The following is a 57671-nucleotide window of genomic DNA, read 5'->3' as shown; positions in this document are numbered from 1 at the left end:
CAAAATCCCCGAAAATCCGGGGGTGATCCCATATAAAGGCCACCAATTGCCTAATCAGGCAATATTGGAGAGAATCGGAACGTTCGGTGTGTTGAGTGTATGTCTGCTGGCTGTAAAGGAATCCAACACCTGACTGCCCTTGAACAAAATCGCTTCTTGGGATTCATTGACGATCAGTTGGGTCCAAGTAAAAAACGCCGGCTGTACCTCCCTTTTCCGGGAAAGCACAGTCGGCGTTTGGTATTCATCGTTATGCCGGCAACTACTTAATAGTAGCTGCTATTCTCAACAAACTCGAATTCGAAATCAGCGATACGGACAATGGTTCCTTCCACAGCCCCACGTTTGCGGAGTTCCGCATCTACACCCATGTGGCGCAATGTACGGGCAAGCTTCAGTATAGCATCATGTGTACTGAGCTGCATCCGTTTCAGCATCCGCTCAATCCGAGGGCTGCTGACGACAAAGGCATCATTGTCACGCGTAATGGTAAAGGAGTTATCCTCTTCTGCTTCCAGCTTGTAGACCTTGCGTTCTTTGGTCTCTGCCACTTCTTCCACAACCGGAGCCACAGGAATACTGTCGAGGACATCCGTTGCCCGGTAAAGAAGTTCTTGAACCCCTTGGCGGGTAAGGGAAGAAATCGGCATGATCTCCATATCCGGCCGGAGCTCAGATACCTTCTCACGGAAAGCAATCAGATTAGCCTCTGATTCAGGCATATCCATCTTATTGGCCGCTACAATCTGTGGACGGTCAATAAGACCGGCATTATATTGTCTCAACTCATCATTAATCTTCACCCAATCCTCAAAAGGATCGCGTCCTTCGGAACCGGACATATCCACAACATGAATGATGATCCGGGTGCGCTCAACATGACGCAGGAATTCATGTCCCAGACCTACACCTTCACTCGCGCCTTCAATGAGTCCCGGCAGATCGGCCATTACAAAGCTTCGGCCGTCGCCTACATCCACAACTCCCAGGTTCGGTGTAATGGTTGTGAAGTGGTACGCTCCGATCTTGGGCTGAGCAGCGGAAACGACTGAAAGCAGAGTAGATTTACCCACACTCGGGAAACCCACAAGCCCTACATCTGCCATAACCTTCAGTTCCATCACAATGTAGCGTTCCTGGCCTTCTTCACCATTCTCCGCCAGCTCAGGAGCTGTATTATTAGCTGTGGCAAACCGGGTATTTCCCCGTCCGCCCCGCCCCCCACGGGCAACCACGACCTGCTGTCCATGTCGGGTCATGTCGGCTATCACTTCCTGAGTGTCATCGTCAATCAGTACAGTTCCTGGCGGAATGCGAACAATCATGTGCTCGGCGTTCGCTCCGTGCTGGCTTTTGTTACGCCCCTTGACCCCGCGCTCTGCTTTGAAGTGGCGCTGATAACGGAAGTCCATCAGTGTACGCAAACCTTCATCCACCCGGAAAATAACGTCTCCTCCACGGCCGCCGTCCCCCCCGGCCGGTCCGCCTTCCGGCACATATTTCTCCCGGCGAAAGGCCACAAGACCATCGCCGCCGTCGCCGCCTTTTACATAAATCTTAGCTTTATCTACGAACATTCATGTTCACCTTCCTTACATTTCCAGCGGCAGCCGCAGCTCTACATAGCTCTTGTCCCGTCCGGGCTGTTCCGCTTTGATAATTTTTCCTTGAACTATATTATAAATTTGCCCCTGCAGCAGCTCGGGACTGCCATGATCGCCGTCGCCTTCGAAAGAGATAAGAATGTCTCCTCCATCCTGTGTAAAACCAAGCCGGAGCTTCCTTGTGTCACCATGCAAGGCTAGCCCACTGTACTGATAGGCCCTCACCGTTTGCATAATCACCTGTGTAAGCTCTTCCCCCGTGTCCGCACTGAGCTTGTCCTCCAGCTGCAGTCCTTCTTCTACCAGCACTTCAAGCTCTAAGCTGCTTCTGAAGGTTCGGAAAGACTGCAGATAGAACACGAGCGAAGGAATGCCGAGCTTAGCAATACGGCTGTCCAGTGCGATCCGTTCCTTTATTCTTCCCACACACTCCAGGGATTTATCAGGCTTGCCGAGCTGGATATATCCGTAAAGTACCTGCAGATCATTCATCCAGTCATGACGATGATGATTGAGTGTCCGGTTCGCCGCCTGCTGTAGTGTCTTCTCCTGTACACGCAATTCCTCTTCAAAATGACGCCGGTAGTATACGGAACTGAACGCAAGCACTGCGGCTATCCATATGCCGAGCAGCAGACATGTAAAAAGGGAGGTGTGCCAATACAAAAGTCCTAAAGGAAGCATTACGGATAACATGACTGCCCAGATCAACCATTTCCAGGATTTCATTCTTTCTCCCCGTCCCTCAGTTCGCAAAATTCATGCCCATTTAGCCGTTCTCTTCACTTGATATTTACCATTTTTCAGTATAACACAGGGTTTCTCAGCAATCACCAGCAATTCAAATTCAAATTCAAATTCAAATTCAAATTCAAAAAGATACTCCTGAAAAAAAGCCCCCGGCACTCATGCCGGAGGCTTCTACTTGCAATTTGATTCCGAAAGCTTACGCTTCCAGTGCCGCTGCTACCGGAGCGACATCAACCGGGTACACGCTCACTTTTTTGCGATCGCGGCCCCAACGTTCGAACTTCACTACGCCATCAACCAAAGCGAACAGCGTATCATCTTTACCGATGCCTACGTTAGTGCCCGGGTGGATTTTGGTTCCGCGTTGACGAACCAGAATGTTCCCGCCGGTAACTGCTTGACCGTCAGCACGTTTTACGCCAAGACGCTTGGAGTGGGAATCACGTCCGTTCTTTGTAGAACCTACACCCTTTTTCGATGCGAACAATTGAAGATCCAATTTCAACATGTTGGTCAACCTCCTTCTTTAAATAATGACTTCCTGTATCTTAATATACTTCCCGTATGAATCTGCGATATCACCAAGCATGAGTACCATCGACTCCAGTAGTAACTGGACCTTGGCAGACACTTCAGGATGATCTATGGGAACGATTGTCCCGCTAAGAAATCCATCCTTCATCGAAGTATCCAGAACAACGCCTGTCAGGCGTTCAATCGAATTCACCGTTCCAACCGTGATGGTGGAAACGCCGGCGCAGACAATATCCCTGCCGTTCTTTGCGTATTCCGCATGCCCTTTTACGGCAAAACCGACAATCGCACCTTGAGCAGAAGCCCGTGTAATCCGCACGTTAATCATTAACGCACCTTCTTACGCTTGAATCTTCTCGATAGTTACTTTAGTGTACGGTTGACGATGACCTTGTTTCTTGTGGTAGTTCTTCTTCGGTTTGTATTTGTAGACTACAACCTTCTGACCCTTACCATGTTTCTCGACTTTAGCTGTTACAGACGCGCCGCTTACCAGCGGAGTTCCTGCAGTCAGACCACCATCGTTAGAAACAGCCAATACACGGTCAAACGTTACGCTTGCGCCGTCTTCAGCTTCCAGCTTCTCAATGAACAACACGTCGCCCTCTTGGACTTTGTATTGTTTACCGCCAGTTTCGATAATTGCATACATTGTACTTGCACCTCCTCATGTCTCAGACTCGCCTAGTCTAGGTGGCAGTTCCCAGGGGGAACGCGCTTATGTACCCGATCGGAGCGGTTGCAGCATGTGTAGGATTAAAACAACCAAACACATACTTGAAGATAATAGCATATATAATCCATAGAGTCAATGATTCAAAAATTATAAATTGCATGCACCGGGAGTCCATGGCTCATTCCAGCCACGAACCAATTTTACCTGTACCTCCGCAGCATTGGCAGATCACCGGGGCAAAACCCGCAGAATCATGTCTCGCCTTCTTGCGGGTCATCTCGAGTAGTCCGAGGTGCGTCCAGCCCAGAATATGCGTCTGTGTGCGGTCGCGGCTGATGACCCCCTCGAGCCGTTCCGTAACCATCCGCCGGTGCTCCTCGTGCTGCATATCAATAAAGTCGATGATGATAATGCCTCCCGTATCGCGCAAGCGAATCAATCGTCCGATCTCTTCCGCCGCCAAGAGATTCGTACGTGTTACAGTCTCCTCGAGCGTAGATCCGCCGATGTATTGCGCGGTATTGACATCAATTACAGTTAACGCCTCTGTCTCATCCCAGATCAGCGTTGCTCCACCCTCCAGCGTAATCTTCCTTTCGAAACTTTTGTGGAGCTGTTCCTGCACCCCGTAAGCCGTAAAGATGGACTCCTGTCCATGATAAAACCCCACAGGCTTGTATTTTCCAGGTGCCATGTCATTCAGAAAGGCTTGCGCCTCCCGGACGGCCTTGGCCGAATCAATCATCAGTTCATCACGCTGTGGGTTAAAGGCATCCCTGATGAAGCGCTGCACAATACTGAGATCAGAGTGAAGAAGTGCCGGCGCCACGGCTTCCTGTGACCGGCGGATGATCATTTCCCACTGTGCCCGCAAAAAGGAGAGGTCGCCTTCAACGGCCTCCATCGGCTCATCCTCCGAAACAGTCCGCATGATAATACCCTCTTCACGCCTGCGGAGCCGTTCACCCATTCCTTTTAGTCTGGTGCGTTCCGATTCACGGCTGATTTTTTTGGATACACCGACATATTCTGCATAAGGCATGTACACCATCCAGCGTCCCGGAAGTGTATAGTGGGTTGTGACACGCGCACCTTTGCCGCCCCGGGGCTCTTTTCTCACCTGGACCACAATTTCCTGGCCGGGCTCCAGCAGCGTTTCAATGGAGGGCTTCACCTCAGGCTGCCTCTCCAGATGGGGATGCAGCACGTCATCCACATATAAAAACGCATTCTTCTTCTGTCCGATATCAACAAAAGCAGCCTGCATTCCTGGCAATACATTCATAACCCGGCCCTTGTAGTAGCTCCCGACCAGTCCTTGCTGCTGATCTCGTTCAGCCGCATATTCCACCAGGCTCCCATTGTCCAGAAGAGCCATCCGGGTAACATGCTGCGTGCAGTGAACGATCATTTGTTTCATGGCTTCACCTCTGGTTTGAATCAATCTTCCACTGTCCATTACTAGCTGGACGTTTCATGTCCACATTTACATTCCAAAATAAGAAGAGATCAATTTCTGCTCCGGCACAACGGCCACTATGGTCTTTTCTTCATTCATTACATAGATAAAATGATAATGGTTACGTTTAAATAGACGCAATATATCATCCAAAGGTTTCGCGGAAAAGGCAACTATCGGACGCACCGCGCTTCCCGACTGCCGGTAACGTTCATAAACCGCCTCCCTGTTCATCAAAAAAGAGACAAACCGATACGGTAAATTGCGCTGATCCGTAATGTTCGAATAAAGAAGAAACGCACCGATCATCAGGAGATTCAGACGGAGCCCTCCGCCCGTACCCAGCGGCAGGATGGAGTACAACACCACCAGCAGACTCGCCGCGATGCTCACTCTGCCACACCATAGTAATGTGACATAATAGGGAAGCAGCAGACTAAGCGTCGCCTGAAATATTTTCCCGCCATCCAGAGGGAGTACCGGCAGCAGATTAAACAGACCGATAATGGCATTGGCTTGTATGAAATAAGCCAGGAAGCCGCTGCTTCCATATCCAGCCTGCTGGAGACCATAGGCCATCAATATCAGCAACAGATTCTGCAAAGGTCCGGCAACCGCAATGCCTATCTCCCGGGTCGCGTTAAGCCGTCCATGATCCTCCATTACCGCTACCCCACCAAAAGGAAGCAGCTGTATGGATTTCACGTGTACCCCGCAGAGCAGCGCAGCACACACATGTCCCAACTCGTGGATGAATACAATGGTGAACAACGTCAACAGCTCCAGGAACTGTCCTGTGATCACGGAGAGCAGCATAATCAGAACGAATAGGGGATGCAGCGACAATTCAATACCTCTGATCCTAATCAAACGATACCACTTCAGCGGGATCAATATAAGTCTTGTCTTTCATAATTGCAAAAAAAAGCAGGGGTACAGAAGCATTCTCCTGTTCCTCAAGCCAGCCAATGGTATCTCCGCTCTGAACCCAATCATCCGCAGCCAGCTTCGTTCCGCTTAGATGCCCATATTCAGCCGTTACATCTCCGGTATGCCGTACCGTAATCCGTATTCCGCCCTCTGCTTCTTTGGCAACGGACAAAACGCGTCCTGTATCTACACTTTTCACCGTGAGTGAACTGTTTGAATTTACTGCTGGCATAATCTCCACACCCTTTAATGTTGCTGCAAAAGGACGGACAATGCTTCCCTCAAGCGGAGCATTCAGGTCATGAGCAGCAGTCACTTTTTCGGCTGGAGGATTCTTATCACCAAAAATCGGAATAAACGCCGGCGCTCCGCTGAAATGCTCTTCATACCAAACCTCAGCGGCGGCAAAGTCCATATCCCGGGTGAGGGCATCGGCAATAAACACCTGCACTTTCAGCGCCCAGGGCTGTTGAACGTTGAAGATCCCCCATACAGCACCAAACACAACGAGGCTCGCAATAGTCTTCCGCATAAAGCCCGAAGCAAACCCTGGCTTGTCTCCTCCGCCTTCATCCACCCAGTTATTACGCCGCTGCTTCCACATGGCCTCAGGATCGGGCTCAGGAATCTTGGAAAAATCATGGGAGGCTCCTTCTCCCCATTCCTTGAAGGTTGTTGTCTGGTCAGGCAGTGCGAACAGCGGTGGTACCGCTGCCTTCTGCGAAGCATCATCCTGCTCCAGCAGGTTGCGGATACGCTGTTTGCGGCGGCCTTTAATATCTGATTTCTGTTCCATATCGATCCCTCCGGCGGGCTTGTTTACTTTCATTTTATGAACGTCGCAGGCTGCTTTAGAACAAGCCCCGGCCGGACGGGTACAGAAATGGGATGAATGGTATTTAGCTGGAGACTTATTGTCGGCATTCCTGAAAGTTGTTAGCGTACATCCTATAAAATTCCTTAAGGTTCGAAGCAAAAATCCCGCCGCAGACTACTCTGCAGACGGGATCTTTGCTGACTCTTGGTACTACTTAGACTATGATTCCGCTTCAGCCCATACCGAAGAACTTCTTCAGCTTCTTGAAGGTACCTGGCTTCCGGTCAAGCTGCATCAGTGGTACCGCATCACCCAGGATACGCCGGGCGATATTGCGGTAAGCGATTGCCGCTGCCGAATCAGGGTTCATTACAGTTGGCTCTCCGCTGTTCGCCGCCTTGATAACCAGTTCATCATCAGGAACAATACCGATCAAATCAATATTCAGTACCTGCAGAATATCCTCAATATCAAGCATATCCCCTGATTTCACAAGTCCCGGCCGAATCCGGTTAACTACCAGTTTCGGCGACTCTACATGGGATTGCTCCAAAAGGCCGATAATCCGGTCCGCATCCCGTACCGCGGCATGCTCCGGAGTAGTCACGACAATGGCCTTGTCTGCCCCGGCAATAGCATTACGGAACCCATGCTCGATTCCAGCGGGACAATCAATCAGGATGTATTCGTATTCCTTCTTGAGTTCAAGAATAATATCCTTTACCTGCTCTGGTGTAACAGAGGTCTTGTCTTTGGTCTGCGCTGCAGGCAGCATGTACAGTTCATCAAAACGCTTGTCCTTCACCAGTGCCTGGTTCAGGCGGCAGCGTCCTTCCGCTACATCCACAAGATCATATATGATGCGGTTCTCCAGCCCCATAACTACATCCAGATTCCGAAGTCCAATGTCGGTATCGACCAGACATACTTTTTTGCCCTGCAATGCAAGCGCGGTGCCAATATTGGCCGTTGTGGTTGTTTTGCCAACTCCGCCTTTGCCCGAGGTTACGACAATCGCTTCTCCCATGGAGGCTACACCCCTTTAAACACATTTAAACCCTGACGTAATTTGACTATATTATGAATTTTGTCGATCTGCATAGCACCGCTCGATAAATAGGCAAATTCCATGCTGCTCTCACGGGTACCCCATTCATCTGGCGGGCGGCTAATGACATCGGCAATCCGCAGTTGTGTAGGTGACAGCAAAGATGCAGCAATAATTGCCTCCTGGTTGCCATCTACTCCGGCATGAGCCATTCCGCGGAGCGCTCCGAGAATATAAATATCACCCGTACAGGTAATCGACCCTCCGGGATTCACATCACCCAAAAACAGAAGATTTCCTTCATGATGCAGCACTTGGCCCGAGCGAAGCATGCCACTGATCAGAAACAGTGCATCACTGTCCTTCTCACCGGGTTCCTCCAACGCTTCTACAGAACGGATCAGCAGATTGCCCTGGCTCTTCAGAATGTTGAGAATGGCTTCTTTATCTTCTTCAGTCACGGGACGGCTGCCCAGCTTAATGTCCACATGCACAATCGGTCCGGTCAATATATTCTGATGGCTGTGCTCCAGCTTATAGCGAAGTTCACTTAAGAGATCTTCAAAGGGACACTTGTCGTCTAGCAGGAATACCAGGCCATCCTTGATGCCCTTGATCCTTACATGCTTGGATTGTACTGTCATATGCCTGTCCCCCCATTCTCATTCATTCGTGCCGGGCCAGGCAAATTCCTTCTTTCCCATGTAAGAAAATGCAGTCCGGCTTCACGCCGCCTCTTCCTTGCGGGTCTCTTTCTTCAGCAGTTCAATCTGCCTCCGGAGAGGAACATAAAGGAGCAGGGCGATAGCAAAATGAAATAACATGGTAGGCAGCATGTGATGCAGCAATGCCCAGTTATAAGGAACCTGGCCTAAATTAAATACACTGTAAATGGCAAAAAGCACACTATCCTCAAGCAGGCTGCCCAGCAGCACCACCGTCATCATCAGCGGCAGCGGGGCGCGCGGAATCTGAAATATCAGGCCAATCAGATAAGCGGACAACCCCATTGCGAACGAATGGGCACCAAGAATCCTGCCGTAAAAGACCACATCGTGCAGCATACCGAAAGACAAGCCAAGAATAAGTGCCGTATGTCGGTGATGGTATACTGTCACAAACAGTATGACGATAAAAACGAGATTAGGAATAATCCGCATCTCCCAGGCATTTGGAAGCAACCAGGGCATTATCGTGCCTTCAACAATAAATAATAGAAATAATAACAGAATTAATACGGATCTGCGCATCTTCACTATTCGGCACGCTCCTGCGTAAAGACAACGAAGAGTTCCTTCCAGTCCTGGAATCCTGCCGCCGGCTTAATGATTGCAGTAGAAGTCAACCCGTATTCTCCTACCTTAACACTCTCAACTGTTCCGATGGACATTCCGCGCGGGTATATTCCCCCAATACCTGAAGATATGATGGTATCACCTTTGACTACCGGATTTCCAACAGGGATCTTGTTCATGATGAGCATCCCGGATTGCTGGTCGTAGGATTCAATCATTCCGAAGGTCGTCCCTTCCTTGTTGAAGACAGTCGCCGCAATTGGAGGCTGGGAGTTGGGATCATTGAGATCCATCATGGTCATCAGCTTCACCGTGGAAGTGAAATTGCTTACTTTGCTGATTACGCCAACCAGTCCCTCCACAGAGGTGACGGACATATTCAGCTTAATTCCATCCTTAGCACCAAGGTCAATAACCAGCGTGTTGTTGCTCGGCTCTGTGGTCAGACTGACCACATTAGCGATCCGGTAGTCATATTTGTACAAATTCTTCTGAGCATTCGTAAACTTAAGATCGATTTGATATCGATCGTATTGTGCCTTGATGAAGTTATACTGCGCTTTATCCCTGGCGTATTGAGCAGCAACGATTTTGAGCTGCTCATTCTCCTCAGCCAGGTCATGCAGATTTCCGATATCTTGGAACAAGCCCGCTACATATCCAGCGGGCTTGTAGAACAAATTCTGCACAAAACCAGTCGTATCTCTCAGGAAATTCTCCGGCCAAGACAAGGATTTTCTCGTCCCCAGACTGAATCCCATAACAACGATAAACATGACCAGTGTGATCAATAATATGAACAGACGTTTATTGTTAAACAGTTTAAACAGTTTCAACACCCTCTAACAAACGTATTTCTCCCATATTAGGGGTTGACGTTCACAAGCATATACAATTTAGCGCTTGGAGCGGAGGCCTGAGCTGCTGCGGCTCTTGAAGAGATGAATATTCTCCAGGGCTTTGCCTGTTCCAATAGCTACACAATCCAGCGGGTTCTCAGCGACAATGACCGGCATACCAGTCTCACGGGCCAGCAACTTATCCAGGTTCCGCAGCAGAGCGCCGCCGCCGGTAAGTACAATTCCCCGATCCATAATATCAGCAGCGAGTTCAGGTGGACATTTCTCCAGTGTTACCTTTACAGCCTCGACAATGGCATTTACGGTATCCGATAATGCTTCGCAGATCTCATCTGAGGTAATGGTCAACGTCTTAGGCAGACCGGTCACGAGGTCACGTCCGCGGATCTCCATGGTTTCGGTCTTCTCCAGAGGCAGAGCAGAGCCCACATCCATCTTGAGCTGCTCGGAGGTACGTTCCCCGATCATGAGATTATATTGGCGCTTGATGTATTGAATGATGGATTCATCCGCTTCGTCGCCGGCAACCCGAACAGACCGGCTGGTCACGATACCGCCAAGGGAGATAACAGCCACTTCAGTAGTCCCTCCGCCAATATCGACAACCATACTGCCTGTAGGCTCCCATACCGGAAGATCTGCACCAATGGCAGCTGCAAAAGGTTCCTCGATAATATAGGCCTCACGAGCACCCGCCTGCTTGGTAGCATCCTCAACAGCACGCTGCTCCACAGCTGTGATGCCGGACGGTACGCACACCATTACATTTGGATGGCGCTGGAACATCGAGCGCTGTTTCTGCGCCTGACGGATAAAATATTTGATCATAGTTGCCGTGGTATCAAAATCAGCAATTACTCCATCCTTCATTGGACGAATGGCACGGATATTTCCCGGCGTACGGCCGATCATTTTTTTGGCAGATTCGCCAACGGCTTCAATGGTCTTAGTATCTGTATTAATGGCCACAACGGAAGGCTCTCTGACAACAATCCCCTTACCGCGTACATAGACAAGCGTATTCGCTGTCCCCAGGTCAATTCCTAAATCTTTCGTAAAACCACCTAACATGCTTGTATTCTCCTTTTCCTTGTATCTCTGGACAATTGTATTACATAAAACCTTTTTCCTTCAAACTTACAAAACTGCTGTCTCCAATAATCAGGTGATCCAGCACATCGATCCCGACAATCTCCCCGGCCTGAAGCAATCTTGAGGTTAAGGAGATGTCCTCCGGACTGGGCGTAGGATCACCGCTCGGATGATTATGTGCGCATATGATAGCTGCGCTGCTGCATTTCATAGCTGCCCTGAACACCTCACGGGGATGCACAATGGAGGCGTTGAGGCTACCCATGGATAATGTCTCCTGCGCAATAACATGATTTTTCGTATTCAGAAAGAGGCAGACAAAATGCTCCTTCTGCAGATAACGCAGCTGCTCGGTTAATATCTCCGCCGCATCCTGTGGAGAGCGGATAATGACCGGATCGGTCAGCCGGGAATTCGCCATTCGTCTTCCCAGCTCTATGCCAGCTTTGAGTTGCACCGCCTTGGCAGGGCCGATGCCTTTGATATTCGTCAGTTCTTCAATGCTCAGGTCCGCCAGCCCGCGAAGACTGCCTGCCTGTCCCAGAATCCGCTGGGCAATATGAATAGCCGATTCTGCCCGCGTACCTGTACGCAGCAGGATGGCCAGCAGCTCTGCTTGACTTAGTGATTCTGCCCCATAATGCATCATGCGCTCTCGTGGTCGTTCTTCATGGGGGAGGTCCCGCAGCATTAATAATTGCGACTCCATCCCTATCCCTCTTTCCTAATCCGATCCTTGAAGGCCAAGCACTGAGATGCCAAAATCGGACAACATCTCCCCAAGCAGTGACAGCGGCAATCCGACCACGTTAAAATAACAGCCTTCAATCCGTTCCACCAGGGTGGCGCCCAGCCCTTGGATCGCATAGGAGCCAGCCTTATCGGCAGGCTCTCCGGTCGCTATGTAAGCGGAGATTTCATCCAAGCTCATCGCTCTCATGGTTACAGAGGTTACCCGGTGCCGGACTACAGTCTTCTCTTCAGGCAACCCTATGCAGGCTACTCCGGTATACACCTGGTGTGTCCGGCCCTGCAGCAGCTTAAGCATGGCTCTGCTGTCCTGCGGGTCCAACGGCTTGCCGAGCACTTGGCCGTCCAGTACCACGATTGTGTCACTGCCAACGATAACGGATGCACGTTCACCAGCAGATGACAGGACTGCCTCCGCTTTGCGGAGCGCGAGACTGCGCACAATATCCTCAGGTGCAAGACCTGGAGCCGTGCTCTCATCCGCATCGCTCGAGATCACCTTAAAGGGCAAGCCCAGCAGCGTTAGCAGTTCCCGGCGGCGCGGAGAACCGGAGGCAAGAATAATCTGTCGTGAGTTGTCATGCTCCACTGTAGTAGCGTCCCTTCTGAAGTGAACAGCGAATGCTATAGTCTCCGGTAGAGCCAAAGGGCCGTAATAATTCCTGCAAGACTGAGCAGACACAATTTCAAATGAATAGTGATGTCGTAAGTTATGATGTCCAAATCGGCTTGCGGCGACCATTTGAGTACAGTCGAGGCTGTAAGAAAAGACAAAGCTTTTACAGGTTCCAGCAGTTTGGCGATCCACGCCCCGGCTAGCCAGCCCAGAATTAGAAATAACAGCAGTATTCCCACATTTTTCTTCTTCATCTAAGTCTTCCCTCGCCATTTTTTGACACCCTAATTATTATACGGTGAAACGGAGTTCAATACAAACGTAAAATCCGGTACGGAAATGATTACCACTTCCCCAATGGAATTCATAGCTGTATGCCAATCATTGGTATGTTATATAGCACATCTGTATCGGCTGGGACCTGCGAAATAGACTACATAGCATCAGTGAATCATTCAGCTCCCCAAAATAACAGTACTCCCCCGCCCGGCAGATTGCCGGAATCGGGGGAGTACTGTTTCTAATTCATGAAAAGAAGCATTTAGGTCAGGGCTGCCAGCAGGCTCTTCTGACCGGTGAGGAAACTCATCATGGCCTCCTGCACCTCCCACAACAAACCTTGAGCTTGGTTCTTGTTATACTCGTTCAGCGCGGAAATCCCCTGGCTCATAGATTTCTCCAGCCCGGCACAAAGCTTTTGAGCTTCAGCGGGCAGGCCCGGCTCCAATGCTTTGACCGCTTCGGTCCACTGCATATGAAGTGTACTGACCTCTGTACTCTCCGCAGCCTCTTCCTGCCCGCTTAGTTCGGCCGCGGAGAGCCTGCTGAGCTCACCCAGCAGCTTCCCGCTGGCAGCGAAGTAGTTATTCACAGTTTCTGCTTGCCCGGTGTAAGCGGCTTCTGCCGCTGCAGGGAGTGAAACCTCCCTAACATATAGCTCAATACCCTGGTTCTTCAGACCGCTGCTGAGGAGCTTGGCCTGCTCACGGTCCGGCGACATTCCCGCATATACCCGGTTGCCGTCAGCCGGATCGAGACCGGCTGCAAGTCCTGCATCCAGCAGTTCCTGACGGGCCTGCTCTGCTCCTGCCGGAGTGCTGAACACACCGTACTGCAGGAGATAATAGGTCTGTGCTGCAACCTGTACAGAAATGGGGTTCACTCCCGCATTTTTGCTTATATCCTGCGGCAGAACAGCAGTTGTACCCTTACCTTCCTGCACAGCAGAGTTAACTCTCGGCGTGTTGGAACTGCCTGTAAGGCTTCCGCCGCCTATAAAAGACAAGGCAGCATATCCAAGTAGAATGCCGATCCCCAAGGCTCCGGCTATGGATAGGGCTAGCTTCCACCAATAGGAGGGACGGCGGGTATGGTAGGAACCTCCAAAGCCACTCCCTAGAGCGGAAAGGTCACTATAGTGCTCCGTCTCCGTTGCCCAGGCTGTAGCATAGTTGCGTTCCTCCTGGTCCACTTCATGCTCCTGTGCCGGAACAAGAGCAAACTGCGGTTCCCCCTCCCATAAATCAGGCGCATGACCGGATGGAAAAAAATGCGATTTGGGTTTTTCGAAGGTCCCCATTCCGTCACGCTGCTCTATTTCCGTGTAATCTCTGGCAGTACCCAGCCCGGCTCCTGATCTGCGCTCGTTTGATTCAGGTTTCTTGCTGTTATCCACTTCAAACTTGAACGTCATTCTTCCGTTACTCAAAGCACACACCTCACTATCGTCTATTCTATAAGGAAATATATGATAGACGAGAGATGGATATGCTATGTTGATATAATTACACGAGGCTTAGTACTTTGGCCTGAACTTTCTTCATCTCATAGTGATTTACCAGCGTCCGGTAAGCACGGTCAGCGATAAGGGAGCCAAGCTCGGGGGACTGAAGCAGTTTGATTGCATGTTCGGCCATAGCAACAGTGGTACCGGCCAGCAATATATTCCGCCCGTGCTCACAGTTTAGCGCCTCCGCACCTCTAAGGCTGGTTACTACCGGAGTCCGGAGTGCCCAAGCTTCCAGAATCTTTTTCTGACTGTGGCTGCCTTCACGCAAATATACCAAGACTGCCTTGGACCGGCGTATGTATTCAGCAGCTTGTCCGGGTTCTTCAATAACCTTCACGGAAGAATCCGCTCTGGAGAGGGCCAGCACCTCGGGATGTACTGCGCTGCTTACAATATAGCATTGAACATCAGGTACCTCGGCCCGGATCAACGGGTAAATTTTCTTATGAAACAACATGACGGCGTTCTTGCCTTGAACAGTATGCATGTCCCAGTGAAGCATGATGCCGTTCTCTTTGCATACCGGATCGGTAAATTGATACTCCTGCAGATTCACAAATGGAGGTACAACGTGTACCTTGCCTGCATTGGCAAAAGACAGTGCCTTAAATGACAAGGCATCCCACTCGCTGGCGGCCAGCAGCAGACCGGTTTTGCTCATCAGCTTCCGCTCATCGTGCCGGACCCGGGCCTCGTTTATTTTGCGGTAATGATGCCTGATCTTACGCTGGACAGTCCCTTCCCTTTCCACAGTCCTGCTCACGGTTCTCTGGGCATCCGTAACAATGACTGCACCGGGAAGCAAGGTAGCAATCAGGTCGATAAAGTTGCCCAGCAGACTGTGGGATATAAATACATGACTGTAGGCGTGCTGGCTGCAGAGTTCCTTAATCTCCGTCCGCAGTTCTTTTCCGGCGTCATGGGAGGTTTGGGAACGGAGCCTGTCCAGCGGACGCAGCAGTGTTCTCCGGGGATCAACGGCCTTACCTGCCCGGTGGAGGGTAAGCGCAGGACTAAAATTAGCAAACCGCTCCCGGGCTCCCGGGCAATACTCCAAAAGGTCGATATCAAATTTCTCCAAAAGGATCACAAGAAAACTTTCTGTCCGAAGCTCCGCTCCCTCACTGCATTGATTATGGGCTGAAAGGAACAGCATTCTTTCTCTCATGGCTCTGTCTCCTTGATAATCTATGAAATACTTCAGTCGTCATGTGCAGATATTTGCGCAGAAAAAAAGCAAGCGGATGACATCCCGCCGCTTTTCATGAAACTTTAGATGTAGAACAATAGTACCGTATTCCCTCGCGAAATATTGTCGATTTATGGAGTAAAAAATTCTTTTTTTGAAAAACGATACCATTCAGACCAAACTCAGCAGCTTCTCCCGTACACTTTCGGCCTCATAATTGGCAATCAATGTTTGATAAGCCCGGTCCGCCAGCACTATTCCGCGTTCATGATCCTGAAGAAGCTGAATCACACTGTCCGCAAAGGTTGCGGGATCATCGGCAATCATAATGTTCCGGGAATGCTCATAGAGCAATCCTTCTGCTCCTTTCGTGGTTGAGACGACGGGTGTCTTCAACGCCCAGGCCTCCAGAATTTTCAGGCGGGTGCCGCTTCCCTCCAGCAAGGGCGCAATTACAACTTGAGCTTTACGCACATAATCTGCAACACTGTCGACATAACCGGTGATCACAATCGAAGGGTCATTTTCAGCCAATGCTGCGACCTCCGGGTGTACATCCCTGCCCACGATATACCACTTAATCCCCGGCACCTTCAATTTGATGAGCGGGTAAATCTCACGGTTGAAATACGTTGCTGCGTTAATATTCGGAAAGTAGTTCATATTACCCGGTAAAATAATCCACTGCTCTTTGGGAGTTTTCACATTAGCCAGATAGTCGCCCATACGGATAAAGTTGGGAATCACATGGACTTTATGCGAATTCCCGAGAGAAAGTGCTTTGAATGCCAGTCCATCCTGTTCCGAAGTGGTCAGCAGCAGGTTCGTTTTGTCCATCAGCTTAAGCTCATCCCGCTTCGTCCATACGGCATTGAGAGTATAAAACAGTTTCGCTGCACCTTTCTTCCCCGCTGCCAGCTGTCCGGAGAGTCCACTCTCGAAATTGTGGGCATCTGTGGTGATTACAGCCTCAGGTAGTGCTTCACGCACGATATCAATGCAGCTTCCAAGCAGGCTATGGGATATAAAGATATGACTGTAGCTGTTCTCACGGCACAACCCCATAATCTTGCTGCGCATATCTACATCCACATGACTCATGTAGGAACTGTTGCGCCATTTATATAGGGAACGAAGCATAGCTTTACGGTAATTCATTGTTCGCTCTACTTCGTACATTGCAAGTCCCTGCGTTTCCGACTTCTCCGCTGAAGACTTTGTGTTGCTGTAAGTAAGCAGATCCACATCATATTTGGCCAGTAAAATATTCAGTATATTTCCAGTTCTCAGCTTGCCGCCGCTGTCCTGGGGAAAAGGATTTTCTGCGGATATGAATAGCAATTTCTCCCTCATTGTTTTCGTCTCCTACTCTCCAATAGTCTGATATCTATCTACTTCGTGAAGTATTTAAGATATATTACCCCAATTTGCACCGTTTTTTTGTCGTTTCATGTATTTTCCAAAAATAATTTTCAAAAAATGGATTTCCACACCAAAAAGCGCTCCTGCCCCGGCTGAGGTGAAAGAACGCTCCTGTTATTGTTGTTATTTAGGTTACGAACTCCCAGGGGTTTCCCGGCTTCGCACCACTCGGTTTCTTCCTTGCTGCTTAGCTTGATACAACGCCGCATCGCTTAGTCTGTACAGTGTATTCAAAGGAACCCGCTCCCCCGAGTGGACCGTGATGATGCCGATGCTCACCGTGTAAGGCATCGGAATGCCATCGATCACAGCATCCAGCACACAGCGGCGCAACTGTTCGGCGGTTCTTCCACTGGTTTCCTCATCCGAGCAATGCAGCAAAACAGCGAATTCCTCACCGCCAAATCTGCCGAACAGGTCGCTATCACCAAGCTGGCCCTGTATTTTACGGGAAAAATCCCCTAGCACCTTGTCCCCGGTATCATGTCCGTAAGTATCATTCACATTCTTGAAATGATCGATATCGAGTAATAGAAAAGAAAAGGGGATATTCCCTTTGGCCAAATCGGCAATCTTGGAGCGGGCACGCTGTACAAATGATCTGCGGTTAAGGATTCCGGTCAGTTCATCGAAGGTGGCGACCCTTTCCAGCTCCGCATAGGATTGTTCGCGGGACAGAAGCATGAATCCTGAAGTGCCCAGGAACATCAGCAAATACACACCGATATAGTACAGGGTTTGAAGGATTTCCGGAGCAAAGGAGTTTCTAGCCGCCGGCGTATAGAATGTTAAGGCTGCCCGCCCCAGCAAAGTCAGGATCACTATTCCATAGAGCAGGCCCATCATTTCCTGCAAAGGTGTTTTTTTGCCTTTTATCCCTAGGATGTAAGCTGGATACACTATAAACAACACCCCGGACAGCGTTGCCGAGGCGATGTGCAGTGGCTTGTCAGGATACAGAATATAAATAAGCAGCAGGGAAAGAGCGGACAATCCCGCCAGGGAAAAATAATAGGTTCTGACCCGGCCCGAATAGGCCCCCAGCAGTTTCAGGAGGGAAAAGGCTTCCACCGTGCCTGCCGCCAAGCTCAGGAGGACGTTAAGCGGAAGAGTGAACCGGAGGCCAAGGAAGTCCTCTTGCATCAGGAGCAGCACGATAACCAGTTGAAGAAGCTTTGCCGCCACAAACAGTCCGGTGGTTCTATCTTTTGACTGGCGTGAACGGTAAGCTATAACAAGAAGGACTGTAAATAAATTCCCGAAAAATAGACAAACCAGCAGTGTATTCAGATCCAGATGGACGGCTATCAAACTCACTCCTTGGTGGTGGAACCCTATGTATGCCGCTATCCCGGCCATTCTAACCAGACCGTACTACACGGTTTCGGCCTAGCTGCTTCGCCTGATACAACGCCTGGTCACTAAGCTTATACAACATGTTCAGGGAAGTGAGGGGGCCCGGAAGGACTGTAACGATACCAATACTGACTGTGTACTCCCCGGGATATGTAAAGCTGGAGGCACCCTCCTCCACGGCTTGCCTTAGCTGCTCAGCCCTGCAACCGCTGTCTTCTTCGTCAAGTCCGCAGAGTAAAACGGCAAATTCCTCTCCGCCTACTCTGCCGAACAGATCAAAGGTTTTGAGATTGCTCTGGATGGTGAACACGAAATCCTGCAGAACTGCATCGCCAACGTCGTGGCCCTTTGTATCATTCACTCTTTTAAAATGATCAAGATCCAGCAGCAGCAGAGAGTAAAATTCCTGTTTCTTCACTGCATAGGCCAGTTTCTGTTCCGCTTCCTGCATAAAAGTCCTGCGCCCCAGGATTCCAGTCAACCCGTCATAGGTTGCCATTCTTTTTAACTTCTCATAAGTGTGTTCATTGGATAAAAGAATAAAAGCTGACGAACTTACAATCAGCAAAAAGAACATGCCCAGAAAATATAAATACTGCGGCAGGTTGGGCGAGAGCGCTCCCATACCGGGTTCCAGAAACAGCGCAGTCATCGACCGGATCAACATCACCACCGCAAAAAGGAAAAAAATGAAGCCCATCAGTCCCTGCAGAGGCGAGCCTTTTCGATTCTTCATCAAACGGAAGGCAGGATAAACCATAAACAGCACCGCCCACAGCGACGTGGTGGCTACCCGTATATTCGGTCTGTTATAAAACAAGGCAACACTTCCGTAGCTGATCACACTGCAAACGGAGATTGTCCAATAATACAACTTAGCTTTGCGTCCAAACAGCCCCGTCATCAGAAGAAGCGCAGCAATCTCCAAGCCTCCCCCGGCTAGAATCAGAGCGTTACTAAGAGGTATTGCTATATAGCGGGGCATCACATTCCATAACAGGAACGAGGACCAATAGGCCACTTGCAGCCATTTCGCAGCTATAAACAGGGTGGAGGCTTTGTCTCTGGACGAATGAAGACGATAGAAGCTTGTAAGCAAAGCCGTAAACAGATTTCCAAAGATAAATAGATATAACAGTGTTCGGATATCAAGCTGTACAGCCATAAGTCACACCACCATGTGCGGGGGAATAGATAAATGCTTGTCCTATTACAAGCAAAAACGGTATAGCCGTCCCTTTAGTATAAAGAGCGGTATCCGTTTCTGCGTAAAATGTGCAAATATTAGATTGTAGGCTTCAGGCTCAGTGTTTTTTCAGTTCCTCTGCCAGTGCGTACCCAACCTTCCAAATGTCTCCCGCTCCCATCGTAATCACGAGATCACCTGGAGCAATCCGGCCCTGCAAGTCAGCTAATACAGCTTCCTTGGTCGGCAGATGTCTTGCGCTGGCATTGCTGTTCTGAACAATTAATTCCACCAGCTTGGCGGAACTGACACCTTCGATCTGCTTCTCTCCGGCCGGTGAATAAATGTCAGTGAGAATCACTTCATCGGCTTCACTGAACGCACGGCTGAAGGCATCCAGCAGGAAAAAGGTCCGTGTATAGCGCTGGGGCTGGAATACGGCAATAATCCGTTTGCCCGTTGCCTTGGCTGCGCTGATGGTTGCCTGAATTTCTGTAGGATGATGCGCATAATCATCGATGACAAGAATATCATTGATCTCCCCGAGCACTTGAAAGCGGCGTTTGGCGCCATGGAATTTCACGATGGACTCTGCGATCGCCTGGAATGGAATTCCGGCTTTCAGACAGGCAATCACTGCTGCCATGGAGTTGTACAGATTGTATTTTCCGGGTATGGACAGCTCAATGCGTCCCAGCACCGTACTGCCAAAATTCATGGTATAGGCCACCTGCCGGTCACCTAAAACGATGTCCGTCGCAATGTAATCTGCTACACCCGAATGAATGCCGTAGGTGATGACGCTGCCTTTGACCTCAGGCAACAGCGAGGTTGCTGTTTCATCATCCGCACATACAATCGCCGTACCGTCCTCACGCATCTGATTCATGAATTGAACGTAAGCAGCCTTCAAGCGGCCAAAATCACCCCCGTAATTCTCCAGATGATCCGCTTCAATGTTCGTTACGATCCCCAGCCAAGGATGGTACTGCAGGAAGGAGCCATCGCTCTCATCCGCTTCGGCCACGACGTACTCCCCTTGTCCGGCCTTGGCATTCGTGCCGACATTCATAATTTCCCCACCGATAATATAAGTAGGGTCCACTCCGCAATCTTCCATAATCAACGCAATCATGGAAGAGGTCGTGGTTTTGCCATGCGCACCGGCAATGGCTACGCCCTTGCGTTCATTCAGCAGCCGGGCCAGCATTTGCGAGCGGTGCAGGACCGGAATCTTGAGCCGTTCCGCTTCTACCCATTCCACATTATCACTTGAAAGGGCCGTGGAGTATACGACAAGATCCGCGCCTTTTACTTGCTCGGCTGTATGTCCAATATACACTTTGGCGCCTTTGGCTATTAATTTCTCGGTCAGTTCCTGAGCCACCACGTCGGAGCCCGTTACCGTATATCCCATTTCCAGCATTACCCGGGCAATCGCGCTCATACCATAGCCGCCGATCCCTATAAAATGCACACGTTCAGTAGTATCCAACAGTTCGTCACCAGCCTTTTTCAGAATTGGGTTGCCGTAAAAGCGTACTGCGCACATCAGAAATCAAATACAGCGTTCCGGAGACGACTGCAAGGTCTTTCTCCGCTGTGATCGACTGCAGAAGCTGCAGCGCCCTACCCCAATCATGTTCTACTATAATTACCAAATTTTCTTTGGCATATTTCTCCCGCAGACGTTCTGCGATAGCCTGCAGATCTTCCGCGTCCATTTTCTTCCGGAAATCCGGTTCGGTCAGGATGAGCGTATCCACTATAGGCAGTATATGCTTGAAGTATGACTCATGATGCTTATTTGCCAGCATCCCCATGAGCAAATTTAATTGATTGTACTTGTAAAACTGCGGCAAGCTTTTGGCCAGACTCTCCGCACCTTCGGGGTTATGTGCCCCATCCAGCACGATCCGCGGCGAAGAATGCACTTCCTCGAGTCTTCCCGCCCAAAAGGTGCTGCGGAAGCCTTGCTGCACATCCTCGTCTTCCAGCATAAAAGCCATGTATTGACGCAAGACCTCCAGCGCCATCATCGCTCCGGCTGCATTACTGAGCTGGTGCTCGCCCTTCATTGCGATGTCAAGCTCAAGCGAACGGAAAGGACCCTTGAAGGAAAAAGACTGCAGGCCTTCCTTGAATGTAGCGTTGCTGTAGCTAAAATCATCTCCGGCAAGGTAGAGTGTGGACCTGCTGGCAGCAGCTTTTGCCTTGAGTACTGCGATTGCTTCCGGCTGGCTGACACAGCTGACGGCAGGAACACCCGGTTTGATGATCCCGGCTTTTTCACCCGCAATCTCTTCTACAGTATCCCCCAGAACATCGGTGTGATCGTGACCGACATTTGTAATGATAGACACAATCGGGGTTACAATATTCGTTACATCCAGCCTTCCCCCAAGACCAGTCTCCCATACGACAACATCGGGGTAGCAGACTTCCGCATAATAGAGAATGGCCAGAGCGGTAGCAACTTCAAACATTGTGGGTGAGCCCAGCTCAGTCTGTGCAATCTCTTCGACCAGCGGATGCAGCTTGTTCGCAAGCTCTGCCAGCACCTCTTCAGGAATATCCGTTCCATTGTACTGAAAACGGTTCGTGAATTTGGTGATGTAAGGGGACGTGAAGGTGCCCACGCTGTACCCGCTGTTCATGAGTACACTGGTCAAAAATGCACAGGTCGAGCCTTTGCCGTTCGTACCCGCCACATGAATGAATTTCAGCTTGCGCTGGGGCTGGCCCAGTAACTCCATCAGCCGTTCAATCCGTTCCAGGCCTGGGCGGATGCCGAAAGGAATCAGGCCGTTAATCCAATCCACTGATTCTGTATAAGAACTTAAGGGAGCGGTTCCGCCGCTCCCGATCCACTCATCCATAGTCGATTATCCTCTCAGCTCTGCGATGCGGGCTAGCACTTTTTCACGTTTGGCAGAGTAATCCGCCTGCTTTGCCCGTTCCTCTTCGATGACTTTAGCTGGCGCTTTGGCAACAAAGCCCTGATTGCCGAGCTTCTTCTCCACGCGCTCTACTTCGCTGTTTAGAAGTTGCACTTCTTTTTCCAGTCGGGTAATCTCTTGTTCGATATCAATCAGACCTGCAAGCGGCAGCAGCAGCTCTGCTCCCGTAATCACAGCGGACATGACCTTATCCGGTGTTTGCGGATTAAGGCCTGCCTCGAAGGAAGAGGTGTTACAGAAACGCCCAATGTAGTTATCGTTGCGGGCGATAATGCTTAGTGTTTCTTCGCTCGCGGCTTTGATGATCAGCTCTACCTTTTTGCTCATCGGAACGTTGACTTCAGCACGGACATTGCGGACCGCACGGATCACATCCATCAGCAGGTTCATTTCCGCCACAGCCTGTGGCTGCTCCAGTGCAGCTTCGTACTTCGGCCATTCGGCCAGCATAATGGTATCCCCTTCATGCGGCAGATGCTGCCAGATTTCCTCAGTGATGAACGGCATGAACGGATGAATCAGACGCAGCGTACGGTCAAGCACATAGGCAAGCACTGATTGAGTCTTAGCCTTGGCCGCAGCATCCTCACCATACAGCGTAAGCTTGGAGAACTCGATGTACCAGTCGCATAGGTCATCCCAGATGAAGTTGTACAAGAGACGGCCGGTCTCGCCATACTCGTACGCGTCAATTAGACGCGTAATATCACGAGAAGTTTCGTTCAAACGATGTAAAATCCAGCGGTCTGCTGTCGAAAGCTCACCCGTAATGTCAATATCTGCAAAGTTTACGCCCTCCAGATTCATGAGCGCAAAGCGCGAGGCATTCCATATTTTGTTGGCAAAGTTACGGGCCTGCTCGACCTTCTCAATACGGAAACGAAGATCCTGGCCGGCGGTGATACCCGTGGAAATCATATAACGCATGGCATCCGCGCCATATTGTTCAATAACATCCAGCGGATCAATCCCGTTACCGAGCGACTTGGACATTTTGCGTCCTTCTGCATCTCGTACCAAACCATGTATCAGCACATCGGAGAACGGCTTCTTCCCTGTAAATTCAAGCGCGCTGAAGATCATCCGGGCTACCCAGAAATAGATAATATCGTAAGCGGTAACCAGCACATTGTTCGGAAAATAACGCTGATAGTCGCTGCTGTTCTCATCCGGCCAGCCCATTGTGGCAAACGGCCACAGATTGGAGCTGAACCAGGTGTCAAGAACGTCCTCATCCTGCTTCAAGTCATCAAGTCCGCTGATTTCGCGGGCTTCCTCTTCGGTATCTGCTACAAATACTTCACCCGTAGATTCCGAGTACCATGCCGGAATGCGGTGTCCCCACCACAGCTGGCGTGAAATACACCAGTCACGCACATTTTCAATCCAGTTCAAATAGGTTTTCTCAAAACGCTCCGTAACGAAGTTAACTCCGGACCCATCCTTTTGTGCGGCGATGGCTGCCTCGGCCAGCGGCTTCATCTTTACAAACCACTGGGTGGACAGATAAGGCTCAACTACGGCTCCTGAACGTTCGCTGTGTCCAACCTGGTGTACATGGTCTTCAATGGACACCAGAACGCCCTGTTCCTTGAGGTCCGCGACGATATTCTTGCGGCATTCACTACGATCCTGGCCCTGGTAAGGGCCGGCTTCTTCGTTCATCGTCCCGCTCTCATCCATCACATTGATCTGCGGCAGATTGTGGCGCAGTCCCACCTCGTAATCGTTCGGGTCATGGGCCGGGGTGATCTTCACAGCCCCGCTGCCGAATTCCTTATCAACATAATCATCGGCAATAATCGGGATCTCTCTTCCAATGATCGGCAGAATCAGCGTTTTGCCAATAAGATCTTTATAACGTTCATCCTTAGGATGTACCGCTACCGCTGTATCGCCAAGCATGGTTTCCGGACGTGTGGTTGCTACCGTAATGAAGCCGGTGCCGTCTTTAAGCGGGTAACGAAGGTGATACAGATGTCCGTTAACTTCCTTATATTCCACTTCGATATCAGACAAAGCCGTACGTGCGGCCGGGTCCCAGTTAATAATCCGTTTCCCTCGGTAGATCAGGCCTTTGCGGTACAGCTCAACAAAGACTTGGCGTACCCCTTTGGTCAATCCTTCGTCCAGAGTAAACCTCTCGCGCGAATAGTCCAGAGACAGCCCCATTTTGGCCCATTGTTCATGAATGGTCTCGGCATACTGGTCCTTCCAGGACCATACCTGCTCCAGGAATTTCTCACGTCCCAAGTCATGCCGGGAAATGCCCTGCTGGCGCAGCTTCTGCTCCACCTTCGTCTGGGTCGCGATACCTGCATGGTCTGTTCCCGGCAGCCATAGCGTATCGAAGCCCTGCATCCGCTTCGTGCGGATCAGAATATCCTGCAGCGTGAAATCGAGCGCATGCCCGATATGCAGCATGCCCGTCACATTCGGCGGGGGAATAACAATACTGTAGGCTTCTGCTTCCGGACGTTTACCGGCTTCAAAGAAGCCATGCTCCATCCAGTAAGCATACCATTTCTGCTCTGCCGCCTTCGGATCATATGTGGTCGGCATATCGCTTTGTTTGCTGCTTGGCGCTTGTGGCTGTTCCGCATCCTGCAAATCAGTCAGCTCAGCCGTTCTGTTCTTGTGGTCAGCCATAGTTGAACCCTCCATTTGAATAACAAGTTATAAACACAAAAAGACCCTTCGTCTCAAAGGACGAAAGGTCATTCTTTCGCGGTACCACCTTTGTTTCGCACTATACAAAAAATAAACCCTCGCCCCGGTTCCTCACGGTTCCAAAAGCTTAGCGCGACACTCATGCAGATAACGGCTGCGTCCGGCCACATCCTACCCTGTGCATCACATCTGCGCAACAGGCTTAGAAGGGCGACTCCGGGGCGACTTCGGGGGCTGCATCCTGCGGAAATTCACAGCAACTACAAATTCCGCTCTCTGAAGGGCTAACCGCCTACTCTTCCCGTTCCCAGTCTTTTGATTTTACTTAATCCCATAATACATTCAGTACTATTCCTAGTCAACCAGCATATGCACAACTGCGATTCATATACTATACCCCATCCCACGCAAAAATCCCGGCCGCACCCGGCCGGGACTCTTACTTAAGCCATCTCAGGGGATGTACAATACCTGACCTTCCTCTACATTCTGTCCGGAGAGTCGGTTGTACATCACCAATTCCCTTGTACTTAGCTGATATTTCTCTGCAATCGTGTCCAATGTTTCTTCCCGCTGGACAATGCAGAGCCGGACTTTGCGGAACAAGTCCGCGCTGCCCCGGCCCCCGATGAACCGGCTTTTCCATTCTGTATTATTACCGGTATCCGGTGCTGCTGCTGGCGGTGCCGGCGCCGGGGCATGCTGTTCCTCCTGTTCCTTCCGGGCCCGGCTGGAGCTGAGAAGGGAAGAGAATGTAAGCTGCTCCCGTTCTTCTTCCTTCGGTTCTTTTTTGCTGCCAAGACCAATTTTCAGGTCAGGTTTCTCCTCGGATACAGGCTCTACATCGGGAGATGCAAAAGCCCCATTGTTCTCATTCTCCTGCTGGGGTTCTGCTACAGCTTCAGCTTCATCCGGCAAGCTTGCTGCCTTCTCCACAGCTTCCGCGAGGTGTGGAGGCTCTTCCTGATACACAGAATGGATCTCTAGAGCTGGCTCACCCGCCTTTGCCTCCAGGACATCATAACCGGTATGAGCATCGAGACTGTGAGTCCGGACTTTGGCTTCCTTGTCCTTTGGCTGTGGCTCAGCTACTGCGGCAGGCTGGTTGTAACCCTCCTCTGCCGGAAGCTCCGAATTCGGCAGAGGAGCCGAAGCCTCGACACCGACAGCATTGCCATGCCCGCTTCCTTGATCATGTGCCGTAATGTCAGTTGCTCCTTCGCCATAGGTCCAGAGCGAATTCTCATAGAGTGCATCATTCTCATGCTCAATCTTGTCAGCAGGAGCTACCTCTAACCGCTCCTCATCTTCAGCAGAATAAGCTACTGTATATTCCTCCTGCTGCCAGGCTGGCTGCGTATCACCGCTCCCGATTCCGCGCAAGGATAGTACGCCTGTGATATTGACTGTACGCATCGTAAGCAGGTCAATATCAAAATTCTCGATCTCCACCCCTATGTCTTCAAGCGAGCTGACCCGTGTCAGCGGAACTGTGATTTCTACGGGAATCGCATGTTCCAAACGCTGGGTCCGGTCATCTTCTCCTCGGTAGAGCCCGGTAAGCAGCAATTGACCATACAGCTCGGCACGGTCCTCCCGCTGAATTACCTGGATGTCCGGGATCAGCTCAACCTCTTCCAGCTCAGCGATTCCCGGAAGTTCTGCAGGCAGATGAATGCGTTCATAAATATCAAACCGCAAGCCGTGGGACTGGTCAAACACGGGAAATGTCCTCCTTCTTGGCATAATCTAACCCTGAGACAAGCCCAGAGCATAAGCCCAAAATGTTACTCCCCTCATGTATATGCTTAAATCCGTAAGGCATGACAACTTTGGACACAGCCTATACCAGGGAATGCCTCTACTCTTTGAGAGCCATTTGGGCATCAGGAATGCAATAATCCTGCGGAAGCCCCTCACGCAGAGCATGAGCCAGCGGACGGTCAGGGGGCATATGTTCCAAAATATCGGCAGGATGAAATGCCTGAGGTAGTCTAATACGCCCCTCACCTTTATTGAACCTTCTGGGAGCGGGATAACTACTCTGCCCATGCTGCATCGACAGGGCTTCATGATACGCCTTCAGTGTCCCCGCTGCCATACCATCCAGTGTACGGTTATGCTCAGCCCAGCTACGGGCCTGCTTCCCTGTCCGCAGCCGCAGTTCGTCATCTTGAAGCAACTGTTCCAGCTGCACCGCCAGTGCCATGGAATCCTCAGCCGGTACGACAAATCCTGTGACCCCTTGCTGCACCATTTCCGGCATCCCCGCCGTTCCGGCTACAACCGGCGCAATTCCGGCAAGCTGAGCCTCCGTCACCGAAAAAGGCTGTGTGTCCTGCAGGCTGGGCTGCACATAAATATCCGCGGCGGTCAGTGCAGCTGGAATATTGTCCATTTTCCCGGTGAAAAATACCCGCCCCTGCATTCCCTGGTCCAGCACCTGCGCCTGCAATTCTTCTGTAAGGCTGCCAATTCCGGAAATTGCACATACCCAGTCCTGACGGCTGTGCTGCAGAATTCCCAGAGCCGCAATCAGCACATGTACTCCTTTGATATATTCGAGACGTCCGGCGTACATAATTACTTTGAGTCCGTCTCCAAACTTAAGCGGGGCCGGGAGCGCTGCCTTCGCGTCGTACTGCTTCACATCAATTCCATACGGCAGTATACGAATTGGTGCTTCACCCGCATCCTGCCGGTTCACCAGCCTTGCTATCCAGTCCGAAGAAACCAGAATAAGGTCAGAGGACCGGACCCCCATTCCCTCGAGCCGGCGGAAATACCGCCAGATCGCCCGTTTTTCATACTCTTTTCGGGTAAGCGCCGGTTCGAGGCCTTTATATTCAAAATAGGATTCATACGCCAGCGCTCCGTGAAAGCTCGAGACCAGAGGCTTACGCACCTTCATGATCCGCCGGAGAGCATAGGCAGAAATAGGGTCCTGCGCATGGATCACATCATACTTCTCCAGACCGAGAACCGCTGCCCCGCCTTCAAAGACGTACCGGCCCAGCTCAAAGCTGAAGATACCATGCTCCAGATGCAGATGGGGAAACCGGTCCTTATCGAGCTGTGGCAGCAGCACGTTATAGAGAGTTTTTTTGTCAAAGGAAATTCCCTGGTCCAGCAGATACAGCGTATGATCTTCTGCACGGCTTCCCATCAGCGTAACCTCATGTCCATACTCATTCAGCTTGTCAGCCAGCTGCTTCATATATGTCCAAATCCCGCCCATATTCGTAAGCCCCCAATAGGTGACCAGCAGTATCTTCATCCGCTTCTCTCCCCGGTTCCAAAAATAAAACGAACAAAATATTATATGAACTTCCCCCATGCCGGGACATGGACAAATGGCGAATTTTCTAAAATAACTTTTAATCACAACCCGAAATTTTCGGGTATAATCGGAATAACTCCTGAAAGGAAATCAACGTTATGTCCAAAGCAAGGGTATTTGACCTTTTTCTGTTTTTTGCCTCTGTGGCCATAGCTTTCGGCGCGAGGCACGCTATAGTGCTAGACCATACATATCTCAAAGCTCTGATCTTATATTGGGCTTTTTCAAGTATTTATTATCAACTGCGCATTGTGACCCGAAGCGGCAATTCGAATATAGATTACGCGATCAGCTACACCTCCTCTTTCGGGGTTTTCGCAGGGCCTATGGGCACACTTCTGTTCGAGGTACTATACCGGTTTACGGTGTTTTTCTATAAAAAGAAGACCAAAACCGCGGACCCCGGAGAATTTCTGGACACCTTTTACAATATCGGTTCCTTTACCATTGGCGGTTCGGGTGGGTACTACCTGTACACGCTGCTCCATCCTTATGCCGCACATATGCCACTGGGCTACTGGCTGCTGTTTCTTCTGGTAGTCTGTGTAACGACGCTCCTGTCGGCGAGCTTCCTGACGCTTACCTTTGCACTCTCAGGTGATATCACCACCCGCAAAGAAGCTATGGACCTGCTGCTGCACAACAGAAATCTGCTGGACTTCAGCAAGGTAACCTTGACGAATGCTTTGCTGCTGCGGCTGCTGCAGATGGAGAAATGGGAAATGCTGATTGCGCTCTTCCTGCTGAACTATGTCGTGAGCATCTCCTTCTATTCCAAATCACAAAGCGCCCAGCATAAATTTGAACGGGACAAGTTCGAGCAGATGGCCTACCGCGACTTTTTGACCGGAACCTTCAACCGCGCCCATATGGATAAGATGATGAAGGAGCTGAACCACAGCAACGAGTGCATCGGTATCGTGGTGGCGGACATCGACCGGTTCAAAAAAATCAACGATACCTATAACCACGCCGTCGGTGACCGGGTGATCATCCACTTTGCCAATACGCTAAAGTCGCATATGCAGGAAGAGGACATTCTGTTCCGCAGCGGCGGCGAGGAATTCACCATGTTCCTGAGACATAAATCCTTTGAGGACTGCCACGCGCAGATTCAGGGGATTCTGGACACGATTGCCGGACACAGCGTCACTGCCGAGTATGAGGACCAGCGGATCAATGTTGTGTATTCAGCTTCCTTTGGCTTGTATTATTACAAGGCGGAAGTGGGACAGCGGACCTCTATGGAAAAAGGGTATGTGTATGCCGACCAGCTGCTGCTGGAATCCAAGAAGCTTGGCCGTAACCGGCTGTCGTATAAAAATGAACTGGAAGCCTGAGCGGGCAGATGCCCTGTTGTAGCTGCATTGTCTTTTTCAGGGACGGTACCTTTTTTACATAAAACGGCTGCGCCGTCCTTTACTGGACAGCGCAGCCGTTTTGAGGTTCGAGGTTTATGAAGTTGTTGGCCTCACCTGCTTCCCCTAAAGCTCGGTAGCGTTAAAGGTATCGCCGCCCTCAATGGTACCTGAATGGAAGCCTTTGTAGAACCAGCGCTTGCGCTGCTCTGAAGTGCCATGGGTGAAGCTGTCGGGCACCGCATAGCCTTGGGCCTGCTTCTGAATCGTGTCGTCGCCGACCGCACTCGCCGCCGTCAGCGCCTCATCCAGATCTCCCTCTTCCAGCAGATTCATCCCCTGGGCATGCTTGGCCCAGACGCCGGCCAGATAATCGGCCTGAAGCTCAAAACGGACCTGGTATTTGTTATATTCCTTCTCGCTCAAGCTCTGACGGACCGAATCCAGTTTCTCCGTAGTGCCGAGCAGCGTCTGTACATGATGTCCCACTTCGTGGGCAATTACATAGGCCATGGCGAAATCTCCCGGTGCCTGGAAGCGCTGCTGCAGCTCGTCGTAAAAGCTGAGGTCGATGTACAGCTTGGCATCACCCGGACAATAGAACGGCCCCACCGCCGATGTTGCTGTGCCACAGGCCGAATCTACACTGCCGGTATAAAGTACGAGCGTCGGGTCCTGATAAGTCTTCCCCTCTTCCTGGAAAACCCCGGACGTGAGACCACCAAGAATATCACGGGCATTCCCTCCGCTGAGCAGCGTTACAATCACAACAATAATGATTCCTCCGATTCCGCCGCCGATCACCTTTCCGCCGCCGCCCATCCCCCGGCGGTCCTCCACATTCGAGCTGCCCCTTCTACCCTGCCATTTCATGGTGTTCCCCCCATCATATAAACACTATCCAGTCACGCAAATGAATCTTATTTCTATTAGTGTTATATACCCAAAATCCGTTAGCTTGCTTTACTTCACAGCATCCAGTTTCTTACATGCTATTGGCTTTACCTACCGTTCGGGCTGGACACACTTATGGTCCTGTATTTCAGGGTTTCACCAACAAAGACTGGCGGGAATATACTTTAAAAATTAGAAAGGAGGCTGATTGCATGATTAGTGCTGATCCCGTATATCAAATTCTGAAAGGATTTGAACAAAAGCAGGAGGCGGCATACCCGCATGCCGGTGGTGTGGACCCCCGGGATTTCAGAACAGTGATGAAGCATATCTATGAAGCCGGTTATATCGATGCAGGCAAACTGACTCAAGCGGGTCAAGGCTATATTCAGGCGTATGAGCGCCGGCTTAACATCTGATCGGCGAGACACGCAGCAGAATCCGGCATAAGCAGCCGCTACCCTCGGGAATCCGCTTCAGAATGTCATACGTCGAACAAAAGCCCCCCAAGGCTGTGCCGGAGCGCAGCCTTGGGGGGCTCTTGACTTCAGTAAATGGGTTAGCGTGATGAGCAGGCTCACGGGAACTGTATGAGCCGGACCTTATAAACCCCTCATCACCAGGGCATTCAAACCTGCAGATCTGCTCCCAGCTGTTCACACAAGAGCAGCATATCCTCAGGCCATGGATCGGCCACTTCAAGCTGTTCTTTGGTCCATGGATGATTGAACGCAAGCATTTCACCATGCAGTGCCTGTCTTCCGACACCGCCGGAATGAGGAAGCCAATCTGTATTCCAGGCCGGACCGCCGTACAGAGCATCTCCGAACAGCGGATGGCCCATGTGGCTTAGATGGACACGGATCTGATGCGTCCGCCCGGTTTCGAGCTGCACCTTAAGCACGGTACCGCCCTGTAGAACTTCCCGGCCAATGATCCGCGTCACCGCATCCTGCCCGCCCGGAGAGACCCGCCGGCGCGCCGCATGGTGACGGTCTCGGCCAATTGGGGCATCTATTACCTTCAGCCCAGGCGGTACGGTTCCTTGTACGATCGCGGCGTACAGCCGCGAGACGGATTTGGCACGCATAGCCTCGTCAAGTACAAGCTGTGCATACTCATTCTTCGCATACAGCACCGGACCTGTTGTGTCCTTGTCCAGACGGTGAATATGACGTACGGCAATTCCCCCGCCCGAAGCCGCATAATGGGCGGCAACCCCATGATCCAGAGTGATCTCATTCCCGCTGCCATCGGGGTGGACCGCCATGCCCGCAGGCTTATGGACAACGAGGCAGAAGTCATCCTCGAACAACACTTCAAGTGCTGTCCACGACGGCTCAATGCCCGCCTCACGGTAAGGGAACAATCCCAGCCGAAGGCGGTCTCCCTTCCACTGTACGCCGCCCTCGCGGCGCAATCTTGAATGGAGCTTAGCGGGCATGCCCACGGTTTCCAGCAGCCACTGATCTATGGCCGCTGCCGGATCTGTAGCTGCGGTAATTACCCGTCCAGGCATGGCCTCCAGCCATTCTCCGCGGCGGGTCCAGGACCCGCCACCCGTCACGGATAACGGCTCCTTCTCTGCCGTCACAGGGATTTCAAGGCCTGATAATGGGCCTCCAGCGTATCATCAATATCCTGCTCGCTGTGTGCGGCAGAGACGAACATGCCTTCAAATTGTGAAGGCGGAACACTGATGCCCTGATCCAGCATTTTACCGAAATACGACCGAAACCGGTCCAGATTACTGGCTTTGGCTGTATCATAATTGATGACCGGACCTTCAGTAAAGAATGGGCAGACCATGGAGCCCACACGGTTAATGGTTAGCTGAATGCTTGTATCCACCGCGTTGCGCATAAGTCCTGCTTCCAGACGCGCACCGAGGACTTCCAGACGGTCGTACACCTCCGGTGTCAGTAGTCTAAGTGTTGTCAGACCCGCTGCCATCGCAAGCGGATTGCCGCTGAGCGTCCCCGCCTGGTAGATTGGTCCGGTTGGAGCAATCTGCTCCATGATTTCCCTTTTGCCGCCATAGGCGCCTACCGGAAGGCCTCCGCCAATCACTTTGCCGAAGCAGGTAAGATCCGGCTCCATGCCGAACAGCCCCTGGGCACAGCCCCGGTTCACCCGAAATCCGGTCATGACCTCGTCAAAAATAAGCAGCGCACCGTAGCCCGTAGTCACCTTGCGCAGCCCCTCCAGAAATCCCGGAAGCGGGGGCACTACGCCCATATTCCCGGCAATCGGTTCCACAATTACAGCAGCAATCTCATTGCCGAAGCGTTCGAAGGCGATTTTGACCCCTTCCAGGTCATTGTAAGGCACGGTGATCGTATTCATGGCCACGCCTTCAGGCACACCGGGACTATCCGGCAATCCAAGTGTAGCTACACCCGATCCGGCTTTGATTAGCAGACTGTCTGCATGGCCGTGGTAAGAGCCTTCGAACTTAAGGATTTTGCTTCTTCCAGTATACCCCCGTGCCAGCCGGATCGCACTCATGGTAGCTTCGGTTCCGGAATTGACCATGCGCACAATATCAACCGAATGAACCCGCCCGACCACGGTTTTGGCCATTTCCGTCTCCAGCAGTGTCGGTGCGCCAAAGCTTGTCCCTTTGACTGCCGTCTCCTGCAGCGCCTTGACCACTTCAGGGTGGGCATGGCCCATAATCAGCGGACCCCACGAGCAGACGTAGTCAATAAAGCTGTTCCCGTCGATATCATAAATGCGTGAACCCGCACCATGATCCACATAGACCGGGGTCAGCCCCACAGATTTGAACGCCCGGACCGGACTATTCACTCCGCCAGGGATATACTGCTTGGCTTCATCAAAAGCCTTGCGGGAAGCCTCTTCCCGCCGCGCCAAAGGCAATTTGCTCATTGTCACCACTCCTGTCCAGTTCGTATTGTGTTATAGATATGACCCGGCTGCTACCAGGTACTTATCTGCGCAGCCAGCGGGCTGCATCCTTGGCAAAATAGGTAATAATGATGTCCGCGCCGGCGCGTTTCATCCCGGTCAGCATCTCTAGCACAACAGCCTGTTCATCAATCCAGCCTTGCAGAGCCGCCGCTTTGACCATGGAATATTCACCGCTCACATTGTAAGCCACCAGCGGCAGATCGAATTGATCACGGATGGTGCGGATCACATCCAGATAAGCCAAAGCCGGTTTCACCATCAGCATATCCGCACCCTCAAGCACATCTGAATCCGCTTCGCGGATCGCTTCGCGCAGGTTGGCCGGGTCCATCTGGTAGGTTTTGCGGTTTCCGAACTGCGGTGCGGAGTCAGCGGCTTCACGGAACGGCCCGTAGAAGGCCGAAGCATATTTTACCGAATATGACATAATCGGCACATGCTCAAATCCGTTCTCATCCAGTCCGGCACGGATCGCATGCACGAACCCGTCCATCATATTCGACGGAGCGATAATATCCGCACCCGCCTGAGCCTGAGACACTGCCGTGCGGGTCAACAGGTCCAGCGAAGCATCGTTAATCACATCGCCATGCACCACGCCGTCCACCGTATGGGTATGAACCATGCCGCAATGTCCGTGATCCGTGAATTCACAGAGACAGGTATCGGCAACCACGAGCAGCTCGGGGTACCACTTTTTAATCAGCCGTGTGGCTTCCTGCACAATGCCATCCTCAGCAAACGCAGACGAGCCGACCGCATCCTTAGTTTCGGGAATCCCGAACAGCAGTACAGCCGGAATGCCCAGCGCCGCAATCTCGTCCACTTCCGCCTTCAGCGTATCCAGCGAAAAATGATACACGCCCGGCATCGAGCTGATCTCACTTTTCACACCTGCTCCATAGGTGACAAAAATCGGCTGGATGAAATCCAGCGTATTCAGGATCGTCTCCCGCACCATGCCCCGAATTCCTGCTGTTCCGCGCAAACGGCGGTGTCTTGTAATTGGAAACCCCATGATATTATCCTCCTGTACAGTACATATATAAACCCAAATCGAGTGAAGGCAAAACCCAGTCAATCCCCAACGGTCATGACAATAACCATTCCAATCCGGCCAGGCACGACAAAATCCCTTCTATTTCAGCGAGCTATAACATTAACAATCCACTTCAGTGAGCCCGATCAAGAACCCATCGATCTCAGCCAGTCACGACAAAGCCCAATTCACTTCAGCCTCGTGGTCTCGTTCCAGCGGCAGAGCTCCTGCACCAGCGCTTCAATCGTCGCTTCTTCAGGAAGAAGTCCCGGTGTCAGCCCCGCCTCTACGGCGGTTTGTTCAGTCACGGGACCGATACAGGCAATCTTGACGCCTGCCAGCAGCGGAAGCGGATCTTCAAGCCCCATGCGCTGCAGAATGCTGATGAAGTTGCGAACCGTCGATGAGCTGGTAAAAGTCACTGCGTGGATCCGCTTTTCTTCCAGCAGCTTGAGCAGCTCGATATCGTCTTCACCCGTCACCACGGTCTCATAGGTGTCCACTTCGGTCACCTCCAGGCCGAGCTCCCGCAGCTTGTCCGGCAGCCACTCGCGCGCCAGATCGCCGCGCGGAAGAAGCACCTTCTGCCCCGGCTGCAGCCTTGGCCCGAAGGCTTCAAGCAGCCCCTCTGCCTGGAAGCGTCCCGGCAGCTCCTCGGCCACCAGCCCGCGCTGCGCAAGCGCCGCGGCTGTACCCGGACCCACCGCGCCGATCCGGGCGCGGTGCAGCCTGCGGATGTCCACCTTCAGCTCCGCCAGGTGGCGCCAAAAAAACTCCACGCCGTTCGCGCTCGTAAAGAATACGTAATCGTATTCTTCCAGCGACGCCAACGCGGCGGCAATACCTGCTTTCTGCTCGGCACCTTCGGGCATCCTCGTCTCAATGACCGGGAACTCGTACGGCTCTCCGCCGAGCTCCTCAATCCAATCCACCAGCTCGCTGGCCTGGCTGCGGGCCCGTGTAACCACAATGCGCTTGCCGAACAGCGGCAGCGCCTCTGCCCACATGAGCTGCTCGCGCTGCAGCACAACCTCGCCGACAACGATCACGGCCGGCGACTGGAAATCAGCGGCCTTCACCTTCGCTTCAATGTCAGCGAGCGTCCCCGTAAGCGTCTCCTGATCCGCACGTGTCCCCCAGCGGACAAGCGCCACCGGCGTCTCCGGCGGCCGTCCATGCTTGATCAGCTGGGCGCTGATGTAGCCGATTTTGGCTACGCCCATCAGAAATACCAGTGTACCCGTTGCATTGGTCACTTTATCCCAGTGAATGGAATGGTCCAGCTTATCCGGGCTTTCATGGCCTGTGATAATGGACAGTGAAGAAGCCATATCCCGGTGGGTCACCGGAATGCCAGCATACGCCGGAACACTGATCGCCGAGGTAATCCCCGGCACAATCTCATAATAAATACCGTGTCTGCGCAGCAGCTCCGCCTCTTCACCCACACGTCCAAAAATCGTCGGGTCCCCGCCCTTCAACCGGACTACCGTTTTGCCCTCCAGCGCCAAATCAACGAGCAGCTGATTGATCTCTTCCTGCTTCATCGTGTGGCGGTCCGGGAGTTTGCCTACATATATTTTTTGCCCGCCGGGCTTCATCCATTTCAGCAGCCTGGGACTGGCCAGCCGGTCGTATACCAGCACATCCGCCTTCTTAATACAATCCAGACCTTTTACCGTAATCAGCCTAGCATCCCCAGGTCCCGCACCTACCAGATATACCTTCCCCGTCATTTCTCTCATCCCCTTGCATCCGCCAAAATCTGTTCCGCTCCTCTGGCGATGAGCTTCCTGGCCACCTCTTCACCCAGCTGCGCCGGGTCATACCCGCTGCAGGTTTCCTTCAGGATGACCGAGCCATCCGGTGTTCCCACCATTCCTGTCAATGTAATCAGCCTTTGGGAGGCTGACTTCACAGCTTCATTGTCCAGCTCGGCAAAAGCGCCAATCGGCACCTGGCAGCCGCCATTGAGAGCGCCCAGAAAAGTCCGCTCCGCCGCTACCGTAAGCGCCGTCTGCTCATCATTGTATAACGCCAGCAGCTTCCGCAGCTCCGCATCATCCACCCGGCACTCGATCCCGAGTGCGCCTTGCCCTACAGCAGGCAGGCATACCTCCGGCGGCAAATACGCAGTTACCCGGTCCTGCCAGCCCATCCGGGCCAGCCCCGCCGCCGCCAGCAGAATGGCGTCGTATTCGCCGTTCGCAAGCTTACCCAGACGTGAGTCGATATTGCCGCGCACCGGCTCAATCTGAAGATCGGGCCGCAGCGCTACAAGCTGGCTGGAACGGCGGAGGCTGCTTGTGCCTACGCGCGCACCCTGCGGCAGATCTTCGAGCGCAAGACCGCCGTTTGAAATCAGACAATCGCGGGGGTCCACGCGTTTCGGAACCGCACCATTCATCAATCCCTCCGGCAGTTCGGAGGGCATATCCTTCATACTATGTACAGCCATATCTATCTCATGGGCCAGCATCGCCTGCTCAATTTCCTTGACGAACAATCCCTTGCCGCCAACTTTGGACAGCGTTACATCAAGAATCCGGTCTCCCTTAGTTACAATCTTATGAACTTCAAACGTAAACCCAAACCCATGCTCCCCGCTCAGCCGCTCCAAATCGGCAATCACCTGCCCCGTCTGCGTGAGCGCCAGCGCACTTTGTCTGCTGCCTACAATAATCTTCCTCATGCCTCATCCCTCCTGGTACCTGGTAACTGCCTCTGCCTTTGTTTAGCCCACTTCCAGCCTGGGCTACTCATTCAAAGGTATTTCTACCTTTGTTTCGCCCACTTCCAGCCTCGGCGCGTCATTAAAAGGTATTTCTACCTTTGTTTCGCCCACTTCCAGCCTCGGCGCGTCATTCAAAGGTATTTCTACCTTTGTTTCGCCCGCTTCCAGCCTTGGAGCGTCATTCAAAGGTATTTCTACCTTTGATTCGCCCACTTCCAGCCCCGGCGCGTCATTCAAAGGTATTTCTACCTTTGTTTCGCCCGCTTCCCGCGCAGGCTACCTGCGTCTCATTTGACGAAAACCCCATCTCATAACTCACACATTTAGAGTCATCAAGGCACGTTTTCCTCTAACCTAACGCCTTCCTGCAGCCTGACCTATTCCTCAGACTGCCAGCAGTTCACTACTTATTTTTCTAAATTTCGGGTGATCCAGTCGTCGATCTCGTCCGCACCCCACTCTATAAAGGTGCCCTGTCGCATCTCATTCAACACATCAACTTCGCCTAGCCTGCGCAGAAGCCGTCCACGCAGCTCCGGCGGCAGTTCCCTGCGCTTGATCTCTGTCCGCAGGTTGTGTAACCAGTCCAGATAGGGCTCATACTCTTCGCCCAGAATCCCAGCCAGCTGCTCCGTGATCTTCGCAGCTGCCGACGGTCCCGCGCCTGAAGTCGACACGGCGACCGTTAGCCGCCCCCGGCGAAGTACGCCGGGGGTAATGAAGCTGCCCGCCTCGGCCCGGCTGGCTACATTCACCGGAAGGCCCAGGCTGCGCGCCTCCCGGGCCACCGCCTCATTCACCGCCGCATCGTTGCTGGCGGCGTAGACCAGCAATGCCCCCCGTATATCCCCGGGGGCATAGGGGCGGCTGATCCAACTCAGCCGCCCCGCTTCAGCCAGCGCGGCTAACGTCCCGGTCAGCGAAGGGCTGACCAGAACCACCGCCGCCCCGGCTTCTATAAGCGCGACCACCTTGCGCTCCGCCACCGCGCCGCCGCCAATGACAACCACACGCTGGTCCTGTAGATCCAGCATAATGGGAAAATACTTCACCATCCAGCCACACTCCTACTCCTGCCACCAACACATCCACTAGCCTGTAACGCAAATCCAACCGTCTACAACGCACATTAGATTCCCGTACCCGCTCCAGGAGAATTTATCGTCAATTCAATCTAGCGCGTACATCGAGCCCACTAACGCATATATCAAGCCCTTCATCGCAACACCCACAAAAACCAGCAGGAACCCATCCACTTCATCTGAACCAGTATCAAAATTCCCGCACCCGCGTTATCCGAATTTCACCGTCAATCCAATCTCAATTTTACTACTGTCAAGACCAAATAGAACCCCTTCAGCTATCATTCTTTCTTATACTTACCTCGGGCGGTGACCTGTCAACCTCAGCTTTACTGACAGCATGTGGATGGTTAGCACACTTATAGCCCTATAGATGAACTTAGATTTCATAAAAGAAGGGCTAATTTCTCACTTTCGTTCATTGTCACTTAACTATGAAGTGTCACTCCACAAGGTAAGCCGTTAGTTTTTTTACCCTAAAGAACATCAGTCTCCACATAGCACTCCCCTAGCCCCCCCAGCCGTGAAACTCCGACCAGGAATTGAGCAAAAAATTCAAAATAATGAACCCGTACCCGGCAATAGCCCAGCGGGCCATAGAGGTCCCGCTGCGGCGGGCAGAGCGCTTGAGGAAGATATAGGCAATGTAGACCGCAAGCCCAATCAGGGTGGTCAGCACCTTAGAATCCTGAAACAATGGAGTCCGCCCTTCAGCAATAATCGACATTCCGGCCAGCACCAGTGAAGCCAGCAGCAGGGGAACCCCGGTCAGAATCGCGGTATATGAATATTTGTCCATGGTCTCAAGGCTCGGCAGGCGGCGGATGCGATCATCCCATTTTTTGTGCTTCAGCCGCGTATGCAGGAACAGATACATTATGGCAAACACCGTTCCCAGTGTCAGGGCGGCAAAGCTCAGGTTGGCCAAAATGATATGCATCGCCAGCCACCCGTGCACCGCACTCCAGCTCTGCAGTGTATGATCCTCGGCAGTCAGCCAAACTCTGTTCAGCAGGAAGACACTGAAGCCTGCCATGCTGAGCAGCAGAATCGTAAATTCTCCGCCTCGGGTGTAGGCAATCGCAAGTGAGGTCAGCACAATAATGAAGGAGAACCAGAACAGGAAATCATACGGTGTAAAAATCGGCAAACCGTTCTCCTGTGAGAAGCGGATCGCCAGACCGGAAGATTGCAAAAGGCCAACAAAAACAAGAAGCCCTGTGCCCAGCCGCTTCCCGCCCGGATTCCGCTTAAGGCAATCCGAGAAAACAAACAGCAGGCTCAGGGCATATAGCAGCAGAGCTGTATCATATATTCCATTCAGCAGTTGCATCTGGTTCACCCGCCCAGCAGGCCTGCCGGAGCGAACACCGACTTCGGCAGCGTATACTCGCTGGCGGAATCGCGTTCAGCTTCCTTTCGTTCCGGCTCTGCAGAACTTCCGTCGTCTGTCCCTGTGCCAAGCTGCTCCTGAAGCGCAAAGATTTGTGTAAAATACTCCAGCGCTTCGTTTCCCTGCTTGCCGCCGGACAGCTCCTTAATGACATTGATCGGATCATGCATCATCTGATTGACAATGCTCTTCGTGAGGCGGCGGATGACCTTGCGCTGATGCTCGTCCAGTTCCGGCAGCTTATTGAAGAGACTATCCATCGTATCTTCATATATACCATTGGATTTATCCTGCAGCGCACGGATCACCGGCCGGACCCCCATGGTCTTCAGCCACATCTGGAAATCTTCCAGCTCGGCTTCGATCATAACCTCGATCTTGGCGGCCTCTGTACGCCGCATTTCCAGGTTGGTCTCTACAATGCCTTCCAGATCGTCAATATCGTACAGAAACACATCCGGGACGCTCGCCGCCGCCGGGTCAATATCACGAGGCACAGCTATATCAATCATGAACAGCGGGCGCGATGGGCGGCGCTTCATGTTCTCGGCCACTTGAGCGGCTGTTAGGACATAGCCATCCGCTCCCGTCGAGCTGATCACAATATCCACTTCATCGAGATGCTGTAAGGCTTGCTCAATCGTGCTCGGCTTGCCCGAGAACTTCTCGGCAAGCTCCACAGCACGCGACAGCGTCCGGTTGGCGACAATCACTTCCGCCGCGCCGCTGCTGTACAGATGCTTCACCGTCAGCTCGCTCATTTTGCCGGCGCCAAGAATCAGCACTCTTTTGCCGGAGAACATGCCAAAGATCCGCTTGCCCAGCTCCACAGCCGCATAGCTGACAGATACTGCACTCTCGCCAATCGATGTTTCGCTGTGAGCGCGTTTGCCCAGTGTAACCGCCTGCTTGAACAGCCGGTTGAACCAGGTTCCTGTCACCCCTTCGCCCTGGGCAGTCAAAAAAGCACTGCGCACCTGTCCCAGGATCTGCGTCTCACCGATCACCATAGAATCCAGACCGCAGGTTACGCGGAAGAGATGGGCAATCGCCTGCTCGTCTTCATATATATACATATGCTGTGCAAAAACATCGCTTTTCACTCCAAACCACTGCTCCATATAGCTGCGGATGAAATATCCGCACATGTGAAGCCGGTCCACAACCACATAAATTTCTGTCCGGTTGCAGGTAGCAACGACGACCCCTTCCAACACGCTTTTGGTCTGCATCAGCTGATGTAACGCCGCAGGCAGATCCCTCTCGGCAAAAGCGAACTGTTCCCTGACCTCTACGGGTGCCGTGCGGTAATTCAGGCCAACGACGACAATATGCATCGTTTGTTCACCATCCTAATCTCTATTCATTGGTGCAGGCACTGTTGCCGCTCATCCGTAATTAGCTGCTGCCACTTTCACAACTTCTATAAACGCTGTGTTAAGTATATCACATGAAAAAGCACCTTTTGACAAAACCTTTGAACTATTTATGAAATCCAGATAATAATCATTATAAACAAGCTAAACGTCATTGTCGCCCTTAAAATAGCTCCGTACCGGTTCAGCAGGAAATATAAAAACCGTGGCAACGCCATGGTTAGGATCGGTTATTTTTAGATTTTTAATCAGCTTACGCTTGGGAAAACCGCCTACCCCAAATGCAGCACTATACATGTTTTATCATCAGAAACCTTGAGGCGCGGAACCTCCAGCAGCATCCGGTCCTCTTGTTCCTTATCATACAAAGACCCGGCATACCCCTCAGCCCCAAGTCTCTCCAGAGCATCCGTCAATTCCGTCCATTTAGATTCTTCGGTGTACATGCCATCGCTGAACATATAGAGACTCTCCAGATTCGCCCGGTTAAACGTTCCTTTCTCCAAAAACTGCGGGAATCGCGGGTCGCCATTTAATACCCCGTAGCCGTCAATCGTATTGGCCAAGTTCCGGTTGCCCGTGAGGTTAGGAATAAGCGCTCTGCGAAGCTCTGCCGGATCGCTTATGCCTTCGGAACGAAGCTGCGCCATCTTGTCCAGCGTCTTCCGGTCAACATGCGCCAATTGGGGATGGGTCAGCGCTCTGACCGTACCATCCTTGTACCTGGCAAGCAGCATACAATCCCCTGCCTGTACGTATTCAACGCTGTATTCATGGATCTGCACCACGACCAAGGCTGCCGACCACCGATTGGATGCCTCCCCCGTATCCACACCTTCCGCCACCATCTGCTGCCACAGAGCCTGGTTCGCTTCAGTTGCAGTCTGCTCCAGCTTCCCGTGCGGGTCCATTGTCATAAAATGTGCTGCCGCCAGCTGCGCCGCTATATATCCTCCTGTCTGCCCCTCCAGATTCCGGTATGGCGAAAGCGAAGTCGCTCCATCCACAACGCCATACACACATCCCTCTTCATGAATGACCAGCGCATCCTCGTTCCACTCCCCATCACCTTTCAGCGAACAAGTATCCATTTTCCATTGCGAAGCTTCCGGCATCTCAATCACTCTCCCCAGTCACAGTCGTTGTAATCAAATCTAACATATAAATCAAATATTGACACACAATATTGCGAATGATAGCATATAACAAATGATTAAAGTCACTATTCCTAACATAAAAATGAATAAATCTACCCAATTCCCACCTAATGTCACTTTTCATTCATAATCCCTCTAATTTCACACCTCTTGTATAAGCTCGTTAATTTGGTATGAGCGTTTCTACAGGCAACCGTAAATTGCCCCAGGCTACAAGAGGCACCGCAAGGCTGATGGATATTCAAGACGAGAGCCCGCATGATTTTGGTGCGCTTCTCCATGATGCCGTTTGCCCTCCAGGTGCCTCTTGTAGTCCGGGTTTTTTTGTATATGCTAACACAACTTTTAAGGAGTGAAGACTATGAGCGCATCCTATGCAAAACTCAGCGAATCCATCAGAAACGCTAAAAATGTAAGGATTTATAAAAATAAAGATACCGCTTATGATTTCAAGCTTTATCCTTTCGGTGAACGCGGCACTTATATTGACCCCGAGCTGATTAGTGAGATCACGGATAGCCTTGCCGAGAGCATTTCGGCGCAGTTCCCTGCTTTTGATTATATCGTATCTCCCGAGCCAGGTGGGCATACCTGGGGGATGCTCGCGGCCTACAAGCTGATGAAACCGATGAATATTCTGCGTCTCAGCACCGAACTATACGATAATTATGAGGTCAGCATCAAACGCGAGACGGCGTATAATGAGAACTATATCTATTTTGACGGATTCACTGCCGGGGACCGGGTGCTCCTCGTCGATGATGTGATCAGCTCTGGCGCTACCATCCGCTGCATCGCCCAGCAAATGGAACACATGGGCATTCAGCTTGTCGGCGTTCAGGCGATTCTGGCCAAGGGCGAGCATTACAAACAGCTGGAAATGGATATTGGTGTACCGGTACAAGTCCTGTCAAAAGTATAGAAAAAACAAACCAAGAGAGGGAGCGACCACACATGGCTTACTATTATGATCAGCCATCCAGAACGTTCAGCGAATTCCTGCTGGTGCCGAATCTGACGACCAAAGATTGCATTCCGGGAAATGTCGATCTCAGAACTCCGGTGACCAAATTCCACAAGGGAGAAACGCCAGCCCTGACGATGAACCTCCCCGTGACTTCTGCCGTAATGCAGGCTGTCTCCGACCATAATATGGCGATTGCCCTGGCCAAAAGCGGCGGAATTTCCTTCATCTATGGCTCGCAGTCGATTGAGCAGCAGGTGGAGATGGTCCGCAGAGTCAAGAAATTCAAGGCCGGCTTCGTGCTCAGCGATTCCAATCTTCGTCCCGAGGACACCCTGAAGGATGTACTGGAGCTGAAAGCCCGCAGCGGCCATTCGACCATCGCGATCACCGACAACGGAGAGCCTACAGGGAAGCTGATGGGCATAGTCACCAGCCGCGATTACCGTGAGAACCGGCTGCCGCCGGACTGCGCGATTACCGGGTTCATGACACCGCTCGCTTCACTGATCTATGCCAATGAAGGCATCTCCCTGACTGAAGCCAATGACATGATCTGGGATCACAAGCTGAACTGTCTGCCGATCGTGAGCAGCAGCGGCCATCTGGTTCATCTCGTGTTCCGCAAGGACTACGACAGCCATCAGGAGTACCCGCTCGAGCTGCATGACAGCAACAAGCAGCTGATCGTCGGGGCGGGCATCAACTCCAGAGACTATAAGGAACGTGTTCCGGCGCTTGTGGAAGCAGGTGCGGATGTACTCTGCATTGACTCCTCGGATGGTTACTCCGAATGGCAGGCCGAGACGATCCATTATATTAAGGAGACTTTTGGGGAGAAAGTGAAGGTTGGCGCAGGCAATGTAGTGGACAAGGAAGGCTTCCTCTATCTGGTCGAAGCCGGTGCGGACTTCATCAAGGTCGGCATAGGCGGCGGTTCCATCTGCATCACCCGTGAGCAAAAAGGCATCGGGCGCGGCCAGGCCTCCTCCGTCATTGAAGTCGCTGAAGCACGCCAGGAGTATTACGAGAAAACAGGCATCTACGTCCCGATCTGCTCCGACGGCGGCATCGTGCATGACTACCATATCGTTCTTGCCCTGGCGATGGGGGCCGACTTCGTGATGCTGGGCCGCTATTTCGCCCGCTTCGATGAAAGCCCGGGCCGCAAGCTGCTGGTCGGCGGCAACTTCGTGAAGGAGTATTGGGGCGAAGGCTCCAGCCGGGCCCGCAACTGGCAGCGGTACGACTTCGGCAATGCCGACAAGGAGAGCAAGCTGGAGTTCGAGGAAGGCGTGGATTCCTTCATTCCTTATGCCGGTCGTCTCAAAGATAATCTGGATCTCAGCATCAGCAAAATCAAATCCACCATGTGCAACTGCGGTGCACTAACCATCCCGCAGCTGCAGCAACAGGCGAAGATTACCCTTGTCTCTTCGACAACCATCTTTGAAGGCGGAGCACATGATGTTATGCTTAAGGAAAAGGACAGATCATCATCCTGATCATAAGCAGCCCGTGAACACAGAAAGTTTGCTGCGGCGGGATCATTCTGATTCATAAGGAGCCCACACAATGACGTCATTACAAAAGGTTCTGGTAACCAAAACAGAGCTGCAGCAAAGAGTCCAGGAGCTTGGAGCAGACATATCACGGGATTACGAAGGTAAGGAGCTGGTGCTCATCGGCATCCTCAAGGGAGCAGCCGTATTTATGGCTGACCTGATGCGCGAGATCACCCTCCCTATCGGCATGGATTACATGTCCGTATCCAGCTATGGCGCCAGCTCCACCTCAAGCGGCGTCATCACCGTCAAAAAAGACATCGACACCGACATCCGTGGTAAACATGTCCTCCTCGTCGAGGACATGATCGACACCGGCCTGACCCTGCAGCATCTCAAGCAGCTCTTTGCTCTCCGGGAGGCTGCAAGTGTCCGCATCTGCACCATCCTCAGCAAGCCCTCCCGCCGCCTTGCCGACATCCCCATCGACTACTGCGGCATCGAAATCCCCGACGAATTCGTCGTCGGCTACGGCCTGGACTACGCGGAGCAGTTCCGCAATTTGCCGGAGGTGTGGATTGTGGAGACAGGGGAAGAATGAGTATCTAATACAAGTAGTAAAGAGCCGCCACTGATCTTAAGTGCCGGCTCTTTTAAATTCCCCCGATAATCCAACTAGCGCATACCTATCAGTTAAAATTGATCTAAACTATAATTTCTCGAATATTCAGATTACGTTCTTTTGACAAATCTATAAATACCTCTTTCACTTTCACAAGGGGTCTGAAAAAATCCATAGGATTGTTCAATACAATTTCTCCTATGTGTCCATTGCTAAGCTGTACCTTTTTTCCAATCATATTAGGGAGCAGATTATGTATTAGCGCTTGCACGGGCTTCTCGTTCAATTTACCGAATCCAAGCTCATAAATTTCTTGAAGCACTATTGAGAAGTTTCGCCTCGGCTGTTCCGCAGGAGTAAATGTCTTGCTGATGAATTCATTGGCCACAGCAACAATCTGGGCATAGGGATGGATTTTATCTTTTTGTAATCCGAGTGGATAGCCTGTTCCGTCCTCCCTTTCGTGATGCTGCAGCGCCACTAATGCAGTTGTATCATTGTTCAACGATTTGCGGATAATCTGATAGCCTGCCGCAGTATGCTTCTGAAGCACCTTTTCTTCCTCATCATTTAATTGGCCGACCCGGTTACGGATGGATAACGGAACGCGACTCTTCCCGATATCATGGAGGTATCCTGCCTTGCTAATTTCAAGTCTTTCACTCTTCGGATAGCCTAGCCACGCAGCAATATAGTATGACAACAAACCAACCTGCAAGGAGTGATTGTAAATGGTCTCATCTTCTTTTTGGAAACTGAACAGTAGTGTAAGCACGTCTTTTTGCTCATCAAGCTGTTCCAACAAAGGCATTAGCGTCCATTTCACTTTCGATTGATCAAACTCTCCCGAGATTACAGCCTCCAAAAAGAAGGCTTGGTATTCCCTAATAGATTCATCATAATTATGTTTGACTCTCAGAGGACGTTCAGTACCATTAAATACCTCTCTGGCTATACGTTCTTCTACACTGCCCTCAACATCCACAAATTTAATGTTATGTTTATTCAGTAATGCAATATCCTCAAGACGGATTTTTGTCTTTTTTGCCAGCACATGAAGACCTTGACGGTTAAAAATATCGGTTTTCAGAACATCGCCGATCTTCAGTTTCTTAATATGTATTCTCACCTTGTGTCCCTCCGAAATAGATTAAGTCTTTATTATTCTATCGTATGAACACAACGTTTTATAAATAGTTCTTAACACCCCTCTCTGACCGATTCCGCATAACTTAATGCGCATCTTCTAACAAATGTTACCATGATTAGGGTAATATAAAACCCTCGCCTCAATTATGGAGACGGGGGTTCATATCCATTATCTTGCGTTGTAGACGACAGGTGCTGAGACTTGCCTAGTTGTCCCTCACCCCAACTGCATCGTCGTAACGCAAGTATCGTCCTTCTCGAATGTGGAAATCTCGGATTCGGCTCTTTTGCCGTCATGCTCGATCGTTACCTGATAGGTCTGGTCCCGCGGCAGCCACAAATCGATGAATCCGTTGGGCTGGGATTTCACGGTTTGGTTGTCCATGACCTTATTGCCGTCCGCGTCTTTGACCGAAATATTAAACTCTTCCTCGACCATCTCTCCCTGGCATCCGGTCAGATTATGGGTTGCACACGGATGTGTCTTCTCGACGTAGGGTGCGATGGAGACAAAAAATTCGTCTGCCGGCAATCGATAGGTCGTAGATTTGGTTTCGCTCTCTTTAACAATAAGCTGTGTGGATGAAATAGACGCCGACTCGGCTTGTACGGTCCGCATGCTGTAGCTTTGCACCATTTCCTTGAAGCTCGGGGTATCCATTTCCACTACAGCCGTATCCGGTTTGCTGTTAACGTTCTTGTCTGTGGTTCCAGCTAACATATATGTTCCTATGGCGATAACAACCACTAGTCCTGCGGCTACGAGAACTTTATTTCTCATCTGGACAATCATCCTCCTGTCTCTTTCCCCTATTATAAGCGGGAGAGGACCGCTATAGACAAGACGAAAACGTGACAAATCTCTGAAACAGAGCCCTTAGAACTCAAAAGAAAACTTGGCATTCCAATTCGCCCCTGCATCTTTGGTGAAATACAGGGTTGAGCTATTCAGATCCCGTACCGCCAGCCAGCCCTGATTATCATCTACGAAGGAGATGACACCTTCAAAGCCCAAAACCGTCTTGGAGTTACTCCATGCCTGGCCGTTATTCTGGGTCACGCCGGTCCCTACCATCTGGGCCGCAGGCTGATAGCCCACCATGAAGGCCGTCGTTTTGCCGACCAGCTGCATATTTCCCGGACTGCCCGAACCCGGTCCCTTCTTCACTTTGGCCGCTCCACTCCCTGGTGCCGGGCCGCCACCGGCAGTTTCCTGAGCGATAACCCGGGTCCAGCTGCTGCCAGCATTGGAGCTGCCATATAGTGAATACGAGGTCTGCGACATTCCTGAACCACCGTAGAGTACCGTATACACCTGCGACGCATTCGCATAGACTCTAGCATACTGCGGATCGCTATAAGCCGCGTTCATCATCCGCTTCCAGCTGGCCCCGCCATCGGTGGTTCTCATCACCTGGTAGCCGCTGCCTGGAACGATAACTACCGCCCAGCCGCTATTACGGCTCGTGAAGTCAGCTCCGCGTGTATTAGCCGGTGTAGTGATTTTGCTCCAGCTGGCCCCACCATCGTTCGTATAATAAGTAGAGGCGCGGTTATAGCCGAACCCGGTTGTACTATCCAGGAATTCTATGCGTTCAAAAGTCACCGTGTCAGAACCCAGCCGCTTCCAGGTTGAGCCGCCGTCCGTCGTTCGAATCAAGTACTTGGCTTGTCCATCCTGAACGGTTGCCAGGGCCCACCCATGTACATTATCCGGATAATCGATCTGCTGAAAGCTCCATTGTCCCTGATAGATCTCCTGAAAGTGACAGCCGCCATCCGAAGTCCCGATGAGAAAGCCGTTCCCGGCCGCCCGGCCCGTATCTGCGTTCAGAAAATCCACAGCAGCGAAGGTAAGCGGCTCCGAACTCCCATCTGTATGCTTCTTCTGCAGCTTCTGCAGAATTCCGTGATCCCCGCTACTGCAGGACGGTGTTGGTGTTGCTGGCGCCGCCGCTGCTGTCATTGAAGCTGCTGTCCCCCACCCTGCATAAGTGAGCAGACCTGCAGAGAGCAGGGTTAACGAGGTTAGCTGTAATCGTTTGGTCCATTTCATAGTTACACCTCCTAGGGTATATTTACCCTGATTGGCCATCACGAAGCGTCGGTTGCAGGCGCCGTTCCGGACTTCCAGCGGGTGCTACTGATCAGATTGTAATTAGGCTTGGTCCTGAGTGGCTGGCAGCGGGCGGGAAGATGGGCTGGCAGACATTAAGCTGGAGAGTTTTTTGTAATTGAGCGAGAAGAGAATGCCCAGTACGGCTTCTGCAAGAATGATGAAATCCCTATTGGAGGTCACCAGCGGAACCGCAACAACACCCACGACGATAAGAACCCAAGGGACCGGATGATCCATGTAATGTTCTATGTAGCGGCCCAGCCACAGCAGGATTCTCATCGCCGCATAGGTGCAGACTAGAGCCAGACCCCACATCCATACAATATATAAGCGGCCCAGACCCAACCGGTCAAATGCCAGGATTAGGAACAGATGGGTAAACAGAAATAGTAGCGAATGCTTGCCGAAATACAGAATCAGATTTGTGGAAGCGTAGCTTTTTTTGCGTCTGAAGAGGTAGAAGACCCCGAACAACACCACCAGCGACAGCAGCAGATATTGCACGGACATATTATATTTAACAAAATCCGCTTCATGCACGCCTCCGTAACTGACTACGGCAAGCAGCAGCCCTGCACATAGAGCTAGAATGAGATTCACCCGATTACTGCACCGGTAGGCAAAGATTCCGGCCACAAACGCAAACATCCAGGGGAAATACGTAAACCCGATCGTCTCTGTGAACAAAACAGACTTGAGAGGGAAATCCGGCAAGCGGTGGCCGATGAAACCATGTACCGAATACGCTATCAGCGACAAAAGGAGGTATAAATAGAGTGGAGGTTTGAGGTATTTCTCCAGGAGGTATACACTGAGTACCCCGAGTGCGATGATCTGAGGAACATCCATAATCTTGAATGCCTGGATATCCGGTCTCCACATGAGATTATAAGAGAAGCCAATGACAGCGAACAGTGCATAAAAGCTAAGCATCGATCTGAAGCTTCGCCTGCGTGCCTGCAGCGTGGTTGTCACCCCCGAGACCGCAAAGAAAAGTACAGGAGCCAAACCGGCAACGATCTGAAACACACGTTCATTGCCATTAAAATAAAGCGGAATATGCGCCATAATCATCAAAATACAGCTAATCCCCTTGATTGCATCCAATGAATAGTCATATTCCTTCATCCGCTCACTTTCCTTTCATTTCATATGATTACACATCAATTATAAAAAGAACCCCAACTCCCCCTATTTATATAACGATCACGTAAGTATATCAACCAACTAAGGTAGTATTTGAAATAACTAGTTTGCACCATTGTTCTTACCTATTATTTCCTATAACCTAATGTATAACTTATATGTTAGGGGGCTGCCGCCAAGCCATGCAAGCACCGGACACATCTTCAGTGACAACTGCAGCAGAATCGACTTCCGCCACCGTAAGGACCCCTCGGCTCAAAGTGATCGACATGGTAAGAGGCATTACGATTCTGCTCGTTGTAGTAGGACATGCCGGCCTAACTCCAGTCGTTCTGAATGATATGTTCAGAGACTTCCGGCTTCCGCTGTTCTTCATCGTCTCCGGGTACCTCTTCAGCGCCTCCAAATATTTTGACAATTTCACCTCCCTGCTGCGTACCCGAATCGTTACCCTCGTCGTTCCCTATCTCTCTGCCGGACTCCTAAGCTACCTACTCTGGCTTACACTCCGAACCCTCGAGACCAATCACACCCCGGACATCGCTTGGCATGAACCTCTAGTGGCTATCGCTTACGGAACCTATTCCGGCGGCCTGCTCCTGAACATTCCCATCTGGTTCCTGGCCTGTCTGTTCATGACCCAGATTATTTTCTGCCTCAGTATGCGTTATCTGAGTGGACGCCCGCTCCTCCTGCAGCTTGCCGCCATGCTCTCATTAAGCCTGTCCGGCTATGCTCTAAGCACTGTAGCCTTCCTGCCCTGGAACATCGATGTCGCACTCGTTGCCCAGCTCTTCGTGTTCATCGGCTACCAGCTTAAGCAGCGTCAACTGCTCGGCAAGATCCGTATCTTCAACCTGGGCACCCTCCTACTAATAGTCATTTTCCTAGCCGCAGCCTACTTCAACAGCTATGTAGATATGAACAATAGGGAATACGGCAATCTGCTTCTTTTCTACACCGCCGGGATCGCCGGCAGCCTGCTCACCATCCAAATGACCCAACTGCTCTCCAAATCCAGATTCTTCACTGCCTTCCTCACCTACATCGGCCAAGAATCTCTCGCCATCCTGATCTTCCACTATGGTATCTTCATCCTGCTGCTGAACTTCATGGAGCACAACCTCTATGACAGCTACCTGAGCTGGTTCCCAACCACAGTGATAGCTGTTGCAGGGTCGCTAGGGCTCAGTATGGTGGTGAAGCGGGTGCCGGGGCTGGGGTTTTTGGTTGGGGGGAAGGCTTGAGCCTTATACACACTCAGTTCCTAAAACAAAAAAATGGCAGAACAGAGATATCCTCTGCTCCACCATTACATCCATACCATTTGCATAGATCGTTGTAATCCTACTCTTTACTTGGTGCCGGGGTGTAAATGACAGTCTTCTCAACCGTAGTTACTTTTCCAAAACTATTGGTAACCTTGAACACAAATTTATTACTTCCTTCAGCCAAAGTGACCGATTTATAGAAGCTTCCATAACTGCCTACCAGCTCGTCGTTCAGATAGATTTTCGGAGAGCTGTCATTCTGATCAGTGGCATTCCCGCTCAGCGTAAGCTGTTTGTTACTAGTCGTTTCGGGAATATAGTCCAGAGCAAGAACGGGGGCGCCTACCGAAAATGTAATAGTCTTCGTGACAGGCTCTGAGCTTTTACCTAAATCGTTAGTTGCTTTGAAAGTGAAGACGTTTGCCCCTTCTTTTAGCGTTACAGACTTATTAAAAGAACCGTAACTGCCTACGAGTTCGTCATTCATGTAGATTTTTGGGCTACTGTCATTGTTATCTGTTGCTGTCCCGCTCAGGGTTACAGTCTTGCTGCTGCTAGACTCCGGGATCAGATCCAGTGTCAGTACAGGACCCCCTACTTTGAAAGTAATCGTTTTGGTGAGGACAGCCGAGCTTTTACCCATATTGTTGGTTGCTTTAAAGGTGAAAATGTTGTCTCCCTCTTTAAGGGTCACCGACTTATTAAAAGAACCATAGCTGCCCACAAGCTCATTATTCATGTAGATTTTCGGACTACTATCATTCTTGTCCGTAGCTGTACCGCTTAAAGTTATAGTCTTGCTATTGCTTGCTTCAGGAATCAGGTCCAGCGTCAGCACAGGTCCACCCACACTGAACGTAATCGTCTTGGTAATCACTGCAGAACTTTTGCCCAGGCTGTTAGTGGCCTTGAAGGTAAAGACATTATCGCCTTCCTTGAGCGTCACCGTTTTATTGAAAGAACCGTAGCTGCCCACCAATTCGTCATTCATATAAATCTTCGGAGAGCTGTCATTCTTATCTGTGGCTGTTCCACTTAACGTTATAGTCTTACTGTTGCTAGTATCCGGGATCAGATCCAGTGTCAGTACGGGACCACCCAAGGTAACAACAATCTGCTTCTCCACCACTGCCTTCTTCTCATACTTATTGACAGCAGTCACAACAATCTTGTTGATACCTTCCTTCAAGGTCAGCTCTTCACTGAAATCGCCATTATAAGAAACATAGGCTGTTTTGTCATTAATCGTAACCTCTGGATTGGTATCGCCACTGTCCTTAACCTTCCCGGTAATCTTAACCGTAGGTTGATTGGATGTTTCCGGGGCCTGCACCGTGAGTTGAGGTCCTGAAGTCTGATAAGTGACCTGCTTGGTGACTGTGTTAGAGCGACCATTCGGCAGCACGGCCTTGATTACAAATTCGTAGACCTTCTCACCCTCATCCAGATCATAAGCCTCAGCAAAAGCCCCATCTACATTCTCTACTTCTTCATCATTGATATAGACCTTCGCGTCAGCGTTCACTTTACCGGTTACCTTAACGGTTCTGTCCGAAACCTGCTTCGGAACCTGCACGTCCAGCTTCACATCCTGTGTAGCCGTAGTATAGGAAGATTTCAGCACACGGTACAGCAAAGTGGCTACAGAAGCACGATTAATCGGGCTATTCGGTCTGAATGTGCCATCCGGAAATCCTTGAATCAGCTTCTTATCCACGGCAACCGCTACTTCCTTAGCCAGTTGTGGAGTTACATCCTCATAGTCGTTGAATTTATAGCGGAGCACTTCATCGGCGTCAACACTTTCGGTTTCCAGTCCCATCGCACGAACAAGCGCAACCGCAACATCTTCACGGGTAGCATTCGCCTGGGGATCAAAAAACGGCTTCCCCTTCATAGGGAAATACCCGGTGAGATAATCCTTGGCCGTTTCAACATACTTGTAAGCCCAGGAAGAAGAATTCACATCCGAAAAGGTCTGTGTTCCGTCCAAGACCAAGTCAAGCCCAAAGGTCAGCGTAATCAGCTTAGCCAGCTGTTCCCGCGTAATGGCCGCTTCCGGCTTAAAGGAGCCATCTGGATTACCTGTAATGATGCCTTGATTCGCCATACTCTGAATCGCTTCATTTGCCCAATACGTGGTTTGTACATCCACAAAAACATAAGACGATGTCTGCTGTACTACCGTCGCCGCATTAGCAACTCCCCCGCCCAGCAAACTCAGCAGCATCCCCCACGCTGCCAACACTTTCATTGTCTTGCCCTTCACTCTCATCGCCCCCAAACATAATAAGTATTCCTGACTATCAACGTTCTACTCCCAAGAAAGAGAGCAGTTACTAGACTTGCCGGAATAATTATACATCAAGTGGGTCTACGGCAATAGTGTTTCAACAGTTTCCTGGTTAACCCGCGAAAAAGAAACGGAGACCGTTAGGCCTCCGTCTCCGTTCCTTACCCACCAGCTTATGCCACTTCGATCCACTGCTACTATTTTAGCAATCGGAATCTAGCGAAACCATCGTTTTATCTGTTCCAGAGCATTTTTGGCCTCAGGTCCATTATATCCGAAGGCATTCCCAATCATCTTGGTATACTCGCTAAATGTAGTCTCCCGGCTGTACTTGTCACTCCACCAATAATTAGCGTTGTATCCCGAATCTGAACCGATATAAGTCAGTTCAATACCTGATTTCTTGTAAACATGGTCAAATAGTAACTTTACCCGCCGCATATGAAACTCAGAAGAAACAACAATAGCAGAAGTGAAGCCATGCTGCTTCATGATCGGTAGTGTCAGCTCAGCGTTCTGGTAGGTGCTGAGCGCCGCATTTTCGGACAGTATGGCATCTTCAGGGATTCCAAGTGCAAGGGCGGTTTGGAGCATGTCACCGGATGTACTGGATATTTCTTTAGAGTTCGACAGTAACACATAAGGGGCATAACCAGATTTATATAATTCAGCGGCATTTTCAATTCGGCCCACTCCCCCGCTTAGAACGATGATTACGTCTGCTTGTTGGGGCGACTGGTGGAGGATAAGAACACGACCTGCAGTAAAGAGCAATAAAAATATTAATAGAACAGGCAAGTACAGAAGAAAGGTTCTTTTTCTGTACTTGCCTGGATTCTTTCTGAAATCTCTGATATTCATAAGCCACTTCCTATATTAAGGATTGATTCTTTGCTCCCAATATACCTTATGCTCTATATACGATTAAAGATTTATAAACATCTGAGGCTCACACTTCTTTTCATTATATGTTATATAAATTCAATTTCCCCTTATACTGTCCATTATATAAATTAAGCAGACTTTATAAAGAATCTTACTTTCTAGTTCCAATCAGTCAGTGTGTAGATTGAACTTATTCACTTTTTGATTTTTGAAAATGCTTAAACTTAACTACAATTTTATCTTTAATAATTTGGCGTATTTGTTGATCAAGTAGTATAACTAACAAAACAAAAAATATCATTGTTAGGGACAAAAATATTAGAGGCCTGTCTTTTGGTAGGAAGTAATAAATACTAATACAAATGATAAAACTAAACAAATTGAACTTTACACCACTTATAAAAAAGGATAAACCATTTTTAATAAAAATACAAAAACCAATCAATAATGTTGTTTCTGTTAAGATTGCAGTGAACGCCGCCCCTAACATGCCGTAATAAAATCCCATTATTAGGTATCCTAAGATTGCTACTAATAAGCCAATAGCCATAACTAGTGTCCTTTTTGACTGATGACCAATAGTAGTTAGGTAATCTGCTAAAGGATAATTAATTGATTGGAGAATAATCATAAATGATAATATCGATAAAGCTGCGCTAGATTTAATCCACTCTCCACCTAAAAGCGCTACAATCCAGTATTCAGAATTTAGAACAAATGGCAATCCTATTAACATACCTATAAAAGACATTAGTTTCAGTTCAAATTTAGATAAACTCCTATGGTTTTGATAATCACCATCATTTCCATAGGTGAATAGCCTAGGATAAAATGCAATTGCAATGATACCTGGAATTTGATACAAGACTGATGGAATTCTATAGGCTGTAGAAAAAAGCCCCACCTCACTTAGTGTACTAACTTTTTCCAAGATAATAGGTCCAAGTTGAGGTAGCATAATAATAATTATCCCATTTATAGTAAAAGAAAGTAAATTGATAAGTATCGATTTGTCCCATCCCTTATGTAACGAAGTATATCTAAGAACAAGAATAATGGACACGAACCCAGTTACAAGTGAAGAACAACCATACATTATGGCTACCTGTGTTAAAGGAACCTTTAATATAATACCTAAAAATATTGATAATGATGTAGTGACTCCTTGTGTTACCATTATAGCAGCAGAAAATTGCATTCGTTCGTTTGCCTGAAAAAAAACCGTACCTACTCCTTGTAAAGCAACACCAATAATAGTAGGATATACAATTAAATTAATTATTTTTATTATATTTGGATCACTATAAAAAGAATTAATAAAAAAATATGAAAATACAATTGCTAATAAAGCAAGAACTAAACGAACTCTAAAATAGCTGCTTATTAATTTGGTGATATTTGCTTTCTCCTTTGTCGCCTCTCTCATAAATGTGTTAGTTAAACCCGAGTCTGTGAAATAAGCGACGATATTAGAAAAGGCTATCGCTACTGCGAATATACCATATTCGTCTGGTCCAATATTACGCGCAAATAAAATTGTCACAATAGCAAGAATAACTCTCACTGAAATATTTCCAAAAAACAAATAAAAAGCATTTTTTAATATTTTCCGTGTAATCACTCTTATCAGTCCATTCTCTTGTTAAATGACTCTAATCAAAGGAAGTTAATCAACCTAATACAAGTCAATACAAAAACAAACAAAAAGACCGACTACTGGTAATCGAATGTACACGAACACACTCGATTCAGGAGGTGGCCTCATGGGTAAGTCTACCGTGTGTTTTCAATCTATTGTTCACTCAGTGGACTGGGTATAAGTGAAAGTTATTGGGTTCTACCCGCTAAGAATCAACCATCTACACCCTCGTGTTTCTGAAATCAAAAATCTTTGACTTCAACTTAATTTTATTATTCCAAAAGTTGCTAATCTATTGCGTATTATCACTCATGTCAATAAATGTTCCAAGTACTATTTAAATGATACATCGTTCAGTTATTATTTATTTTACTTTACTTAAACAAATAACGTATTTTCAAGTATTTTTCCACTCCAATAATTTTAACGCAATGTTGTATTAAAAATCTTTTCACTCTAGTATTTTTGTCTAACCACGAACCATTAAAATGATGTATACAATAAGTATTTTCAGTAATTTTAATTTTATTACTAGCATATTCTTTTGGGCAGAAATACTCTTTTGGATAAATATAAACTTCCTGATTCAATACTTGGTATTGTCCATTAGATACCAGCCCATACTTATAGGATAATTCTGTTATCGTTCTAGTGTTGGGAACCAAATCCAATTCCCCATTATCTTTATAAAATGTTTTTCCATCATAGTAGGTAAGTAAATCTTTTATCCAAGCATTATTCTTTTCAGCTCCCATTATCCCAGTAGGTATTAAGTTTATATCTTCAAAGCCTGAAAATGCAGAATGTAATAAAAAAACATCAATATTTTTTAAAATTTCTACATCTGTGTCCATATAAACTCCACCATGATGATACAAAACATACAATCTGACATAATCAGTAACATGAGCCCACTTTTTTTCTTTATAAGCCTCTTGTGTATATCTATTACTTTCTACATCAAAATTCTTCTCATTCCATTCTTTTATTTCATAGTCTGGCAAGTATACCTTCCAAGAATTAATACATTTGTTCATCAACTCATTTTTCTCACCCTCACCAAACCAACAATAGTGTATTACTTTAGGTATTTTCACTTAGTATCTGCTCCCGTTCCTTCATAGTCTTTATCTAAAAGTAATCCTATAAAAACCCATATAATAAATGTAATAGTACCAAATCTAAAGTTAATAAACAGAACATTTTCGAATAAACCCAAAGTTAAATATGATAAAAATATTGCATAATAATTAGTATCTTTTAACTTAACTAAAAGAATTACTAAGTAAACTATCATAAGTACAAATAATAATAATGGGATCATCCCGTACTGACCCAGAACTTGAACAAAAATATTATGTGCATCTCCGATAAAAAATTTTTGATAAAAGTAATTACTTCCATGCCCAAAAAAATTAGCATCTTTAATTGTTTCTTGCCACATAAACTCTCGGCCTGATGAAATATCAGAGCTTCCATTCCACTTATTAAAAAAAAGATTGGAGATTTTATTAAAATAAACTATACAACTAATAACGATTATTGTTGCAGCAGCATGGAATAATAAAAACTTTTCCATTTTAATACGATAATTTTGCACTTTCAAATTCTCAATAAAAATGCAGCTAAATCCCAACACAAATGATAATAAACCTGCCCGTGAACCATTAATAAAAATCAAAAATAAAAAAATGAATCCAAAAATCAACAAAAATAATGCTTTTCTATTTTTCATCTTATCATTAATCATAGTTAGTAGTATTATTCC

52 protein-coding genes, 1 pseudogene, 1 riboswitch and 1 other annotated feature are annotated in these 57671 nt (G+C 49.9%); of the genes and pseudogenes, 6 read left to right on the top strand and 47 right to left on the bottom strand.

Annotated elements, in window-relative coordinates:
* Positions 1 to 60 precede the first annotated feature (60 nt).
* From A3848_RS19810 to A3848_RS19680, 27 genes and pseudogenes are all read right to left on the bottom strand, one after another.
* Positions 61 to 189: pseudogene (locus A3848_RS19810) on the bottom strand (SPFH domain-containing protein); the annotation flags it as partial.
* Between the two features lie 77 nt (positions 190 to 266).
* Complete coding sequence (gene obgE, locus A3848_RS19805) at positions 267 to 1577, bottom strand: GTPase ObgE (protein WP_074086593.1); 1311 nt, start codon at positions 1575 to 1577, stop codon at positions 267 to 269.
* 15 nt (positions 1578 to 1592) lie between these two features.
* Entirely contained in the window at positions 1593 to 2333 is a 741-nt protein-coding gene (locus A3848_RS19800; protein WP_074086592.1) for a Spo0B domain-containing protein, read from the bottom strand.
* 217 nt (positions 2334 to 2550) lie between these two features.
* A complete protein-coding gene (gene rpmA, locus A3848_RS19795; RefSeq protein ID WP_020429282.1) occupies positions 2551 to 2862 on the bottom strand; it encodes a 50S ribosomal protein L27 in 312 nt (103 codons plus the stop codon).
* 18 nt (positions 2863 to 2880) lie between these two features.
* Positions 2881 to 3216, bottom strand: coding sequence for a ribosomal-processing cysteine protease Prp (locus A3848_RS19790; protein ID WP_074086591.1), 336 nt, complete (start codon positions 3214 to 3216; stop codon positions 2881 to 2883).
* A 12-nt stretch (positions 3217 to 3228) separates the two neighbouring features.
* Positions 3229 to 3540, bottom strand: coding sequence for a 50S ribosomal protein L21 (gene rplU, locus A3848_RS19785; RefSeq protein WP_074086590.1), 312 nt, complete (start codon positions 3538 to 3540; stop codon positions 3229 to 3231).
* A gap of 14 nt (positions 3541 to 3554) precedes the next feature.
* Positions 3555 to 3639, bottom strand: a sequence feature (ribosomal protein L21 leader region).
* Between the two features lie 103 nt (positions 3640 to 3742).
* Complete coding sequence (locus tag A3848_RS19780; RefSeq protein ID WP_074086589.1) at positions 3743 to 4984, bottom strand: Rne/Rng family ribonuclease; 1242 nt, start codon at positions 4982 to 4984, stop codon at positions 3743 to 3745.
* A gap of 66 nt (positions 4985 to 5050) precedes the next feature.
* A complete protein-coding gene (locus A3848_RS19775) occupies positions 5051 to 5893 on the bottom strand; it encodes a M50 family metallopeptidase (protein WP_074086588.1) in 843 nt (280 codons plus the stop codon).
* Positions 5886 to 6782 (bottom strand): M23 family metallopeptidase, encoded by an 897-nt coding sequence (locus tag A3848_RS19770; RefSeq protein ID WP_083606959.1) that lies wholly within the window; start codon positions 6780 to 6782, stop codon positions 5886 to 5888. The genes A3848_RS19775 and A3848_RS19770 overlap by 8 nt, the downstream gene beginning before the upstream one ends.
* A gap of 220 nt (positions 6783 to 7002) precedes the next feature.
* Entirely contained in the window at positions 7003 to 7797 is a 795-nt protein-coding gene (gene minD / locus A3848_RS19765) for a septum site-determining protein MinD (RefSeq protein ID WP_074086586.1), read from the bottom strand.
* 5 nt (positions 7798 to 7802) lie between these two features.
* Positions 7803 to 8462: a septum site-determining protein MinC gene (gene minC, locus A3848_RS19760; protein WP_074086585.1), complete on the bottom strand. Its 660-nt coding sequence runs from the start codon at positions 8460 to 8462 to the stop codon at positions 7803 to 7805.
* A gap of 81 nt (positions 8463 to 8543) precedes the next feature.
* Positions 8544 to 9074, bottom strand: coding sequence for a rod shape-determining protein MreD (mreD, locus tag A3848_RS19755; protein WP_083606960.1), 531 nt, complete (start codon positions 9072 to 9074; stop codon positions 8544 to 8546).
* The gene (gene mreC, locus A3848_RS19750) at positions 9074 to 9952 is read right to left on the bottom strand and encodes a rod shape-determining protein MreC (protein ID WP_074086584.1); all 879 of its coding nucleotides are present in this window, start codon (positions 9950 to 9952) and stop codon (positions 9074 to 9076) included. Before mreC ends, mreD begins: the two co-directional genes overlap by 1 nt.
* 57 nt (positions 9953 to 10009) lie before the next feature.
* A complete protein-coding gene (locus A3848_RS19745; protein WP_074086583.1) occupies positions 10010 to 11044 on the bottom strand; it encodes a rod shape-determining protein in 1035 nt (344 codons plus the stop codon).
* Between the two features lie 40 nt (positions 11045 to 11084).
* Positions 11085 to 11774: a RadC family protein gene (radC, locus tag A3848_RS19740; RefSeq protein ID WP_074086582.1), complete on the bottom strand. Its 690-nt coding sequence runs from the start codon at positions 11772 to 11774 to the stop codon at positions 11085 to 11087.
* A 15-nt stretch (positions 11775 to 11789) separates the two neighbouring features.
* Positions 11790 to 12404, bottom strand: a complete 615-nt coding sequence (locus A3848_RS19735; protein WP_074086581.1) for a Maf family protein — start codon at positions 12402 to 12404, stop codon at positions 11790 to 11792.
* 35 nt (positions 12405 to 12439) lie between these two features.
* Positions 12440 to 12685, bottom strand: coding sequence for a DUF4321 domain-containing protein (locus A3848_RS19730; protein WP_074086580.1), 246 nt, complete (start codon positions 12683 to 12685; stop codon positions 12440 to 12442).
* A gap of 287 nt (positions 12686 to 12972) precedes the next feature.
* Positions 12973 to 14139, bottom strand: coding sequence for an SPOR domain-containing protein (locus tag A3848_RS19725; protein ID WP_074086579.1), 1167 nt, complete (start codon positions 14137 to 14139; stop codon positions 12973 to 12975).
* A gap of 76 nt (positions 14140 to 14215) precedes the next feature.
* A complete protein-coding gene (locus A3848_RS19720) occupies positions 14216 to 15388 on the bottom strand; it encodes a glycosyltransferase (protein ID WP_074086578.1) in 1173 nt (390 codons plus the stop codon).
* A 192-nt stretch (positions 15389 to 15580) separates the two neighbouring features.
* A complete protein-coding gene (locus A3848_RS19715) occupies positions 15581 to 16762 on the bottom strand; it encodes a glycosyltransferase family 4 protein (RefSeq protein ID WP_074086577.1) in 1182 nt (393 codons plus the stop codon).
* A 201-nt stretch (positions 16763 to 16963) separates the two neighbouring features.
* Positions 16964 to 18148, bottom strand: a complete 1185-nt coding sequence (locus A3848_RS19710; RefSeq protein ID WP_178382042.1) for a GGDEF domain-containing protein — start codon at positions 18146 to 18148, stop codon at positions 16964 to 16966.
* A gap of 43 nt (positions 18149 to 18191) precedes the next feature.
* A complete protein-coding gene (locus A3848_RS19705) occupies positions 18192 to 19352 on the bottom strand; it encodes a GGDEF domain-containing protein (protein WP_074086575.1) in 1161 nt (386 codons plus the stop codon).
* A gap of 139 nt (positions 19353 to 19491) precedes the next feature.
* Positions 19492 to 20868 (bottom strand): UDP-N-acetylmuramate--L-alanine ligase, encoded by a 1377-nt coding sequence (gene murC / locus A3848_RS19700; RefSeq protein ID WP_074086574.1) that lies wholly within the window; start codon positions 20866 to 20868, stop codon positions 19492 to 19494.
* Between the two features lie 7 nt (positions 20869 to 20875).
* A complete protein-coding gene (locus tag A3848_RS19695) occupies positions 20876 to 22252 on the bottom strand; it encodes a bifunctional folylpolyglutamate synthase/dihydrofolate synthase (RefSeq protein ID WP_074086573.1) in 1377 nt (458 codons plus the stop codon).
* Between the two features lie 6 nt (positions 22253 to 22258).
* The gene (locus A3848_RS19690) at positions 22259 to 24895 is read right to left on the bottom strand and encodes a valine--tRNA ligase (RefSeq protein WP_074086601.1); all 2637 of its coding nucleotides are present in this window, start codon (positions 24893 to 24895) and stop codon (positions 22259 to 22261) included.
* Positions 24896 to 25456: 561 nt separating this feature from the next.
* Positions 25457 to 26725 carry a LysM peptidoglycan-binding domain-containing protein gene (locus A3848_RS32420; protein ID WP_083606962.1) on the bottom strand — a complete coding sequence of 423 codons (1269 nt, stop codon included), beginning with the start codon at positions 26723 to 26725 and terminating at the stop codon, positions 25457 to 25459.
* A 139-nt stretch (positions 26726 to 26864) separates the two neighbouring features.
* The gene (locus A3848_RS19680; RefSeq protein WP_074086571.1) at positions 26865 to 28280 is read right to left on the bottom strand and encodes a glycosyltransferase family 4 protein; all 1416 of its coding nucleotides are present in this window, start codon (positions 28278 to 28280) and stop codon (positions 26865 to 26867) included.
* Positions 28281 to 28441: 161 nt separating this feature from the next.
* Between A3848_RS19680 and A3848_RS19675 the strand changes: the two genes are divergently transcribed.
* The gene (locus A3848_RS19675) at positions 28442 to 29683 is read left to right on the top strand and encodes a GGDEF domain-containing protein (protein WP_074086570.1); all 1242 of its coding nucleotides are present in this window, start codon (positions 28442 to 28444) and stop codon (positions 29681 to 29683) included.
* A 144-nt stretch (positions 29684 to 29827) separates the two neighbouring features.
* Here A3848_RS19675 and ypfJ read toward each other — a convergent pair whose 3' ends face one another.
* Complete coding sequence (gene ypfJ, locus A3848_RS19670) at positions 29828 to 30574, bottom strand: KPN_02809 family neutral zinc metallopeptidase (RefSeq protein ID WP_074086569.1); 747 nt, start codon at positions 30572 to 30574, stop codon at positions 29828 to 29830.
* A 233-nt stretch (positions 30575 to 30807) separates the two neighbouring features.
* Here ypfJ and A3848_RS19665 point away from each other — a divergent pair, with 233 nt between their 5' ends.
* Complete coding sequence (locus A3848_RS19665) at positions 30808 to 31014, top strand: hypothetical protein (RefSeq protein ID WP_074086568.1); 207 nt, start codon at positions 30808 to 30810, stop codon at positions 31012 to 31014.
* A gap of 209 nt (positions 31015 to 31223) precedes the next feature.
* Here the strand turns inward: A3848_RS19665 and A3848_RS19660 are convergent, their stop codons facing one another.
* The 10 genes from A3848_RS19660 to A3848_RS19615 all read right to left on the bottom strand — a co-directional run bounded on the left by A3848_RS19660 (position 31224) and on the right by A3848_RS19615 (position 42268).
* Positions 31224 to 32162, bottom strand: a complete 939-nt coding sequence (locus A3848_RS19660) for an RluA family pseudouridine synthase (RefSeq protein ID WP_074086600.1) — start codon at positions 32160 to 32162, stop codon at positions 31224 to 31226.
* A gap of 23 nt (positions 32163 to 32185) precedes the next feature.
* Positions 32186 to 33487: a glutamate-1-semialdehyde 2,1-aminomutase gene (gene hemL / locus A3848_RS19655; protein WP_074086567.1), complete on the bottom strand. Its 1302-nt coding sequence runs from the start codon at positions 33485 to 33487 to the stop codon at positions 32186 to 32188.
* Positions 33488 to 33548: 61 nt separating this feature from the next.
* Complete coding sequence (hemB, locus tag A3848_RS19650; RefSeq protein ID WP_074086566.1) at positions 33549 to 34547, bottom strand: porphobilinogen synthase; 999 nt, start codon at positions 34545 to 34547, stop codon at positions 33549 to 33551.
* Positions 34548 to 34756: 209 nt separating this feature from the next.
* Positions 34757 to 36304, bottom strand: coding sequence for a uroporphyrinogen-III C-methyltransferase (gene cobA, locus A3848_RS19645; protein ID WP_074086565.1), 1548 nt, complete (start codon positions 36302 to 36304; stop codon positions 34757 to 34759).
* A 5-nt stretch (positions 36305 to 36309) separates the two neighbouring features.
* Complete coding sequence (hemC, locus tag A3848_RS19640; protein ID WP_074086564.1) at positions 36310 to 37260, bottom strand: hydroxymethylbilane synthase; 951 nt, start codon at positions 37258 to 37260, stop codon at positions 36310 to 36312.
* Positions 37261 to 37323: 63 nt separating this feature from the next.
* Positions 37324 to 37539: a hypothetical protein gene (locus A3848_RS19635; RefSeq protein ID WP_074086563.1), complete on the bottom strand. Its 216-nt coding sequence runs from the start codon at positions 37537 to 37539 to the stop codon at positions 37324 to 37326.
* Positions 37540 to 37709: 170 nt separating this feature from the next.
* Entirely contained in the window at positions 37710 to 38336 is a 627-nt protein-coding gene (locus tag A3848_RS19630; RefSeq protein WP_256702480.1) for a precorrin-2 dehydrogenase/sirohydrochlorin ferrochelatase family protein, read from the bottom strand.
* Positions 38337 to 38892: 556 nt separating this feature from the next.
* A complete protein-coding gene (gene ccsA, locus A3848_RS19625) occupies positions 38893 to 39717 on the bottom strand; it encodes a cytochrome c biogenesis protein CcsA (RefSeq protein ID WP_074086561.1) in 825 nt (274 codons plus the stop codon).
* A 5-nt stretch (positions 39718 to 39722) separates the two neighbouring features.
* Positions 39723 to 41114, bottom strand: coding sequence for a glutamyl-tRNA reductase (hemA, locus tag A3848_RS19620; protein ID WP_074086560.1), 1392 nt, complete (start codon positions 41112 to 41114; stop codon positions 39723 to 39725).
* Positions 41115 to 41425: 311 nt separating this feature from the next.
* On the bottom strand, positions 41426 to 42268 hold the full coding sequence (locus A3848_RS19615; RefSeq protein ID WP_074086559.1) for a protein phosphatase 2C domain-containing protein: 843 nt from the start codon (positions 42266 to 42268) through the stop codon (positions 41426 to 41428).
* A 172-nt stretch (positions 42269 to 42440) separates the two neighbouring features.
* A riboswitch (purine riboswitch) is annotated at positions 42441 to 42543 on the top strand.
* A gap of 128 nt (positions 42544 to 42671) precedes the next feature.
* On the opposite strand from A3848_RS19615, the gene A3848_RS19610 reads away from it, so the two are divergent.
* The 3 genes from A3848_RS19610 (at position 42672) to hpt (ending at position 45380) form a co-directional block, all read left to right on the top strand.
* Positions 42672 to 43232: a phosphoribosyltransferase gene (locus A3848_RS19610; protein ID WP_074086558.1), complete on the top strand. Its 561-nt coding sequence runs from the start codon at positions 42672 to 42674 to the stop codon at positions 43230 to 43232.
* 32 nt (positions 43233 to 43264) lie between these two features.
* Positions 43265 to 44779, top strand: a complete 1515-nt coding sequence (locus A3848_RS19605) for an IMP dehydrogenase (protein ID WP_074086557.1) — start codon at positions 43265 to 43267, stop codon at positions 44777 to 44779.
* Positions 44780 to 44849: 70 nt separating this feature from the next.
* Positions 44850 to 45380: a hypoxanthine phosphoribosyltransferase gene (gene hpt / locus A3848_RS19600; RefSeq protein ID WP_074086556.1), complete on the top strand. Its 531-nt coding sequence runs from the start codon at positions 44850 to 44852 to the stop codon at positions 45378 to 45380.
* Between the two features lie 103 nt (positions 45381 to 45483).
* On the opposite strand, the gene A3848_RS19595 is transcribed toward hpt, so the two are convergent.
* The 4 genes from A3848_RS19595 to A3848_RS19580 all read right to left on the bottom strand — a co-directional run bounded on the left by A3848_RS19595 (position 45484) and on the right by A3848_RS19580 (position 49797).
* Complete coding sequence (locus A3848_RS19595; protein WP_074086555.1) at positions 45484 to 46530, bottom strand: HD-GYP domain-containing protein; 1047 nt, start codon at positions 46528 to 46530, stop codon at positions 45484 to 45486.
* Positions 46531 to 46767: 237 nt separating this feature from the next.
* Positions 46768 to 47331 carry a CueP family metal-binding protein gene (locus A3848_RS19590; protein ID WP_074086554.1) on the bottom strand — a complete coding sequence of 188 codons (564 nt, stop codon included), beginning with the start codon at positions 47329 to 47331 and terminating at the stop codon, positions 46768 to 46770.
* 96 nt (positions 47332 to 47427) lie between these two features.
* Positions 47428 to 48606: a beta propeller repeat protein gene (locus tag A3848_RS19585; protein WP_083612244.1), complete on the bottom strand. Its 1179-nt coding sequence runs from the start codon at positions 48604 to 48606 to the stop codon at positions 47428 to 47430.
* A gap of 102 nt (positions 48607 to 48708) precedes the next feature.
* A complete protein-coding gene (locus tag A3848_RS19580; RefSeq protein ID WP_074086552.1) occupies positions 48709 to 49797 on the bottom strand; it encodes a hypothetical protein in 1089 nt (362 codons plus the stop codon).
* Positions 49798 to 49997: 200 nt separating this feature from the next.
* Here A3848_RS19580 and A3848_RS19575 point away from each other — a divergent pair, with 200 nt between their 5' ends.
* Positions 49998 to 51062 carry an acyltransferase family protein gene (locus tag A3848_RS19575; protein ID WP_074086551.1) on the top strand — a complete coding sequence of 355 codons (1065 nt, stop codon included), beginning with the start codon at positions 49998 to 50000 and terminating at the stop codon, positions 51060 to 51062.
* Positions 51063 to 51162: 100 nt separating this feature from the next.
* On the opposite strand, the gene A3848_RS19570 is transcribed toward A3848_RS19575, so the two are convergent.
* The 5 genes from A3848_RS19570 to A3848_RS19550 all read right to left on the bottom strand — a co-directional run.
* A complete protein-coding gene (locus A3848_RS19570) occupies positions 51163 to 53355 on the bottom strand; it encodes an S-layer homology domain-containing protein (RefSeq protein WP_074086550.1) in 2193 nt (730 codons plus the stop codon).
* A 240-nt stretch (positions 53356 to 53595) separates the two neighbouring features.
* Entirely contained in the window at positions 53596 to 54240 is a 645-nt protein-coding gene (locus A3848_RS19565) for a YdcF family protein (protein WP_074086549.1), read from the bottom strand.
* A 214-nt stretch (positions 54241 to 54454) separates the two neighbouring features.
* Positions 54455 to 55885, bottom strand: coding sequence for an oligosaccharide flippase family protein (locus tag A3848_RS19560; protein ID WP_074086548.1), 1431 nt, complete (start codon positions 55883 to 55885; stop codon positions 54455 to 54457).
* 392 nt (positions 55886 to 56277) lie between these two features.
* Positions 56278 to 57000: a glycosyltransferase family 32 protein gene (locus A3848_RS19555; RefSeq protein WP_083612241.1), complete on the bottom strand. Its 723-nt coding sequence runs from the start codon at positions 56998 to 57000 to the stop codon at positions 56278 to 56280.
* A partial coding sequence (locus A3848_RS19550; RefSeq protein ID WP_143192429.1) for an O-antigen ligase family protein occupies positions 56997 to 57671 on the bottom strand: 675 nt, incomplete at its 5' end. The genes A3848_RS19555 and A3848_RS19550, both read right to left, overlap by 4 nt.

The sequence above is a fragment of the Paenibacillus sp. P32E genome (assembly GCF_001909085.1).
GTDB lineage: Bacteria > Bacillota > Bacilli > Paenibacillales > Paenibacillaceae > Paenibacillus_AQ > Paenibacillus_AQ helianthi.
Note: the sequence above shows the minus strand (reverse complement) of the source record. Positions and strands in the feature narration are given on the sequence as shown.

What these genes read in the sequence shown, in the direction of transcription:
- obgE (WP_074086593.1), bottom strand. Translation starts at nt 1,577, where the DNA reads ATGTTCGTAGATAAAGCTAAGATTTATGTAAAAGGCGGCGACGGCGGC.
- A3848_RS19800 (WP_074086592.1), bottom strand. Translation starts at nt 2,333, where the DNA reads ATGAAATCCTGGAAATGGTTGATCTGGGCAGTCATGTTATCCGTAATG.
- rpmA (WP_020429282.1), bottom strand. Translation starts at nt 2,862, where the DNA reads ATGTTGAAATTGGATCTTCAATTGTTCGCATCGAAAAAGGGTGTAGGT.
- A3848_RS19790 (WP_074086591.1), bottom strand. Translation starts at nt 3,216, where the DNA reads ATGATTAACGTGCGGATTACACGGGCTTCTGCTCAAGGTGCGATTGTC.
- rplU (WP_074086590.1), bottom strand. Translation starts at nt 3,540, where the DNA reads ATGTATGCAATTATCGAAACTGGCGGTAAACAATACAAAGTCCAAGAG.
- A3848_RS19780 (WP_074086589.1), bottom strand. Translation starts at nt 4,984, where the DNA reads ATGAAACAAATGATCGTTCACTGCACGCAGCATGTTACCCGGATGGCT.
- A3848_RS19770 (WP_083606959.1), bottom strand. Translation starts at nt 6,782, where the DNA reads ATGAAAGTAAACAAGCCCGCCGGAGGGATCGATATGGAACAGAAATCA.
- minD (WP_074086586.1), bottom strand. Translation starts at nt 7,797, where the DNA reads ATGGGAGAAGCGATTGTCGTAACCTCGGGCAAAGGCGGAGTTGGCAAA.
- minC (WP_074086585.1), bottom strand. Translation starts at nt 8,462, where the DNA reads ATGACAGTACAATCCAAGCATGTAAGGATCAAGGGCATCAAGGATGGC.
- A3848_RS19745 (WP_074086583.1), bottom strand. Translation starts at nt 11,044, where the DNA reads ATGTTAGGTGGTTTTACGAAAGATTTAGGAATTGACCTGGGGACAGCG.
- radC (WP_074086582.1), bottom strand. Translation starts at nt 11,774, where the DNA reads ATGGAGTCGCAATTATTAATGCTGCGGGACCTCCCCCATGAAGAACGA.
- A3848_RS19730 (WP_074086580.1), bottom strand. Translation starts at nt 12,685, where the DNA reads ATGAAGAAGAAAAATGTGGGAATACTGCTGTTATTTCTAATTCTGGGC.
- A3848_RS19720 (WP_074086578.1), bottom strand. Translation starts at nt 15,388, where the DNA reads ATGAGAGAAAGAATGCTGTTCCTTTCAGCCCATAATCAATGCAGTGAG.
- A3848_RS19715 (WP_074086577.1), bottom strand. Translation starts at nt 16,762, where the DNA reads ATGAGGGAGAAATTGCTATTCATATCCGCAGAAAATCCTTTTCCCCAG.
- A3848_RS19705 (WP_074086575.1), bottom strand. Translation starts at nt 19,352, where the DNA reads ATGGCTGTACAGCTTGATATCCGAACACTGTTATATCTATTTATCTTT.
- A3848_RS19695 (WP_074086573.1), bottom strand. Translation starts at nt 22,252, where the DNA reads ATGGATGAGTGGATCGGGAGCGGCGGAACCGCTCCCTTAAGTTCTTAT.
- A3848_RS19690 (WP_074086601.1), bottom strand. Translation starts at nt 24,895, where the DNA reads ATGCCGACCACATATGATCCGAAGGCGGCAGAGCAGAAATGGTATGCT.
- A3848_RS19680 (WP_074086571.1), bottom strand. Translation starts at nt 28,280, where the DNA reads ATGAAGATACTGCTGGTCACCTATTGGGGGCTTACGAATATGGGCGGG.
- A3848_RS19675 (WP_074086570.1), top strand. Translation starts at nt 28,442, where the DNA reads ATGTCCAAAGCAAGGGTATTTGACCTTTTTCTGTTTTTTGCCTCTGTG.
- ypfJ (WP_074086569.1), bottom strand. Translation starts at nt 30,574, where the DNA reads ATGAAATGGCAGGGTAGAAGGGGCAGCTCGAATGTGGAGGACCGCCGG.
- A3848_RS19665 (WP_074086568.1), top strand. Translation starts at nt 30,808, where the DNA reads ATGATTAGTGCTGATCCCGTATATCAAATTCTGAAAGGATTTGAACAA.
- hemL (WP_074086567.1), bottom strand. Translation starts at nt 33,487, where the DNA reads ATGAGCAAATTGCCTTTGGCGCGGCGGGAAGAGGCTTCCCGCAAGGCT.
- hemB (WP_074086566.1), bottom strand. Translation starts at nt 34,547, where the DNA reads ATGGGGTTTCCAATTACAAGACACCGCCGTTTGCGCGGAACAGCAGGA.
- cobA (WP_074086565.1), bottom strand. Translation starts at nt 36,304, where the DNA reads ATGACGGGGAAGGTATATCTGGTAGGTGCGGGACCTGGGGATGCTAGG.
- hemC (WP_074086564.1), bottom strand. Translation starts at nt 37,260, where the DNA reads ATGAGGAAGATTATTGTAGGCAGCAGACAAAGTGCGCTGGCGCTCACG.
- A3848_RS19630 (WP_256702480.1), bottom strand. Translation starts at nt 38,336, where the DNA reads ATGCTGGATCTACAGGACCAGCGTGTGGTTGTCATTGGCGGCGGCGCG.
- ccsA (WP_074086561.1), bottom strand. Translation starts at nt 39,717, where the DNA reads ATGCAACTGCTGAATGGAATATATGATACAGCTCTGCTGCTATATGCC.
- hemA (WP_074086560.1), bottom strand. Translation starts at nt 41,114, where the DNA reads ATGCATATTGTCGTCGTTGGCCTGAATTACCGCACGGCACCCGTAGAG.
- A3848_RS19615 (WP_074086559.1), bottom strand. Translation starts at nt 42,268, where the DNA reads ATGCCGGAAGCTTCGCAATGGAAAATGGATACTTGTTCGCTGAAAGGT.
- A3848_RS19610 (WP_074086558.1), top strand. Translation starts at nt 42,672, where the DNA reads ATGAGCGCATCCTATGCAAAACTCAGCGAATCCATCAGAAACGCTAAA.
- A3848_RS19605 (WP_074086557.1), top strand. Translation starts at nt 43,265, where the DNA reads ATGGCTTACTATTATGATCAGCCATCCAGAACGTTCAGCGAATTCCTG.
- hpt (WP_074086556.1), top strand. Translation starts at nt 44,850, where the DNA reads ATGACGTCATTACAAAAGGTTCTGGTAACCAAAACAGAGCTGCAGCAA.
- A3848_RS19590 (WP_074086554.1), bottom strand. Translation starts at nt 47,331, where the DNA reads ATGAGAAATAAAGTTCTCGTAGCCGCAGGACTAGTGGTTGTTATCGCC.
- A3848_RS19585 (WP_083612244.1), bottom strand. Translation starts at nt 48,606, where the DNA reads ATGAAATGGACCAAACGATTACAGCTAACCTCGTTAACCCTGCTCTCT.
- A3848_RS19580 (WP_074086552.1), bottom strand. Translation starts at nt 49,797, where the DNA reads ATGAAGGAATATGACTATTCATTGGATGCAATCAAGGGGATTAGCTGT.
- A3848_RS19575 (WP_074086551.1), top strand. Translation starts at nt 49,998, where the DNA reads ATGCAAGCACCGGACACATCTTCAGTGACAACTGCAGCAGAATCGACT.
- A3848_RS19565 (WP_074086549.1), bottom strand. Translation starts at nt 54,240, where the DNA reads ATGAATATCAGAGATTTCAGAAAGAATCCAGGCAAGTACAGAAAAAGA.